58 protein-coding genes (2 of these 58 running past the window's edge) are annotated in these 55688 nt (G+C 70.5%); 32 read left to right on the top strand and 26 right to left on the bottom strand.

Annotated features, from left to right (window positions below):
- A protein-coding gene (locus IE269_RS04240; protein ID WP_229897440.1) for a helix-turn-helix domain-containing protein crosses the window boundary here: on the top strand, positions 1-320 show its 3' portion. It extends 1054 nt beyond the left edge of the window; the window shows 320 of its 1374 coding nt (coding positions 1055-1374); its start codon lies beyond the left edge, outside the window; its stop codon occupies positions 318-320.
- Between the two features lie 29 nt (positions 321-349).
- Here the strand turns inward: IE269_RS04240 and IE269_RS04235 are convergent, their stop codons facing one another.
- Both IE269_RS04235 and argS read right to left on the bottom strand, forming a co-directional pair.
- Complete coding sequence (locus IE269_RS04235; protein WP_189821277.1) at positions 350-787, bottom strand: PPOX class F420-dependent oxidoreductase; 438 nt, start codon at positions 785-787, stop codon at positions 350-352.
- Positions 788-829: 42 nt separating this feature from the next.
- A complete protein-coding gene (argS, locus tag IE269_RS04230; RefSeq protein ID WP_189821276.1) occupies positions 830-2605 on the bottom strand; it encodes an arginine--tRNA ligase in 1776 nt (591 codons plus the stop codon).
- 154 nt (positions 2606-2759) lie between these two features.
- Between argS and lysS the strand changes: the two genes are divergently transcribed.
- Positions 2760-4496: a lysine--tRNA ligase gene (lysS, locus tag IE269_RS04225; RefSeq protein ID WP_189821275.1), complete on the top strand. Its 1737-nt coding sequence runs from the start codon at positions 2760-2762 to the stop codon at positions 4494-4496.
- A gap of 351 nt (positions 4497-4847) precedes the next feature.
- Positions 4848-5063: a hypothetical protein gene (locus IE269_RS04220; RefSeq protein ID WP_189821274.1), complete on the top strand. Its 216-nt coding sequence runs from the start codon at positions 4848-4850 to the stop codon at positions 5061-5063.
- A gap of 9 nt (positions 5064-5072) precedes the next feature.
- On the opposite strand, the gene IE269_RS04215 is transcribed toward IE269_RS04220, so the two are convergent.
- The 3 genes from IE269_RS04215 to IE269_RS04205 form a co-directional block, all read right to left on the bottom strand.
- A complete protein-coding gene (locus tag IE269_RS04215) occupies positions 5073-6368 on the bottom strand; it encodes a DUF2637 domain-containing protein (protein WP_189821273.1) in 1296 nt (431 codons plus the stop codon).
- 188 nt (positions 6369-6556) lie between these two features.
- Positions 6557-7294 (bottom strand): DUF3558 family protein, encoded by a 738-nt coding sequence (locus IE269_RS04210; RefSeq protein ID WP_189821272.1) that lies wholly within the window; start codon positions 7292-7294, stop codon positions 6557-6559.
- Between the two features lie 60 nt (positions 7295-7354).
- Positions 7355-8218, bottom strand: coding sequence for a DUF3558 domain-containing protein (locus IE269_RS04205; RefSeq protein ID WP_308436936.1), 864 nt, complete (start codon positions 8216-8218; stop codon positions 7355-7357).
- A gap of 171 nt (positions 8219-8389) precedes the next feature.
- Between IE269_RS04205 and IE269_RS04200 the strand changes: the two genes are divergently transcribed.
- The 4 genes from IE269_RS04200 to IE269_RS04185 all read left to right on the top strand — a co-directional run bounded on the left by IE269_RS04200 (position 8390) and on the right by IE269_RS04185 (position 13975).
- Positions 8390-9583 carry an RtcB family protein gene (locus tag IE269_RS04200; protein WP_189821271.1) on the top strand — a complete coding sequence of 398 codons (1194 nt, stop codon included), beginning with the start codon at positions 8390-8392 and terminating at the stop codon, positions 9581-9583.
- Between the two features lie 108 nt (positions 9584-9691).
- On the top strand, positions 9692-10546 hold the full coding sequence (locus IE269_RS04195; protein ID WP_189821270.1) for a pentapeptide repeat-containing protein: 855 nt from the start codon (positions 9692-9694) through the stop codon (positions 10544-10546).
- 505 nt (positions 10547-11051) lie between these two features.
- Positions 11052-12989 carry a hypothetical protein gene (locus IE269_RS04190; protein WP_189821269.1) on the top strand — a complete coding sequence of 646 codons (1938 nt, stop codon included), beginning with the start codon at positions 11052-11054 and terminating at the stop codon, positions 12987-12989.
- Positions 12990-13252: 263 nt separating this feature from the next.
- Positions 13253-13975 (top strand): Mut7-C RNAse domain-containing protein, encoded by a 723-nt coding sequence (locus tag IE269_RS04185; protein WP_189821268.1) that lies wholly within the window; start codon positions 13253-13255, stop codon positions 13973-13975.
- 102 nt (positions 13976-14077) lie between these two features.
- Here IE269_RS04185 and IE269_RS04180 read toward each other — a convergent pair whose 3' ends face one another.
- On the bottom strand, positions 14078-15499 hold the full coding sequence (locus tag IE269_RS04180; protein WP_189821267.1) for a threonine/serine exporter family protein: 1422 nt from the start codon (positions 15497-15499) through the stop codon (positions 14078-14080).
- A 170-nt stretch (positions 15500-15669) separates the two neighbouring features.
- Here IE269_RS04180 and IE269_RS04175 point away from each other — a divergent pair, with 170 nt between their 5' ends.
- Positions 15670-17124, top strand: coding sequence for an FAD-dependent monooxygenase (locus IE269_RS04175; RefSeq protein ID WP_189821266.1), 1455 nt, complete (start codon positions 15670-15672; stop codon positions 17122-17124).
- Between the two features lie 281 nt (positions 17125-17405).
- Here the strand turns inward: IE269_RS04175 and IE269_RS04170 are convergent, their stop codons facing one another.
- Entirely contained in the window at positions 17406-17912 is a 507-nt protein-coding gene (locus IE269_RS04170; protein WP_229897439.1) for a hypothetical protein, read from the bottom strand.
- A 66-nt stretch (positions 17913-17978) separates the two neighbouring features.
- Between IE269_RS04170 and IE269_RS04165 the strand changes: the two genes are divergently transcribed.
- Positions 17979-18314, top strand: coding sequence for a YnfA family protein (locus IE269_RS04165; protein WP_189821265.1), 336 nt, complete (start codon positions 17979-17981; stop codon positions 18312-18314).
- Between the two features lie 56 nt (positions 18315-18370).
- Complete coding sequence (locus tag IE269_RS04160; RefSeq protein ID WP_189821264.1) at positions 18371-19129, top strand: SDR family NAD(P)-dependent oxidoreductase; 759 nt, start codon at positions 18371-18373, stop codon at positions 19127-19129.
- Positions 19130-19134: 5 nt separating this feature from the next.
- Here the strand turns inward: IE269_RS04160 and IE269_RS04155 are convergent, their stop codons facing one another.
- The 3 genes from IE269_RS04155 to IE269_RS04145 all read right to left on the bottom strand — a co-directional run bounded on the left by IE269_RS04155 (position 19135) and on the right by IE269_RS04145 (position 21304).
- Positions 19135-20241, bottom strand: a complete 1107-nt coding sequence (locus IE269_RS04155; protein ID WP_189821263.1) for a magnesium and cobalt transport protein CorA — start codon at positions 20239-20241, stop codon at positions 19135-19137.
- 83 nt (positions 20242-20324) lie between these two features.
- Complete coding sequence (locus IE269_RS04150) at positions 20325-20504, bottom strand: hypothetical protein (RefSeq protein WP_189821262.1); 180 nt, start codon at positions 20502-20504, stop codon at positions 20325-20327.
- Between the two features lie 164 nt (positions 20505-20668).
- On the bottom strand, positions 20669-21304 hold the full coding sequence (locus IE269_RS04145) for a hypothetical protein (protein WP_189821390.1): 636 nt from the start codon (positions 21302-21304) through the stop codon (positions 20669-20671).
- Positions 21305-21477: 173 nt separating this feature from the next.
- Here IE269_RS04145 and hemL point away from each other — a divergent pair, with 173 nt between their 5' ends.
- The 8 genes from hemL (at position 21478) to IE269_RS04105 (ending at position 29995) form a co-directional block, all read left to right on the top strand.
- Entirely contained in the window at positions 21478-22785 is a 1308-nt protein-coding gene (gene hemL / locus IE269_RS04140) for a glutamate-1-semialdehyde 2,1-aminomutase (RefSeq protein WP_189821261.1), read from the top strand.
- On the top strand, positions 22782-23471 hold the full coding sequence (locus tag IE269_RS04135; protein ID WP_189821260.1) for a histidine phosphatase family protein: 690 nt from the start codon (positions 22782-22784) through the stop codon (positions 23469-23471). The genes hemL and IE269_RS04135 overlap by 4 nt, the downstream gene beginning before the upstream one ends.
- Before the next feature lie 259 nt (positions 23472-23730).
- Complete coding sequence (locus IE269_RS04130; RefSeq protein WP_189821259.1) at positions 23731-24996, top strand: polysaccharide deacetylase family protein; 1266 nt, start codon at positions 23731-23733, stop codon at positions 24994-24996.
- A 108-nt stretch (positions 24997-25104) separates the two neighbouring features.
- On the top strand, positions 25105-25728 hold the full coding sequence (locus IE269_RS04125) for a TlpA family protein disulfide reductase (RefSeq protein WP_189821258.1): 624 nt from the start codon (positions 25105-25107) through the stop codon (positions 25726-25728).
- Positions 25725-26504 carry a cytochrome c biogenesis CcdA family protein gene (locus IE269_RS04120; protein WP_229897438.1) on the top strand — a complete coding sequence of 260 codons (780 nt, stop codon included), beginning with the start codon at positions 25725-25727 and terminating at the stop codon, positions 26502-26504. Before IE269_RS04125 ends, IE269_RS04120 begins: the two co-directional genes overlap by 4 nt.
- Positions 26505-26507: 3 nt before the next feature.
- A complete protein-coding gene (resB, locus tag IE269_RS04115; protein ID WP_189821257.1) occupies positions 26508-28253 on the top strand; it encodes a cytochrome c biogenesis protein ResB in 1746 nt (581 codons plus the stop codon).
- Complete coding sequence (ccsB, locus tag IE269_RS04110; RefSeq protein ID WP_189821256.1) at positions 28250-29413, top strand: c-type cytochrome biogenesis protein CcsB; 1164 nt, start codon at positions 28250-28252, stop codon at positions 29411-29413. The genes resB and ccsB overlap by 4 nt, the downstream gene beginning before the upstream one ends.
- 66 nt (positions 29414-29479) lie before the next feature.
- On the top strand, positions 29480-29995 hold the full coding sequence (locus IE269_RS04105; protein ID WP_189821255.1) for an SRPBCC domain-containing protein: 516 nt from the start codon (positions 29480-29482) through the stop codon (positions 29993-29995).
- 6 nt (positions 29996-30001) lie between these two features.
- Here IE269_RS04105 and IE269_RS04100 read toward each other — a convergent pair whose 3' ends face one another.
- Positions 30002-31186, bottom strand: coding sequence for a helix-turn-helix domain-containing protein (locus IE269_RS04100; protein ID WP_189821254.1), 1185 nt, complete (start codon positions 31184-31186; stop codon positions 30002-30004).
- A gap of 188 nt (positions 31187-31374) precedes the next feature.
- On the opposite strand from IE269_RS04100, the gene IE269_RS04095 reads away from it, so the two are divergent.
- The 3 genes from IE269_RS04095 to IE269_RS04085 are packed head-to-tail and all read left to right on the top strand — an operon-like array spanning position 31375 to position 32396.
- Complete coding sequence (locus IE269_RS04095; RefSeq protein ID WP_189821397.1) at positions 31375-31719, top strand: hypothetical protein; 345 nt, start codon at positions 31375-31377, stop codon at positions 31717-31719.
- A 31-nt stretch (positions 31720-31750) separates the two neighbouring features.
- Positions 31751-32155: an ATP-binding protein gene (locus IE269_RS04090; protein WP_229897437.1), complete on the top strand. Its 405-nt coding sequence runs from the start codon at positions 31751-31753 to the stop codon at positions 32153-32155.
- Positions 32145-32396 carry a DUF7848 domain-containing protein gene (locus IE269_RS04085; RefSeq protein WP_189821253.1) on the top strand — a complete coding sequence of 84 codons (252 nt, stop codon included), beginning with the start codon at positions 32145-32147 and terminating at the stop codon, positions 32394-32396. The genes IE269_RS04090 and IE269_RS04085 overlap by 11 nt, the downstream gene beginning before the upstream one ends.
- A 7-nt stretch (positions 32397-32403) precedes the next feature.
- On the opposite strand, the gene IE269_RS04080 is transcribed toward IE269_RS04085, so the two are convergent.
- The 4 genes from IE269_RS04080 to IE269_RS04065 form a co-directional block, all read right to left on the bottom strand.
- Complete coding sequence (locus IE269_RS04080) at positions 32404-32997, bottom strand: DUF4291 domain-containing protein (RefSeq protein ID WP_189821252.1); 594 nt, start codon at positions 32995-32997, stop codon at positions 32404-32406.
- A gap of 89 nt (positions 32998-33086) precedes the next feature.
- Positions 33087-33389, bottom strand: a complete 303-nt coding sequence (locus tag IE269_RS04075; RefSeq protein ID WP_189821251.1) for a hypothetical protein — start codon at positions 33387-33389, stop codon at positions 33087-33089.
- 2 nt (positions 33390-33391) lie between these two features.
- The gene (locus IE269_RS04070) at positions 33392-33703 is read right to left on the bottom strand and encodes an AbrB/MazE/SpoVT family DNA-binding domain-containing protein (RefSeq protein ID WP_229897436.1); all 312 of its coding nucleotides are present in this window, start codon (positions 33701-33703) and stop codon (positions 33392-33394) included.
- 93 nt (positions 33704-33796) lie between these two features.
- Positions 33797-34201: a PLD nuclease N-terminal domain-containing protein gene (locus IE269_RS04065; RefSeq protein ID WP_189821250.1), complete on the bottom strand. Its 405-nt coding sequence runs from the start codon at positions 34199-34201 to the stop codon at positions 33797-33799.
- A gap of 88 nt (positions 34202-34289) precedes the next feature.
- Between IE269_RS04065 and IE269_RS04060 the strand changes: the two genes are divergently transcribed.
- Together IE269_RS04060 and mqnP are read left to right on the top strand one after the other, a co-directional pair.
- Positions 34290-35741, top strand: a complete 1452-nt coding sequence (locus IE269_RS04060) for a menaquinone biosynthesis decarboxylase (protein WP_189821249.1) — start codon at positions 34290-34292, stop codon at positions 35739-35741.
- Positions 35738-36658: a menaquinone biosynthesis prenyltransferase MqnP gene (gene mqnP / locus IE269_RS04055; protein ID WP_189821248.1), complete on the top strand. Its 921-nt coding sequence runs from the start codon at positions 35738-35740 to the stop codon at positions 36656-36658. The genes IE269_RS04060 and mqnP overlap by 4 nt, the downstream gene beginning before the upstream one ends.
- An 86-nt stretch (positions 36659-36744) precedes the next feature.
- On the opposite strand, the gene IE269_RS04050 is transcribed toward mqnP, so the two are convergent.
- Positions 36745-37266, bottom strand: coding sequence for a rhomboid family intramembrane serine protease (locus tag IE269_RS04050; protein WP_229897474.1), 522 nt, complete (start codon positions 37264-37266; stop codon positions 36745-36747).
- 189 nt (positions 37267-37455) lie between these two features.
- Between IE269_RS04050 and IE269_RS04045 the strand changes: the two genes are divergently transcribed.
- The gene (locus tag IE269_RS04045) at positions 37456-38139 is read left to right on the top strand and encodes a UbiX family flavin prenyltransferase (RefSeq protein WP_189821246.1); all 684 of its coding nucleotides are present in this window, start codon (positions 37456-37458) and stop codon (positions 38137-38139) included.
- A gap of 11 nt (positions 38140-38150) precedes the next feature.
- On the opposite strand, the gene IE269_RS04040 is transcribed toward IE269_RS04045, so the two are convergent.
- Entirely contained in the window at positions 38151-38291 is a 141-nt protein-coding gene (locus tag IE269_RS04040) for a hypothetical protein (RefSeq protein ID WP_189821396.1), read from the bottom strand.
- A gap of 153 nt (positions 38292-38444) precedes the next feature.
- Between IE269_RS04040 and IE269_RS04035 the strand changes: the two genes are divergently transcribed.
- The 7 genes from IE269_RS04035 to IE269_RS04005 all read left to right on the top strand — a co-directional run bounded on the left by IE269_RS04035 (position 38445) and on the right by IE269_RS04005 (position 44979).
- Complete coding sequence (locus tag IE269_RS04035) at positions 38445-38900, top strand: Lrp/AsnC family transcriptional regulator (protein WP_189821245.1); 456 nt, start codon at positions 38445-38447, stop codon at positions 38898-38900.
- 56 nt (positions 38901-38956) lie between these two features.
- On the top strand, positions 38957-40120 hold the full coding sequence (gene mqnE / locus IE269_RS04030) for an aminofutalosine synthase MqnE (RefSeq protein WP_189821244.1): 1164 nt from the start codon (positions 38957-38959) through the stop codon (positions 40118-40120).
- Positions 40121-40199: 79 nt separating this feature from the next.
- The gene (locus IE269_RS04025) at positions 40200-40757 is read left to right on the top strand and encodes a GNAT family N-acetyltransferase (RefSeq protein ID WP_189821243.1); all 558 of its coding nucleotides are present in this window, start codon (positions 40200-40202) and stop codon (positions 40755-40757) included.
- Between the two features lie 145 nt (positions 40758-40902).
- Positions 40903-41472, top strand: coding sequence for a hypothetical protein (locus IE269_RS04020; protein WP_229897435.1), 570 nt, complete (start codon positions 40903-40905; stop codon positions 41470-41472).
- Positions 41473-41621: 149 nt separating this feature from the next.
- Positions 41622-41909, top strand: a complete 288-nt coding sequence (locus tag IE269_RS04015; protein ID WP_268253588.1) for a DUF4229 domain-containing protein — start codon at positions 41622-41624, stop codon at positions 41907-41909.
- 388 nt (positions 41910-42297) lie between these two features.
- Positions 42298-43686: a dicarboxylate/amino acid:cation symporter gene (locus IE269_RS04010; RefSeq protein WP_189821242.1), complete on the top strand. Its 1389-nt coding sequence runs from the start codon at positions 42298-42300 to the stop codon at positions 43684-43686.
- Positions 43687-44613: 927 nt separating this feature from the next.
- Positions 44614-44979, top strand: coding sequence for a magnesium transporter CorA family protein (locus tag IE269_RS04005; protein ID WP_189821241.1), 366 nt, complete (start codon positions 44614-44616; stop codon positions 44977-44979).
- Between the two features lie 18 nt (positions 44980-44997).
- Here IE269_RS04005 and IE269_RS04000 read toward each other — a convergent pair whose 3' ends face one another.
- The 9 genes from IE269_RS04000 to IE269_RS03960 all read right to left on the bottom strand — a co-directional run bounded on the left by IE269_RS04000 (position 44998) and on the right by IE269_RS03960 (position 54869).
- Positions 44998-45879: a DUF6282 family protein gene (locus tag IE269_RS04000; protein WP_189821240.1), complete on the bottom strand. Its 882-nt coding sequence runs from the start codon at positions 45877-45879 to the stop codon at positions 44998-45000.
- Complete coding sequence (locus tag IE269_RS03995; RefSeq protein ID WP_189821239.1) at positions 45863-46606, bottom strand: RraA family protein; 744 nt, start codon at positions 46604-46606, stop codon at positions 45863-45865. Before IE269_RS03995 ends, IE269_RS04000 begins: the two co-directional genes overlap by 17 nt.
- Positions 46603-48834: an isocitrate/isopropylmalate family dehydrogenase gene (locus IE269_RS03990; RefSeq protein ID WP_189821238.1), complete on the bottom strand. Its 2232-nt coding sequence runs from the start codon at positions 48832-48834 to the stop codon at positions 46603-46605. The genes IE269_RS03995 and IE269_RS03990 overlap by 4 nt, the downstream gene beginning before the upstream one ends.
- A complete protein-coding gene (locus IE269_RS03985; RefSeq protein WP_189821237.1) occupies positions 48831-49607 on the bottom strand; it encodes an alpha/beta fold hydrolase in 777 nt (258 codons plus the stop codon). Before IE269_RS03985 ends, IE269_RS03990 begins: the two co-directional genes overlap by 4 nt.
- Entirely contained in the window at positions 49604-50536 is a 933-nt protein-coding gene (locus tag IE269_RS03980) for a beta/alpha barrel domain-containing protein (RefSeq protein WP_189821236.1), read from the bottom strand. The genes IE269_RS03985 and IE269_RS03980 overlap by 4 nt, the downstream gene beginning before the upstream one ends.
- A 270-nt stretch (positions 50537-50806) precedes the next feature.
- Positions 50807-51727: a LysR family transcriptional regulator gene (locus IE269_RS03975; RefSeq protein WP_189821235.1), complete on the bottom strand. Its 921-nt coding sequence runs from the start codon at positions 51725-51727 to the stop codon at positions 50807-50809.
- 139 nt (positions 51728-51866) lie between these two features.
- A complete protein-coding gene (locus IE269_RS03970; protein WP_189821234.1) occupies positions 51867-53150 on the bottom strand; it encodes a multidrug effflux MFS transporter in 1284 nt (427 codons plus the stop codon).
- A gap of 98 nt (positions 53151-53248) precedes the next feature.
- Positions 53249-54631, bottom strand: a complete 1383-nt coding sequence (locus IE269_RS03965) for an FAD-binding protein (protein ID WP_189821233.1) — start codon at positions 54629-54631, stop codon at positions 53249-53251.
- Positions 54632-54671: 40 nt separating this feature from the next.
- A complete protein-coding gene (locus IE269_RS03960) occupies positions 54672-54869 on the bottom strand; it encodes a tautomerase family protein (protein ID WP_189821232.1) in 198 nt (65 codons plus the stop codon).
- A gap of 438 nt (positions 54870-55307) precedes the next feature.
- On the opposite strand from IE269_RS03960, the gene IE269_RS03955 reads away from it, so the two are divergent.
- Positions 55308-55688 carry the 5' end (the start) of an alpha/beta fold hydrolase gene (locus IE269_RS03955; protein ID WP_189821231.1) on the top strand. 393 nt of this gene lie beyond the right edge of the window, so the window shows 381 of its 774 coding nt (coding positions 1-381); it begins with the start codon at positions 55308-55310; its stop codon lies off the right edge, out of view.

Here is a 55688-nt window from a genome sequence, read left to right as displayed (position 1 = left end):
GCGGGAACGTCGACACCAAGTCGTTCGCCGTGGACCTGGACGCCGGGCGGCCGACCGCCGTCCCGCACGCCGGGCAGCGGGACTTCCCGTACAAGATCAGTGAGACGGATCCCGAGGTCTTCTACGTGAAGGCGAAGGCCCGTACGCACGACGTCAGTTGGTACCTGGAGCTGGAGTGGTCCAGCGGCGACCGGCACGGGGTGCGGCGGATCGACGACCGGGGGAAGCCGTTCCGTACGAGCGGGTCGGCGGGCCGGCCCCTCTACAACCACCCGCTCGGCAGTACGGCCTGGGAGAAGCCGCTCGAAGAGACGGGCTGAGGGGGCGGCCGTACAGGTGCCGGGCCCGGTCAGGCGGAGGGGCGGGCGTGCTCCGCGTACCGGGCCTCGTACCAGGTGTCGCCGACCGGGACCGGCTTCTCGCCCTCCAGGTTCCAGCCCCACGAACGGGTGGGCGTGATCCGCAGGAAGTGCCCCGGACCCATCGCGCCGGTCCGCTCGAACGGACCGGCCGCGATGCCGTACACCCGCAGTCCCCTGGCCGTGAACGGGTCGAACGACGGAAGATCGTCCACGACCAGCGCGACCTGCGCCTCCCCGCCCTCGGGCACGTTGCGGAACTTCCGGGTCGCGAGGACGGACACGCCGCCCCCGCCCACCCAGAAGTACGTGCCGTCGAACTCGAACGCCACCGGCACGACGTCCGGCTGTCCGTCCGGGGCCACCGTGGACAGGCGGGCCAGGGGCTGGGAGCGGAGGTAGGCGAGTTCGTGCGCGGTGAAGGTCATGCGGGGTGTCCTTCAGGCGGTGAGGGCGGACGGGGGATCGGATCAGAGCCGCTCGGGCGTGCGGATGCCCAGCAGCGCCAGGCCCTTGTGCAGGGTGCGTGCGGTCAGGTCGCACAGGAAGAGGCGGTTCTCGACCTGCGCCGGGGTGTCGGCCTTGAGGACCGGGCACTCCGAGTAGAAGGAGGTGTAGAGGGAGGACAGCTGGTAGATGTACGCGGCCAGCTTGTGCGGCTCGTACGCGGTGGCGGCCTCCGTCACGACCTCGCCGAACTGGTCCAGGTGCAGGCCGAGCGCCCGCTCCTGCGGGGCGAGTGCGAGCTCCGGGTGGGCGGCCGGGGTGGCCTCGCCCCGCAGCCGCAGGATCGACTGGATGCGGGCGTACGCGTACTGCGAGTACACCGACGTGTCGCCGTTCAGCGACACCATCTGGTCCAGGTCGAACTTGTAGTCCCGGGCGGCGGAGGTGGAGAGGTCCGCGTACTTGACCGCGCCGATGCCGATCTGCGCACCGTTCTCGACGATCTCGGCCTCGGTCAGGCCGACCTTCTCGTTGTTCTTCTCCCGCACGACCGCCGTCGCCCGCTCGATCGCCTCGTCCAGGAGGTCGACGAGGCGTACGGTCTCGCCCTCACGGGTCTTGAACGGCTTGCCGTCCTTGCCCAGCACCGTGCCGAAGCCCAGCTGGTGAGCGGTGACGTCGTCCGTCAGCCAGCCCGCACGCCGTGCCGTCTCGAAGACCATCTTGAAGTGGAGCGACTGCCGCACGTCGACGACGTAGAGGAGGGTGTTCGCCTTCAGGTCGCCGACTCGGTTGCGGATCGCGGAGAGGTCGGTGGCCGCGTAGCCGTATCCGCCGTTCGACTTCTTGACGATCAGCGGGGTGGGATTGCCGTCCGGGCCCTTCACGTCGTCGAAGAAGACGCACAGAGCGCCCTCGGAGCGGACGGCGACGCCCGAGTCCTCCAGGATCCGGCAGGTCTCTTCGAGCATGTTGTTGTAGCCGGACTCGCCGACGACGTCCGGGTCGGCGATCTGCATGTCGAGCTTGTTGAAGACCGAGTAGAAGTAGATCTTCGACTCGTCGACGAACCGCTGCCACAGCTCCCGCGACTCCGGGTCGCCCGCCTGGAGCTGCACCACCCGGTCCCGGGCGCGCTGCTTGAACTCCTCGTCGGAGTCGAAGAGGACCCGCGAGGCCTTGTAGATCCGGTTCAGGGCGGACATCGCCTCTTCGCCGTCGACCTTGTCCGCGTCGCCGTGGTCCAGCTCGCTCGGGTGCTCCACCAGGTACTGGATGAGCATGCCGAACTGGGTGCCCCAGTCGCCGATGTGGTGCCGCCGTACGACCTTCTCGCCGGTGAACTCCAGGATCTCGACCATGGCCGCGCCGATCACGGCGGAGCGGAGGTGGCCGACGTGCATTTCCTTGGCGACGTTCGGCTGGGCGTAGTCGACGACGGTGGTGCCCGCGTTCTCGTTGAACGGGACACCGAGCCGGGCGTCGGCGGCGCGGGCGGCCAGCGTCTCGACGATCGCCCGGTCGGAGACAGTGATGTTGAGGAAGCCGGGGCCCGAGACCTCGACGTCCTTCAGCACGTCGCCCTCGCCGGTCGGGAGCTTCTCGACGACCTGGGTCGCCAGCTCCCGCGGGTTCGCCTTCGCCTTCTTGGCGAGCGCCAGGATGCCGTTGGCCTGGAAGTCGGCCCGGTCGCTTCGGCGCAGCAGCGGGTCCGCGGGGGCGGCGTCCGGCAGGGCAGCCGAGAGCGCGTCCGCGAGGCGCTGGTTGACGGTCGAGGCGAGCGAGGAGACCGAGGCCATGGGGTGCCGTTCCTATAGGAGTGGAGTTGCTGTGTGACATCGAGTATTTCACGCAGCCCCCCGAGGCCCCGCGCAACCTAATTCGTGAGGCCACCGTCTGCCTGTCTGGGAGAATGGCCCTGCCAGCTTTCACACAATCCGGAGAACCAAGGACGTGCCGACCGTGTCCCAGAGCAGCACCCCCGAGACCGACTGGGTCTCCCGTTTCGCGGACGATGTCATCGCCGAGTCGGAGCGACGTGCGCCTGGCAAACCGGTCGTCGTCGCGTCCGGCCTCTCCCCCTCCGGCCCGATCCACCTCGGCAACCTCCGCGAGGTCATGACCCCGCACCTGGTCGCCGACGAGATCCGCCGCCGCGGGTACGAGGTCCGCCACCTCATCTCCTGGGACGACTACGACCGCTACCGCAAGGTTCCGAACGGCGTCCCGGGCATCGACGAGTCCTGGGCCGAGCACATCGGCAAGCCCCTGACCTCGGTCCCGGCCCCCGCCGGCTCCTCGTACCCGAACTGGGCCGAGCACTTCAAGGCGCCCATGGTGGCGGCCCTGGCCGAGCTCGGCGTGGAGTTCGACGGCATCAGCCAGACCGAGCAGTACACCGCGGGCACCTACCGCGAGCAGGTCCTGCACGCGATGAAGCACCGCGCCGACATCGACGCCGTACTGGACCGCTACCGCACCAAGAAGGACCCGGCGGCGGGCAAGAAGTCCCAGAAGCCGGTCGACGAGGCCGAGCTGGAGGCCGCCGAGGGCTCCGGCGCGGCGTCCGAGGACGACGGCACGAGCGGCTCCGCGTACTACCCGTACAAGCCCTACTGCGGCCAGTGCGAGCGCGACCTGACGACGGTCACGGCGTACGACGACGAGTCGACCGAGCTGACGTACACCTGCGTGTGCGGCTTCACCGAGACCGTCTTCCTGAAGGAGTTCAACCGCGGCAAGCTGGTCTGGAAGGTCGACTGGCCGATGCGGTGGGCGTACGAGGGCGTGATCTTCGAGCCCAGCGGCGTCGACCACTCCTCCCCGGGCTCGTCCTTCGTGGTCGGCGGGCAGATCGTGCGCGAGGTGTTCGACGGCGTGCAGCCGATCGGCCCGATGTACGCGTTCGTGGGCATCTCCGGCATGGCCAAGATGTCGTCCTCCAAGGGCGGCGTGCCGACGCCGGGCGACGCGCTGAAGATCATGGAGGCGCCGCTGCTGCGCTGGCTGTACGCGCGCCGCAAGCCGAACCAGTCCTTCAAGATCGCCTTCGACCAGGAGATCCAGCGGCTGTACGACGAGTGGGACAAGCTTTCGCTGAAGGTGGCGGACGGGTCGGTCCTCCCCGCCGACGCGGCTGCCTATTCCCGTGCTGTCGGGACGGCCGCCGGCGAGCTGCCGCGCACGCCGCGCCCGCTGTCGTACCGGACGCTGGCCTCGGTCGCGGACATCACCGCCGGGGCGGAGGACCAGACGCTGCGCATCCTCAGCGAGCTGGACCCCTCCGACCCGATCGCCTCGCTCGACGAGGTGCGGCCGCGGCTGGACCGGGCGGAGTCGTGGATCACGTCGTACGTCCCGGCCGACCAGCGCACGCTGGTGCGCGCCGAGCCGGACGCGGCGACGCTGGCCGAGCTGGGTGACGCGGACCGGGAGTCCCTGCGGCTGCTGGTCGAGGGCCTCGACTCGCACTGGTCGCTGGACGGCCTGACGACCCTGGTCTACGGCGTGCCGAAGATCCAGGCGGGGCTGTCGGCGGACGCGAAGCCGACGCCGGAGCTGAAGGTGGCCCAGCGGACCTTCTTCGCGCTCCTCTACCAGCTGCTGGTGGGCCGGGACACGGGTCCGCGGCTGCCCACGCTGCTGCTGGCGGTGGGGGCGGAGCGGGTGCGGAAGCTGCTGGGCGCGTAGCTTCTCGCTCTGCCTGTACGCCGACGGGGCGGCCACCCTTTGCGGGGTGGCCGCCCCTTTGGCGTGGCCGGGGGCGGGGGTGCGGGCAGGGGCCGGGACCGGGGCGGGCCCGGATCGGGCGTACCGCCCCCTTGCCCGCCCGTCCCGCCCCCGGGGGGCGGCCCCGCCGCCCAAGGGGGCGAGGGTGGTGGATGGGGGCGGCTTCGCCGTCAGGCGGGGGGTGTGAGCCAGGCGGACCCGAGGGATGACCCCTGCCCCCCCCCGGCACTGCACCTTTCGGCGGAGCGGGATGCCCGGGATTCCGCCCCGCGCAGGATGGCCCCACAAGCCCCCGCAGGAGAGCCTGGGGCCATGAAGAACGAACTGCTGGCCATCATCGGCTGGGTCATCGGCATCCAAGGCGCCCTCGGCTTCATCGGCCGCACCTGGTCCGACGGAGACTGGGGCCTGCTCCACCTCTGGTTCACCCCGCCGACCGCCCTCTACATCGTCATGGCGATCGTCGGCCTCACCCTCGGCATCGCCGTCGACGTCGCCCGCAAGAAGCAGAAGGCCGCCCGCCGCTAGGCCCCAGGGCTAGGGCGTGTGCCCGTTCAGCTCCTCCTCGAACTGCCCCTGGTACTGCTTCGCGAGCAGCTCCAGCTCGTTGAGCGGCAGTTCGTGCCCGTACAGGTCCTTGAGGTACGACCCGAACTGGAGCGGCGTCGGGTACGTACCGTTCTCGGCGGTGCACTTGTGGAAGGCGCGGTAGTACTCGTCGTCGTCCAGCACGAAGTCCGCGTCGTTCGCCGCGAAGTCCGGACCGAACTCGGGGTCGTAGTCCGGGTCGTACCCGCCGAGCGGGCGGCTGCGGCCGGGCCCGGCGGGCACCATGACCTGCGGCGCGGCCGTGGGGTCGTAGTCACCGGTGTACTGCTTCTGCTGCGAGGGCAGCGGGGCGTCGAACCACTGGCTCGGGTGCGTCGGCTCGGGGGCCGGAGCGACCGGCACCTCCGCCGCCTCCGGCGAGGCGACCTCCGCCGCGTGCTCGGGGGCCGGAGCCTCCTCCCGTACGACAGCCTCAGCCGCGGCCTTCTCCAGCCGCACCGGGGCCGCCCCCTCGGCTATCGCCCCCGCATCCTCCCGCGCCTCCCGCGCGGCAAGCAGCGCCGGAGCCGAACCGGAGACCGCCGGCGCCGGCGGCAGCAGCACCGGCTCGATGCCCGCCGCCGCCAGCCCCGCCGGACCGGTGTCCGCGAGCGGCACCCCGTACTTCGCCAGGCGCAGCGGCATCAGCGACTCCACCGGAGCCTTCCGCTTCCACGCCCGCCCGAAGCGCGCCTGAAGCCGCGCCTGATAGATCAGCCGGTCCTGCTCCAGCTTGATGACCTGCTCGTACGACCGCAGCTCCCACAGCTTCATCCGCCGCCACAGCCTAAACGTCGGCACCGGCGACAACAGCCACCGCGTGAGGCGCACGCCCTCCATGTGCTTGTCGGCCGTGATGTCCGCGATCCGGCCCACCGCATGCCGGGCCGCCTCCACCGACACCACGAACAGCACCGGAATGACGGCGTGCATGCCGACACCCAGCGGATCCGGCCACGACGCCGCGCCGTTGAATGCGATCGTCGCCGCCGTCAGCAGCCACGCCGTCTGCCGCAGCAGCGGAAACGGAATCCGCATCCAGGTCAGCAGCAGGTCCAGCGCGAGCAGCACACAAATACCCGCGTCGATACCGATCGGGAAGACCAGCGAGAAATCCCCGAAGCCCTTCTCCACGGCGAGTTCGCGCACCGCCGCGTACGAACCGGCGAAGCCGATCCCCGCGATGATCACCGCACCGGTGACCACCACACCGATCAGTATTCGGTGCGTGCGTGTCAGCTGCATCGCGGCCACCTGCGAACCCCTTCCGTGCGTCCCCGCGCGGTCTGTACCTTCCGTGCCTGGCGCCACAGCCTGGCACACCACAACGGGGGCCCGGCCCCCCGATTGAGGACCGAACCCCCGCAAAACCCCCTAAAGCGCCCCCACTTGTAGTCAACTCGTTGACTACCGAAGGCCGCTCCGGGCGGCAACTACTGCTTGTTCGCCGCGCCGATCGACGCCACGACCTCCTTGGCCGCCGACTGCGCACCCTTCAGCAGGTCCGCCGGGTCCGGAGCCTTCGTCCCCGCGTAACCCGCACCGTTGTAGTCCAGCGTCACGACCACATTGCCCGTACGGGCCACCACCACGGCGTGGTTGAAGTCCGTACCGGCCTCACGGGCCCCGTAACCGATCGTCGAGGCCTGCTCGCCGATGCCCTCGGCCGGATTGGCGCGCACGTCCTTCACGCCCTCCTTGCCCTGCACCTTGTTGACCTGCTTGGTCACGTACTCCGTGGCCCGCTTCTCACCACTGCCCAGCGCCTGGTTCGACTCGAAGAGCTGGAGCGAGTACGTCAGGTAGTGGTACTGCGAACCCTTCACGCCCTTGTCGTCCAGACCGCCCCACGAGCAGCCCCGGCGCGTCTGCGGGTTCGACGAGTCGTCCGCCTTGCCCTCGACCTTGTCGGCCTCCGGCACCAGGTCCTCGATCGTGTCCTTCTTCAGCGCCTTGCACGCGTCCGGCAGCGACGCGAACTTCGCCGCGGCCACGGTCGGCGGCGCCGACGGCTTCTTCTGCTGCTCCTGCGCCGCGCCCGAGTCCTTCTTCCCGCCGTCCGCACCGGAACCAGAACCGGAGTCCGACGAACAGCCGGCCACGACGAGCAGTGCCGGGGCGGCCACCGCGCAGGTCAGTATGCGGGCGATACGGGGAGCTTTTCGGTACATGGTTCGTGGAATTCCTTAACGTCGGGTCACTGTCGACAAAACCGCTGTTCGCTTGTGCGCCTATTCGCTGCTGTCGGAGAACTGCTCGGCGAGCTTACGGGCCAGGGCCTGCGCCCGGTCCTGAAGCGCCCGGCCGTCCGGAAGCTGATCGGGCCGGCCCGGCTGCTCGCCGTACTTGACGCTCACGATCACGTTGGACGTCCGGAAGACGACCGAGACCGTACGGTCCTTGGCCGCCGTCGATCCGCCCGGCGCGCTCACGTCGTCGAGGAAGGCGTCGTCCCCGAGACCGCCGAGGGTACGTGGCTGAAGCGCGGCCGCGTCGGGAGCGCCCGGCGAACCGGAAGCCCCGGCGGAATCCGCGGGTGGTGTCGCCGCGCCGGTCGACGAGGCCGGCGGAGCGCTCGACGCGGGCGGCGGATCCACCGGGGCGGGAAGATCGGCGGCGTCCAACTGCTCCTTGTACAGGGCCTGGGCGCGGTCGTCGTCACTCACCGCCGAGTCGTACGACACGACCCTCTCGAAGTCCACCGTCAGCAGGTGCGTGGCGTCCGGCGACTCCGCCTTCCAACGGCAGCCGACCCGCCGGTCCGTGTCGTACGTCACCGCGGGCTCGCCCGCGAACAGCTTCTGCTGCTGCTCCTCGGGCAGCTTCTCCACGCCCGGCAGCATGGCCTTCAGCGTGCCCTTGTCGACGATCCGGCAGGGCTCGGGGAGGGTGCGGTACTTGCCGGGGGGCGCGGCCGGGGCGGCGGACTCGCCGGACTTGGCGTCGCCCGCGCCGTCCGTCCCGGCGTCCGCGCCGGAGCACCCGGTGACGCCGGTGGCGAGGGCCGCGAGGAGCGCGATGCCGGGCGCGGAGGCCTTCGCGTACGCCTTGACGGCGGCCCTGCCGCCCGCCTTGCCGCCCGTGATTCGTGGCACGGTCCAGGCCCCCTTCGAAGGAAAAGTGTTTGCCGCCCGGAGGTGGCCGATGACCACAATGTGTATCGCACGCACTGGTGTGGACGCCGGTCCGCTGTCCCTTTCGCGGCCATTCCCACCCTTTTTTGCGCTCCGCCTACCTTTCTGCTTGTTCCGGGGGATCGAGAACTCATGTCATACGTAGAAGTACCGGGGGCGAAGGTCCCGATCCGGATGTGGACCGATCCGACGACGGTCGAGGACGGCGCGATGCAGCAGCTCCGCAACGTCGCCACCCTCCCCTGGATCAAGGGCCTGGCCGTGATGCCGGACGTCCACTACGGCAAGGGCGCGACGGTCGGCTCCGTCATCGCGATGCAGGGCGCGGTGTGCCCGGCGGCGGTGGGTGTGGACATCGGCTGCGGCATGTCCGCCGTGAAGACGTCCCTGACGGCGAACGACCTCCCGGGCGACCTCTCCCGGCTGCGCTCGAAGATCGAGCAGGCGATTCCGGTGGGGCGGGGGATGCATGACGACCCGGTGGATCCGGGGCGGCTGCACGGGTTTCCGACGGCGGGGTGGGAGGGGTTCTGGGGGCGGTTCGAGGGGGTCGCGGAGGCGGTGAAGTTCCGGAGGGAGCGGGCGCTGAAGCAGATGGGGACGCTTGGAGCTGGTAACCACTTTATTGAGCTTTGTGTAGATATGTCCGATTCAGTCTGGCTCATGCTGCACTCCGGTTCCCGGAACATCGGCAAGGAACTGGCCGACCACCACATCGGAGTGGCCCAGAAGCTTCCGCACAACCAGGGCCTGGTCGACCGTGACTTGGCGGTCTTCATCGCGGACACCCCGCAGATGGCGGCGTACCGCAATGACCTCTTCTGGGCGCAGGAGTACGCCAAGAACAACCGGGCCATCATGATGGGCCTCTTCATGGACGTGGTCCGCCGCGAGTTCAAGAAGGCCAGGGTGACCTTCGAGCCGGTCATCTCCGCGCACCACAACTACGTCGCGGAAGAGCGGTACGACGGCATGGACCTCCTGGTCACCCGAAAGGGGGCGATCCGGGCCGGGTCCGGGGAGTTCGGGATCATCCCGGGCTCGATGGGCACGGGCTCGTACATCGTGAAGGGCCTCGGCAACGTGGCGTCCTTCAACTCCGCCTCGCACGGCGCGGGCCGCCGGATGAGCCGGACCGCGGCCAAGCGGCGCTTCTCCACCAAGGACCTGGCGGAGCAGACGCAGGGCGTGGAGTGCCGGAAGGACTCGGGTGTGGTGGACGAGATCCCGGGCGCGTACAAGCCGATCGAGAAGGTCATCGACCAGCAGCGCGACCTGGTGGAGGTCGTCGCCAAGCTGAAGCAGGTCATCTGCGTGAAGGGCTGAACGGACGCTCTGCGGGAGCCCCCGGCTAAGGTGCCGGGGGCTCTTTCGTTGTCCCGATTGCCGTGTCCGTACCGCCTTACCCGCAACCGCACCAGTGGAGACCTGCACATGTCCGAGGCCGAGGCCGTGATGGCGTCCGATCTGCGTTCCGATTGTGGGAGTTGTTTCGGGTTGTGCTGTGTGGCGTTGACGTTGACGAAGTCGTCGGACTTCGCCATCGACAAGCCGGCCGGGAAGCCGTGCCCGAATCTCGGGGAGGACTTCGGGTGTGGGATTCACGCGAAGTTGCGGGGGGAGGGGTTTTCCGGGTGCACCGTCTATGACTGTTTCGGGGCGGGGCAGAAGTTGTCGCAGGTCACCTTTGACGGGGTGGGGTGGCGGGAGGAGCCCGGGAGTGCGGAGTTGATGTTTCCGCTGTTGCCGGTGATGAAGCAGTTGCATGAGTTGCTTTGGTACGTGGGGGACGGGTTGCGGCGGGATGCCGCGAAGGGTGTGTGGGGGGAGTTGCGGGCGTTGCGGGAGGAGACGGAGGCGCTGACGCGGGGGAGTGCGGAGGAATTGGTCGCGCTGGATGTGGAGGGGCATCGGCTGAAGGTGAATGCGGTGCTGGTGAAGGTCGGGGAGTTGGTGCGGGGGGAGTGGGCGGCTCGGGTGCCGACGCCGAAGAAGAAGGGGAAGAAGCGGCGGGTTGATTTTCGGGGGGCGGATTTGATGGGGGCGCGGCGGGCGGGGGCGGACTTGCGGGGGATGAATTTTCGGGGGGCTTATTTGATTGCGGCTGATCTGAATGGGGCGGATTTGCGGGGGGCCGAGGTCATCGGGGCGGACTTCCGGGATGCGGATGTGCGGGGGGCGGATTTGAGTGAGGCCCTCTTCCTGACCCAGACGCAGGTCAATGCGGGGCGGGGTGACGGGGGCACGCGGCTCCCGGCGGGGGTGGAGCGGCCTCGGCACTGGGGGTAGGTCGGGGGGCTCCCGTGCCCGGTGCGGGGAGGCGGGCCGTGGGGTCGGGGGCGAGGCGTGTCCGGTGCCGGTGCCGGGGGTGCGGGTGGGGGCGGCACCCGGGTGGGCCTGGAGCGAGGGGGGCCGCCCCCTTGCCCGCCCTCCCCCAAGCTCTCGGCTTCGCTCGAGCAGGGGGTGCCCCCCTCGCCCCCGGGGGGCGGCCCCGCCGCCCAAGGGGGCTACGGGGAAGGGAAGGGGCGGCCCCGCCGCCCAAGGGGACGGCGGCGGAACGGGGCGCCGCCCAAGGGGGCTCAGCGGAAGTTGGAGGTGGCCCCGCCGCCCGAGGGGGCTACGGGGGAGGAGTCACGCTGCCGTGCGGGTGATTTGCGGGGGAGGGGGGACGGGCAATCCCGGGCAAAGGGGGGCGTGGCCGATTGGATCAAGGGTTGTCTGCCCGGGTTGGTCGGTGTGTGTGGCCGTCGGGTGCTTCCTGTTCCTCGTCAGGCCTCTTCCGGAAGGCGGCTTCGTGACCGTCCTTGATCTGTCGTCCGACCCTCAAGAGCGGGAAGGGGGGCAGTCGTCCGGTGCCAGTGCGCTCGGTGCGCGGTTGCCCCGGATTCCCGTGTGGTTGGCGCGTACCGTTTTTGTCGTTTCGCTGGTGGGCCTGGTGGGGTTCATGGGGTGGGCGGCGTTCTGGCTGTGCCGTTTCACCGTCGACGACGCCTTCATCACGTGGCGGTACGGCAAGTCGTTCGTGGCGAGCGGGGTGTGGGACTGGAACCCGTTCGTGGAGGGGTCCGGGCTGCCGCGCGTGGAGGCGTACACGAATCCGTTGTATGCGTTCGTGTCGATCGTCCCGGCGGTGGCGGGGTGGCCGGTGGAGGCGTTCTTCAAGGCGTTCGGGCTGTTGTTGCTGTGCGGTGGAGTGGTTGTGGCGGCCGTGCTGCGGGATGTGCCGAGGTATCAGCGGGTCGCGCTGGTGGCGGTCATGGCGGCGAATCCGCTGTTCGTCTCGCACTTCTTCCACGGGCTGGAGAGCGGGAGTTTCGTTCTCTTCATCGCGTTGCTGTACGGGGTGCTGTACCGGCGCGGGAAGCTCGGCGCGCTCGGCTGGGCGGCGGCCGGGCTGGTCGCGCTGTCGCGGCCCGAGGGCATGGGGTACGCGTTCGTGGCCGTCGCCTGGGCGGCGCTGATGAACCGGAAGGACCGCCGCGAGGTGCGCGGTGCGCTCGCCGTCATGGGCGGGCTGGTGGGGTACTGGGCGTTGCGGGCCTGGTGGTTCGGGCACCTCATGCCCAACACGTACCTGGTGAAGTCCGGTTCGGTGGACTCGTACGGGATCATGCAGCGGCTCACCTACCCGGTCGTCCCGGTGCTCGCGATCCTGGCGGGCGGCGCGGTGCTGTGCGAGATCCTCTGGCGGCGGGCGGACGCGCGCAGGGACCGGAAGGCGGAGGGCGCGGCGGCGGTGCGGGTGCCCGGGCAGGGGGTGCGGCCCGATGTGCACGTCCCGTTGCCGCTCCAGGATCTGACGCCGGTCGTGCTGGTGGCGCTGACGGTCGCGGTGACGCTGGTCTTCTATCCGCTGTCGGTCCTGCACATGGACGTCAACAACCGTTTCTTCTGGCAGCTCACCGCCCCGGTGGCGCTGGTGCTGCTGTGCCGTCCGCTCAAGGGGCGCAGGCTGGCGGGCGGTACGCGGGCGGCCGACGGGGCCGCGCCGAAGTGGGCCGCGCTGGCGCTGGCGCTGATGGGGCTCGGGATCCTGTACTTCAAGGAGTTGCCGGGGATCGACCCGTCGGCGGTCGTCGCGGGCGGTGTCGCGGCGGTGGCGGTGGCCGTGGTGCTGTGGGGGCGGACGGTGACGCCGTTGCTGGTGGTGGGGGCGGCGGGCGTGATGTTCGCGGTGTCGGCGACGCCGATGGAGACGATGGTCGGCGGGATGACGTACCGCTTCCATCTGCGCGAGGCGCACGAGGAGTTGGGCCGGATCATGGCCCGGGACAAGACGATCAAGGGTCTGGTGGGGATGGGGGACGCGGGAGTCTTCCCGTACGCGCTCAACAAGGACCAGCAGGCGATCGACCTCGGGGGGCTCGCGGACCCGTACATGGCGGACCCGAAGGGGATTCCGCGTGAGGTGTTCGCGAGGAACGGGGCGGCGGTGGTGGTGCTGGCGGGGGAGCCGGACTACGGGAAGAACTGGTTCGGGATGGCGTCGTCCTACACGATGGTCGACTACGTCAAGAAGGAGAAGTGGACGTATTCGGCGGGGCTGCCCTTCGGGGGGTCGTACTGGCTGAACGTTTTTGTGAAGCCGGGGACGGGGGAGCAGTTCTTGCGTGAGGTGAAGGCGAGGAGGCCGGTGGCGGAGAGGGCGAATACGTCGGTGGAGCCGATTGGGTGGGCGTATGCGGAGGCCCACAAGTGGGACTTTCCGTTCTTGGTGGACCCGGTGAGGTGAGGGGAGTTTGTACGGGGGCGGCTTGGCCGGTGCCGGTGCCGGTGCCGGTCCCGGTGCCGGTGGGTGCGGGCGGGGGGGCGGTGTCCGGGTGGGCCCGGATCGGGCGGGCCGCCCCCTTGCCCGCCCGTTCCGCCCCCCGGGGGGCGGCCCCGCCTCCCAAGGGGACGGCGGCGGAAAGGGGGCGCCGCCCAAGGGGGCTAGGGAGGCAAAGGGGGGCGGGAAAAACCCGGAACACGGGTTGGGGGTGGTGGCATTGTGGGGGCGTGAATGGACCTCGGATACACATTGCGTTTGCGGCGGAGCTGAATCTCTTCATCGCCGCTGATCGGCGGGCCGGACGGACCGAGGCCGGGACCGACGGGGTGTCCACGCTCGGGCATGTCGTCGAGTCGCTCGGTGTGCCGCTCACCGAGGTGGGCGTACTGAGCGTGGACGGGCAGCCGGTCGGCACCGGGCACGTGCCCCGCGAGGGGGAGCGGATCGACGTGGGCGCGGTGACGCGGCCGCAGGAGGTTCCGGGTGCGCCCCTGCGGTTCCTGCTCGACGTGCATTTGGGGACCCTTGCCCGCCGCATGCGCCTGCTGGGCGTCGACGCCGCGTACTTCAGCGAGGACATCGGGGACCCGGCGCTGGCCACGTACTCCGCCCGTGAGCAGCGGGTCCTGCTGTCCCGGGACCGGGGCCTGCTGCGCCGGCGCGAGCTGCACGCGGGGGCGTACGTCTACAGCGACCGGCCGGAGGAGCAACTGCGTGACGTGCTGGGCCGGTTCGCGCCGGTCCTCGCGCCGTGGACGCGTTGCACGGCGTGCAACGGGGAGCTGAAGGAGGCGACGAAGGAGTCGGTGGCGGGGCTGCTGGAGGGCGGTACGGAGCGTTCGTACGACGTCTTCGCGCAGTGCACGGCGTGCGAGCGGCCCTACTGGCGCGGGGCGCATCACGCGCGGCTGGCTCAGGTGGTGGAGGCCGCGCTCGCCGAGTTCGGCTGACGGGGTTCACTGCGGGCCGGGAGTGGTCGCCGTTCCTGCCGGGGCTACGCCCCGGACCCCTGCACGGGCTGCGCCCGCGCGTCCTCAAACTCCCCCAAGCTCTCAACTTCGTTCGAGCAGGGAGGGGCCCCCTCGACGGGCTGTTTTTCTCACCGCCCGCCACCTCCGCAGGAACTGCACCGTCTCGCCCACCACCGAGATGCCGCCCGCCAGTGCCAGGATCACGCCGAGGGCGCGGAGCATTCCGGTGGCGCCCTCCAGGACCTCGCCGTTGGTGACGGCGTACAGGGCCTTGTAGATGAGGGTTCCGGGCAGCAGTGGGGCCGCCGCCGGGATGACCCAGGGGAGGGCGGAGGTGCGGGCGCGGCGGGCGAGGGCGTGGCCGCCGATGGCGACGGCGACGGCGGCGATGCCGGTGGCGGCGATGGGGGAGAAGCTGAGTTCGCGGAGTTCGGCGTAGACGACGACGCCCGCGAGCCCGAGCAGGCCGACGGCGGCGTATTTGCGCGGGGCGACCTTGTAGCGGGCGGCGATGCCGACGGCGAAGAGGGCGGCGGCGACCAGCCGCCAGTCGAGGTAGGTGCCCGCGGTGGCCCGTACGGACGGCAGGGTGGGGGCGTCGATGCCGAGCCGGGTGGCGAGGCCGAGGACCAGTCCGGTGCCGAGCACCACCGAGGCGAAGATCGTCAGGGTTTCCAGGAGGCGGGCGACGGCGGTGAGGTAGTGGCCGGCGAGGGAGTCCTGGACGGCGCTGGTGGCGGCCATGGTGGGCAGCAGGACGAGGACTCCGGCGATGATGATCGACTGGCTGGCGACGCCGGGCCAGAGTGCGTGCACGACGAGGGCGACCACAGCGGCCGGTATCGCGGCGAGGGTGAAGCGGTAGAAGGCGGGGACGCCGTAGCGGGCCATGGAGGTGCTGATCCAGTTGCCGGTGACGGCGGCGAGGAATGCGCACAGGGCGACGCCGAGCTTGGCGCCGGTCAGGACGCTCGCGGCGGCGGCGACGAAGCCGACGAGGGCGTGTCCGGTGTAGCGGCGTTTCCAGGGGCGCAGCATGCCGGGCTGTTCGGGTTCGGGGATCAGGTCGGCGGCGGCCTGGCGGGCGTCGGCGAGGGTGAGTTTGCCCTCGTGGATGTCCTGGACGAGGAGCTGGGTGTTCTCCAGGGTCGCGAAGTCGGTGCGGCGGTGCTGGATGATGCGTTTGCCCATGAGGGGTACGGCGTCCCCGGGGGCGTGGCCGGTGAGTTCGACGGCGTTGAGGGTGACGTCGGACTCGCAGCCTTCGAGGCCGTACGCGTCGGCGATGACGAGTATCGCGGCGACGGTCTCCTCGGCGGAGGCCCCGTTGCCGGAGATCAGCTCGCCGATGCACAGGGCGAGGTCGAGGGCGTCGGCGGCGCGTTGCCGGGCGTTGTCGGCCTGGCGTTCCGCGCGCAGTTTGCGTGATCCGTAGCGGCTGGTGTCGAGGCCGCGCACGTGCGGGAGCGTGTGGTGGAGCCAGGGGAGAGAAATGCTCGGCATGTGCGGGGAACCTTGCGGGGCCTCGGGGTCGGGGGACTCACCCCCTCCTCCCCGTATGCACCCCTTTTAAACACAAATGTCCGAATGGTCGAACGGGTGGTCGCTCCCGGCGTGAGGGCGACTTGCCCCCGCCCGGTGTACGCCCCGCGCCCGGCGGGGAGGGAGCGGACATGCCGACCCCCAAGGACGCCCACGACTCCCTGAACCACCACTCCGCCCCCGACGTGATCGTCGTCGGCGCGGGCCCCGCCGGTCTCCTGCTCGCGGGCGACCTCGCGGCGGCGGGCCTCGCCGTCACCGTGGTCGAACGCCGTGCGCACACCGCCGGAAACCTCACCCGCGCCTTCGCCGTGCACGCCCGCACGCTGGAGGTCCTGGACGCGCGCGGCCTCGCCGACGACCTCCTCAAGACCGGCCGGAAGATCACCGAGCTGAACCTCTTCGGCTCGCTCGCCCTGGACCTCTCCCGGCTCCGGTCGCGCTTCCCCTTCGTACTGATCACTCCGCAGTACGAGGTCGAGCACGTCCTGGAGCGGAGGGCGCGGGCCGCCGGTGTCGACTTCCGGTACGACACGGAACTGACCGGCGTCCACCCGCACGCCACGGGCGTCACCGCCCGGCTGCGGACCGCCGACGGGGCCGCCTTCGAGTTGGGCGCGCCGTATCTGGTGGGCGCGGACGGGGTGCGCAGCCGGGTGCGGGAGTCGCTCGGGCTGCCCTTCCCCGGGGAGGCGGTGATCACGTCGATGGTGCTGTCGGACGTACGCCTGGAGCGGGAGCCGGAGTCCGTTCTGACCGTGGGCGGGAAGGGGGACGCGTTCGCCTTCATGGTGCCGTTCGGGGACGGGTACTACCGGGTGATGGGCTGGTCGAAGGGGCGGGAGGCGGCGGAGTCGGACCCGGTGGACCTCGCCGAGATCCAGGAGATCGCCCGGACGGCGCTGGGCGTGGACCACGGGCTGCACGACCCGCGCTTCCTCTCCCGCTTCCACAGCGACGAACGCCAGGTCCCCTCCTACCGGGTGGGCCGGGTCTTCCTCGCGGGCGACGCCGCGCACGTCCACTCGCCGGCGGGCGGCATGGGCATGAACACCGGCCTCCAGGACGCCGCGAACCTCTCCTGGAAGCTGGCGGCGGTCCTGCGCGGGCGGGCCGAGGACGAACTCCTCGACACCTACCACGCGGAACGCCACCCCGTCGGGGCGATGGTGCTGCGGGTCAGCGGGGCCATGGTGCGGGGTGCGATGGCGGGCGCGCCGCTGACCCGTGCGGGGCGGGCGGTGGCCGCGCGGCTCGCGGGGAGCCTGCGGCCGCTGTCCGGGCGGGCGATGCGGATGATCTCGGGGATCGGGATCTCGTACGGGTCGGGGCGCGGGGAGCATCCCCTGGTCGGCCGCCGGGTCCCGGACCTGGCGCTCGCGGAGGGCCGCCTGTACGAGTTGCTGCGGGCGGGCGAGCACGTGCTGGTCGCCTCCGCCGACGGGCCGGTCCCCCTCGCGGTCCCGCCGCATACGGTGCGGGCGCACTGGGCGCGGGGGTCGTCGCTGTTGGTGCGGCCGGACGGGTATGCGGCGTGGGCGGCGTATGAGCCGAGTGCGAGGCAGAGGCGGAGGGCGGGCCGCTAGGGGCGCGGGGCGGCTTGGTCGGGTCGGTGCCCGGAGCTGGGTGGGGCCGCTGCGCGGGGCCGGTGGTTGATCGGCGCCCGGTACCGGGGTGGGTTTTTCCCCTACCCGCCCCTTCCCGTAACCCTGCGGGGCTGGAGGGGGTCTGTGCGGGGGTGTTGTGGCTGGCGTTTTGCGCAGTTCCCCGCGCCCCTTTAGGGGCGCGGGGAACTGCGCGAGCAACCGACCACAAGCCGCGCGGCGAGCGCTTTAGGTGAAGGGGCGGGGCTGGGGCGAAAGAAGGCTCAGAAGTAGTACGGGTCGCCCGTCGCGAGGGCGAGGACCCGCTGGTGGTCGTTGGCCGGGTTCAGGTCGCGGGTGGTGCCCGGTCGCGCGGTCTGGATGTCGAGCCAGAGCTCGTCCGGCGCACCCGGGACCCGCAGGGCCAGCTCGAGGGAGCCGGGCGCGGGGGCCCCGGCCCGCAGCGGCCCGGTCTCGCAGAGCAGGATCGCGGGGGCCCGGCGCACGCACGTGCCGGGGAGGGGGCCGGCCACGGGGGTCGAGAAGCTGAGCTGGACCGCGCCGGCGGCGAGGCTGGCGGGCCCGTGGTTCCAGGTGCGCAGGTGCAGGGCGAGCCGCCCGTCCTCGTACACGACCCGCCCGTGGTGCGCGAGATCCGCCTCGCCCTCGTCCGCGACGCCCCGCCCGGGGCCCGCCTCGCCCTCGTCCGCGACGGCCACCCCGCCCCCGGTGAGCAGTCCCGCCGCCACCAGCAGCCCCAGCAGTCCCAGCAGTCTCCGCGTTTTCGTCATGCGCAGCTACGTACCCGCCCCGTCCGCGAACGCCTCCCGACCCGCCCCCATGCCACCCTTATGACCATGATCGTCGCCCGCTCAGCAGCACTCTTCCTCCTCGCGGCCCTCTTCGAGATCGGCGGGGCCTGGCTGGTCTGGCAGGGGGTGCGGGAGCACAAGGGGTGGGTGTGGATCGGGGCGGGGGTGATCGCGCTCGGGCTGTACGGGTTCGTCGCGACGCTCCAGGCGGACGGGAACTTCGGGCGGATCCTCGCCGCGTACGGCGGGGTCTTCGTCGCCGGGTCGATCGCCTGGGGCATGGTCGCCGACGGGTACCGGCCGGACCGGTGGGACGTCATCGGAGCGCTGGTGTGCCTGGCGGGTATGGCTTTGATCATGTACGCGCCGCGCGGGCGCTGAGCCCGCCTATCCTCGGACGAGAAACCGTCCGTCCGTACGTCCGAGGAGCACCCCGCATGCCCAGCGCCCCCATCGCCGTCGTCACCGGAGCGAGCAGCGGAATCGGTGCGGCCACGGCCCGGCAGCTGGCCGCCGCCGGTTACCGGGTGGTCCTCACGGCCCGCCGCAAGGACCGTATCGAGGCCCTCGCGGAGGAGATCGTCGCCGCCGGGCAGCAGGCGATGCCGTACGCGCTGGACGTGACCGACCGCGCCGCCGTCGACGAGTTCGCGACCGCCTTCAAGACGATCGCCGTGCTGGTGAACAACGCGGGCGGCGCACTCGGCGCGGACCCCGTCGCCACCTCCGACCCGGCCGACTGGCGGCAGATGTACGAGACGAACGTGCTCGGCACGCTCAACCTCACGCAGGCGCTGCTGCCCGCGCTGACCGCCTCGGGCGACGGCACGGTCGTGGTCCTGTCGTCGACCGCCGGGCACGGGACGTACGAGGGCGGCGGCGGTTACGTGGCCGCCAAGCACGGTGCGCACGTCCTCGCGGAGACCCTGCGGCTGGAGATCGTCGGGACCCCGGTCCGGGTGATCGAGGTCGCGCCGGGGATGGTCAGGACGGAGGAGTTCGCGCTGACCCGGTTCGACGGGGACGCGGAGAAGGCGGCCAAGGTGTACGCGGGTGTGGCCGAGCCGCTGACCGCCGACGACGTCGCGGAGACCATCACCTGGGCGGTCACCCGGCCCAGCCACGTCAACATCGACCTCCTCGTCGTCCGCCCCCGCGCCCAGGCCTCCAACACCAAGGTCCACCGCGAGCTGTAGAGGCCCTACAGCCAGCCGTTCCTGCGGAAGGCGCGGTGGACGGTGAAGCACGCCGCGGCCATGACGGAGATCGCGAGCGGGTAGCCGTACGTCCAGTGCAGTTCCGGCATGTGCTCGAAGTTCATGCCCCACAGGCCGCAGCCCATGGTGGGTACGGCGACGATCGCGGCCCAGGCGGTGATCTTCCGCATGTCCTCGTTCTGGGCGACGGTCACCTGGGCGAGGTGGGCCTGGAGTATCGAGTCGAGCAGGGCGTCGTACGAGGCGAGTTGTTCGACGGTACGGGCCAGGTGGTCGGCGACGTCGCGGAAGTACGGCTGGAGTTCGGGTCCGACGGGCGGCAGCGGCTTCAGCGGGTCGGCGAGGGCCAGGAGCGGGCGGGCGAGCGGGGCGACCGCCCGCTTCAGCTCCAGGAGTTCGCGCTTGAGCTGGTAGATGTGGCCGGCGTCGACGCGGCCGGAGTCGGGGCTGAAGACGGTGGTCTCGACCAGGTCGATGTCGTCCTGGACGGCGTCGGTGACCCGCTCGTACTCGTCCACGACGAAGTCCGCGAGGGCGTGCAGGACGGCCGCCGGGCCCATCTTCAGCTGCTCCGGCATGTCTTCGAGGGATTCGCGGATGGGGCCGAGCGAGCCGGAGCCGCCGTGCCGGACGGTGATGACGAAGTCGGGGCCCGCGAAGGCGACCAGTTCGCCGGTGTCGACGACCTCGCTGGTGGCGGTGAGCTCCTCGTGCTCGACGTAGCGGACGGTCTTGAAGACCGCGCACAGGGTGTCGTCGTACCGCATCAGGCGCGGCCGGCGGTGCGGGCCCGAGGCGTCCTCCAGGGCGAGCGGGTGCAGGCCGAACAGGGCGCCCAGTTGGTCCAGTTCGGCCTGTTCCGGTTCGTGCAGGCCGAGCCAGACGAAGGCCCGTCCGTCGCCCTTGCGGACCCGCTCCAGCGCCTCGGCGGCCGAGCAGTCGCGCGGGGTGCGCACGCCCTCCTCGAAGACCACGCAGTTCTCCACGGCGCTGCCGAGCGGGGAGCGGGCGGGATGGCTGAGATCCACCGCCGCGCGGTAGGCGGTGAGGCGTCGGCGGGCGGCGCGGCGGAGGCGGTGCATGAGCGGCATGCGGGGGAGTCTGCCCCGCCCGCCGCCGAACAGGCCAGGTCCTTACCGAGCCTTGACCAGGGGTTAGCGCCGTGCGGTCGGCGTCAGGCGGCCTTGACCAGGGCTTCGCGGACGGCTGCGGCCCACTCGACGAGCAGTTCCTGGTAGCGCGCTTCGTCGGCCGGTGACAGGGCGCCGTCCGTGCGCGACCAGAGCGCGCGGATCTCGGCGTTGACGACAGCGGCGGAACGTACGGAACCAGGGCTCGAAGTAGTGGAGGACATGTGTACAAGCGTAGGGGCTGCCACTGACAGTCGGCATTCCGGGCGGCTGAGAATGGCCTGAAAACTCGCCGGGCGTGAGCCGGAGCGCGTACCGGAGCGAAGAAGGGCGCGCGCGGTACGGGGGGCGTGGTGCCGGAGTGAAAGGGGAGCCGCGGGTGAAATCCCTACGGCCAGACCAGGCAGTACGCCTGATGTCCCGCCTCGTGCAGCCGGTGGCTGAAGTCCTGCCACTCGTGGAGCAGTTGGTAGACGTTGAACGCGTCGCTCGGGCCGCCCCGGTCGGGGACCGTCGACCAGATGAAGGCGGCGGCGCCCACCGACTCCTCGCCGATGCCGCGCAGCGGGTCGACGACCGTCATGGGGAGCTTCACCACGGCGTAGTCGGGGTGCAGGACGACCAGCTCCAGCGGGGGGACCTTGTGCAGGGGTATGCCCTGGATGCCGGTGAGGACCATCGCGGCCATCGTCTCCGGCTTGATCTTGGTGAACATGCCGCCCATGCCCAGCTCGTCGCCGCCCAGTTCCTCCGGGCGCATCGAGATCGGCACACGGGCGGCCGTCGCCCCGTTCGGAGCGCCGAAGTACTTGTAGGTCACCCCCACCCGGCCAGCCCTGCTTCCCGTGCCCGACGCATCAGATCCCGCGCCCAATCCTGCCAGGGCATCGGCGACCGACGCGGCGTCCGGGGACTGGTTCGCCTCCGTGCGCGCCGCCCGCTCCCGTCGCCGGTGCCGTCCGCGCCGGGCCCGCTCGGGACCCAGGTCGTCGGTCCCCTCGCCCAGTCCGCCACCGCGATGCATATCTCTCACCCGACTGTGCTGTGTCAGCGCTTGTTGCCGTGTCCCGCCCCCGGGCCCTGCCCCGGCCGCGCGGCCCGATCATCGTCTTGATTCGGTGTCCAGTGACCTCCCCAGCACCCGTGCGGTGAAACACCTGTCCGCAAGACCGGGCGGGCCTCTGACACCATTGCTGTGTGAGCCTCCCCTATGACGCCCCAGTTTCGCAGACGCTTTTCGACCGCGCGTCCCTCGTGACGCCCGGCGGCGTGAACTCCCCGGTCCGTGCCTTCAAGGCCGTGGGCGGTACGCCCCGGTTCATGGTGTCCGGTACGGGTCCGTACCTCACCGACGCCGACGGCCGTGAGTACGTCGACCTCGTGTGCTCGTGGGGTCCGATGATCCTCGGTCACGCGCACCCCGAGGTCGTCGCCGCCGTCCAGGAAGCGGTCGCACGCGGTACGTCCTTCGGTACGCCCGGCGAGGGCGAGGTCGCGCTCGCCGAGGAGATCGTCGACCGTATCGCCCCTGTCGAGCAGGTACGCCTGGTGTCGAGCGGCACCGAGGCGACCATGTCGGCCATCCGTCTCGCCCGCGGTTTCACCGGGCGCGCGAAGGTCGTCAAGTTCGCGGGCTGCTACCACGGGCACGTGGACGCGCTGCTCGCGGCGGCCGGTTCGGGCCTCGCCACCTTCGCGCTGCCGGACACCCCGGGTGTCACCGGCGCCCAGGCGGGCGACACGATCGTGCTCCCGTACAACGATCTGGACGCGGTCCGCGCGGCCTTCGCCGCGCACCCGGGCGAGATCGCCTGCGTGATCACCGAGGCGTCCCCCGGCAACATGGGCGTCGTCCCGCCGCACGAGGGCTTCAACGCCGGCCTGAAGGCGGCCTGCGCCGAGAACGGCGCGCTGTACATCTCCGACGAGGTGATGACCGGCTTCCGTACCAGCAAGGCCGGCTGGTACGGCGTCGACGGCGTCGCCCCGGACCTGATGACCTTCGGCAAGGTCATGGGCGGCGGCTTCCCGGCCGCGGCCTTCGGCGGCCGCAAGGACGTCATGGAGCACCTCGCCCCGGTCGGCCCGGTCTACCAGGCGGGCACCCTCTCCGGTAACCCGGTCGCCACGGCCGCCGGTCTCGCGCAGCTGCGGCTGCTCGACGACGCCGCGTACGAGAAGGTCAACGCGGTGTCCTCCGAGATCCAGGGCCTCTTCACCGAGGCGCTGACCAAGGAGGGCGTCGCCCACCGCCTCCAGACGGCGTCCAACATGTTCTCCGTCTTCTTCACCTCCGACGAGGTGCGGAACTACGAGGACGCGCGCACGCAGGAGTCCTTCCGCTTCACCGCGTTCTTCCACTCGATGCTGTCGCAGGGCGTCTACCTGCCGCCCTCCGCCTTCGAGTCGTACTTCGTCTCCACCGCCCACGACGCGCAGGCCGTCGAGCGCATCGCCGCCGCCCTGCCCGCCGCCGCCCGAGCCGCAGCAGAGGCCACCGCATGAGCAGCCCGTCCAACAAGGACCTCACCGTCGTCCACCTGATGCGGCACGGCGAGGTGCACAACCCCGAGGGCGTCCTCTACGGCCGCCGCCCCGGCTACCACCTCTCCGACCTCGGCCGGAAGATGGCCGACCGGGTCGCCGAGCACCTCGCGGACCGCGACATCACGCACGTCGTCGCCTCCCCGCTGGAGCGCGCCCAGGAGACCGCCACCCCGATCGCGACGTCGCACGGCCTGGACCTGGCCACCGACGCCGGTCTGATCGAGGCGGGCAACGTCTTCGAGGGCAAGACCTTCGGCGTGGGCGACGGCGCGCTGCGGCGTCCGGAGAACTGGAAGCACCTCACCAACCCGTTCCGCCCGTCCTGGGGCGAGCCGTACATCGAGCAGGTCGTACGGATGATGGGCGCCCTGAACGCGGCCCGCGACGCCGCGCGCGGGCACGAGGCGGTGTGCGTCAGCCACCAGCTGCCGATCTGGATCGTGCGCAGCTTCGTGGAGCGCCGCCGGCTGTGGCACGACCCGCGCAAGCGGCAGTGCACGCTGGCTTCGCTGACGACGTTCACCTACCAGGGCGACAAGATCGTCTCGGTCGGTTACACCGAGCCCGCGCGGGATCTCGTACCGGCGCATCTGCTGGCCGGTGCGAAGCCGGTGAAGGGCAAGGACAAGGCGTTCGGCGCCTGATCGTCCCGGAACCCTTGCCGGAAATGCCCCAAACAGGGCATTTCCGGCAAGGGTTCCGACGTGTCCGGGACCGGACGTTCCGCATCCGCCGCACCCGGGTAGCGGAGACCCGTACACGCCAATTACGCATGATCGCTTCGTGTCTTCACGAACACTCAGCGAATTATGCGCAATTTGCCGGAACCTGAGCGTTCGTCGGGCCCTCTCAGTACGTGTCCATCTGATGGGCCGAAGGCGCGACGAATGCGGATGGGGAGTTATGCGCGACATCACCCGAAGGGGACTGCTGGGAGCCGGGGCCGGAGCCGCGGCCGCGATAGGCCTCGCCGCCTGCAAGGGCGGCGACGACCCGGCGCCGGCGGGCAAGGGGCAGAGCACGAAGCAGCCCGGCAAGGGCGGCACCCCCTCGCCGACCGATGACGCCAAGCCGATCGGCGACGGTTCGACCGCCGACACCGGCAAGCAGCCGAACCAGCCGGACAAGCCCGTCCCGCTCCAGCCGGGCGAGACCCCGCCGCAGTTCGTGATCTTCTCCTGGGACGGCGCGGGCGAGGTCGGCAACGGCCTCTTCCCCCGCTTCCTGAAGCTGGCGAAGGAACACGACGCGGCGATGACCTTCTTCCTCTCCGGCCTGTACCTCCTGCCGGAGTCCAAGAAGAACCTCTACAAGCCGCCGAACAACAAGGTCGGCGCCTCCGACATCGGTTACCTCACCGACGACCACATCAAGCAGACGCTGAAGTACGTGCGTCAGGCCTGGCTCGAAGGCCACGAGATCGGCACCCACTTCAACGGCCACTTCTGCGCGGGCTCCGGCTCGGTCGCCAAGTGGACCCCCGCCCAGTGGGAGAGCGAGATCGACCAGGCCGTGAAGTTCGTCACCGAGTGGAGGACGAACACCGGCTGGTCCGACCTCGACCCGCTGCCCTTCGACTACAAGAAGGAACTGGTCGGCGGCCGCACCCCGTGCCTGCTCGGCCAGGACAACCTGCTGCCGATCGCCAAGAAGCTGGGCTGGCGCTACGACGCCTCCTCGCCCGGCGGCCGCCAGATGTGGCCGGTCAAGCGCAAGGGAGTCTGGGACCTGCCGCTCCAGCAGATCCCCTTCCCCGGGCGCGGCTTCGAGGTCCTCTCGATGGACTACAACATGCTCGCCAACCAGTCCAAGAACTCCACCAAGGGCATGACCTCCCGCTACCCCGAGTGGAAGAAGCAGTCCACCGGCGCCTACATCAAGGGCTTCCAGCGCGCGCACTCCACCAACCGCGCCCCCTTCTACGTCGGCAACCACTTCGAGCAGTGGAACGGCGGCATCTACATGGACGCCGTCGAGGAGGCCATCAAGCACATCGCCGGTACGAAGGAGACCCGCCTGGTCTCCTTCAAGCAGTACGTCGACTGGCTCGACGTGCAGGACCCGCAGGTGCTGGCCAAGCTGCGCACCCTGGAGGTCGGGCAGAAGCCGGCGGGCGGCTGGAAGTCGTTCCTGACGCCGGGCTCGAAGACGGGCTCGCCGACCGGATGACCGGTCCGATGGCTGCCGCATAGCCCCTTATGTGCCCTTGACAAGGGGCTTTGCAGGCACGTAGGGGGGCGGGCAAGATCGTGGGAACTGCCATGCGAAACTTTTCACATGAGTCCTGCCCGAGCCCCCCGCCGTCGCCCGGCCCGCACCTCCCGCACCGCCCTCGCGGTGGCGGCAGCGGCAGCCGGAGCCCTCGTCCTGTCGGCCTGCGGCGGTGAGGGCGGTACGTCGTCGGGAGGCGGCGGCACCAACTTCGTGGCCGGAAAGGGCGGCATCGACACCGTGCCGGTCGCCGACCGCACGCCCGCCCCGAAGATCGACGGCAAGACCCTCCAGGACAAGGACCTCGACCTCGCCTCCTACAAGGGCAAGGTCGTCGTCCTGAACATCTGGGGCTCCTGGTGCGCCCCCTGCCGGGCCGAGGCGCCGATCTTCGCGAAGGTCGCCAAGGAGCTCAAGAGCCAGGGCGTGGAGTTCGTCGGCATCGACGCGCGCGACACCCAGAAGAACCAGGCCATCGAGTTCGAGAAGGACGCGGGCATCGAGTACCCGAGCCTCTTCGACCCGGACGGCAAGCTGATGCTGCGCTTCCCCAAGGGCAGCCTCAACCCGCAGGGCATCCCCAACACCCTCGTCATCGACAAGGAGGGCCGGGTCGCCGCGCGTTCGCTGGCCGCGCTCAGCGAGAAGAAGCTCCGCTCGATGATCGACACCGTGACGGCCGAGAAGTGACCTCCGTACCGACCGGACCCGTGGTCGTACTGGCCGAGGCCACCGACACCCTCCAGTCCGGTGCGCTGGTCCTGGCCCTGCCGATCGCGCTCCTCGCCGGACTGATCTCGTTCTTCTCGCCGTGCGTGCTCCCGCTGGTCCCCGGCTACCTCTCGTACGTCACGGGCACGAGCGGCGTCGACCTCGCCGAGCAGCGCCGGGGCCGGATGGTCGCCGGAGCGTCCCTCTTCGTGCTGGGCTTCAGCGCGGTGTTCATCACGGGCGGCGCGCTCTTCGGCTACATCGGCGGCACCCTCCTGAACTACAAGGACGTCACGAACGTCGTCCTCGGCGTCCTCATGGTGCTGATGGGCCTGTTCTTCATGGGCGCCTTCCCCTTCCTCACCCAGCGCGAGTTCCGCTTCCACAAGAAGCCCGTCGCCGGGCTGGTCGGCGCGCCGGTCCTCGGCCTGCTCTTCGGCATCGGCTGGACGCCCTGCCTGGGCCCCGCGATCGGCGTCATCAGCTCGATGGCGTTCGGCCAGGCCGAGCCGCTGCGCGGCACGGTCCTGATGACCGTCTACTGCCTGGGCCTGGGCCTGCCCTTCATCCTGGCGGCCGTCGCCTTCCGCAAGGCGCTCGGCGCGTTCGGCTGGGTGAAGAAGCATTACGTCTGGGTCATGCGGATCGGCGGCATCATGATGATCGCGACCGGCCTCCTGCTCCTCACGGGCCTCTGGGACTCCGCCGTGAACGTCGTGCAAGGCTGGACCAAAGACTTCCAGGTGGGGATCTAGTCCATGAGCAAGACCGAAGACCCGGCCGTCGAGACGGACGGTCCGGCCCCCGGGCCCGACGCGCAGACGGCCCCCCGGGCCGACGAGCGGACCGCGTCCGACCGGCTCTCCACGGCCCCCAAGGACGACCGGGAGGACACCGCTCCCGCCCCCGCGTCCTTCGGGATCGTCGGCTGGGCCCGCTGGTTCTGGCGGCAGCTGACCTCGATGCGGGTCGCGCTGATCCTCCTGTTCATGCTGTCGATCGCCTCGATCCCCGGCTCGCTGGTCCCGCAGCGCAGCGTGGACCAGACGAAGGTCGACGACTTCTTCAAGGCGCACGAGACGCTCGCACCGCTCTACGACAAGGTGCAGCTGTTCGACGTCTACAGCTCGGTGTGGTTCTCCGCGATCTACATCCTTCTCTTCATCTCCCTCATCGGCTGCATCGTCCCGCGCACCTGGCAGTTCGTCGGCCAGCTCCGCAGCCGCCCCCCGGGCGCGCCCGGCCGCCTGACGCGCATGCCGGCGTACACGACCTGGCGTACGGACTCCTCGCCCGAGGAGGTCCGCACCCTCGCGCTCGCGATGCTGAAGAAGAAGCGGTTCCGCGCGCACGTGGACTCCACCGCCGTCACCGCCGAGAAGGGCTACCTCCGGGAAGCCGGAAACCTGATCTTCCACATCGCGCTGATCGTCCTCCTGCTGGCCTTCGCGACCGGCCAGCTCTTCAAGTCCGAGGGCGGCAAGCTGATCACCGAGGGCAGCGGCTTCTCCAACACCCTCACCCAGTACGACGACTTCAAGTCCGGCTCGCTCTTCGACAAGGACAACGACCTGGAGCCGTTCAGCTTCCACCTGGACAACTTCGTCGGCACGTACGAGCGGACCGGCCCCCAGCGCGGCACCCCCCGCATCTACGAGGCCCACATCACGTACTCCGAGGGTGCCGACGGCAAGCCGAAGAAGGGCGTCATCGAGGTCAACACCCCGCTGACGGTCGGCGGCTCCAAGGTGCACCTCATCGGCCACGGCTACAGCCCGACGCTGACCATCCGCGACGGCCGCGGCAAGGTCGTCTTCCAGGGCCCCGCGCCCCTCCTCCCCACCGACTCGAACGTCACCTCCACCGGTGCGATCAAGGTGATGGACGGCTACCGCGACAAGGACGGCAAGCGCACCCAGCTCGGCTTCACGGCGGTCTTCGTCCCGACCTTCGGCGGCGCGGGCAAGGGCAGCATGTTCTCCAAGTACCCCGGCCTGGACTACCCCGCCCTCGCTCTCACCGGCTACCACGGCAGCCTCGGCGTCGACGCGGGTCTGCCGCAGAACGTGTACCAGCTCGACACCCGCAAGATGACCCAGTTCAAGAAGCCCGACGGCAGCCCCTTCGCGAAGATGCTGCTGCCCGGCGAGACGATGACCCTCCCCGACGGGGCCGGCTCGGTCACCTTCGAGAAGGACATCAAGGAGTGGGCGACCTTCCAGGTCTCCCAGCAGCCCGGCAACATGTGGGCCCTCGCGGGCGCCATCGCCGCGATCCTGGGCCTCGCCGCCTCGCTCTTCATCCAGCGCCGCCGCATCTGGGTCCGTGCCGTACGGTCCGACGACGGCACCACCCTCGTCGAGATGGCGGGCCTCGGCCGCAGCGAGTCCAACCGCCTCCCCGAGGAACTGGCCGCCCTGGCCGAAACCCTGCACACCCAGGCGCCGACGACCGCGACGCCCCCTCCCGCCGAAGAATCCCCTGTCGAAGGAGCGCGCGCGTGATCCTCGCAGCCGCCGCAGTCACCGAAACAAACGAGAATCTCGCGCAGATCAGCAACGTCCTGATCTACTCCGCGATGGCCGTCTACACCCTGGCCTTCCTCGCGCACATCGCCGAGTGGACCTTCGGCAGCCGCAGCAAGGTCGGCCGCACGGCCGCGGCGCTGACCCGTCCGGCCGCCGCTCCGGCCGTGACCGTACGGTCCAAGGGCTCGACCGCCGTCCTCGACAAGCCGAAGGTCGTCACCCGCGCCGCCGCGGGCACGCGCGACGCGGAGGACGGCGAGGGCGCCGCGGGCGGCACCGAGAAGGGCGACCTCTACGGCCGCATCGCGATTTCGTTGACCGTCCTGGCGTTCCTGGTCGCCGCGGGCGGCGTCGCCACCCGGGCCCTCTCCGTACAGCGCGCCCCCTGGGGCAACATGTACGAGTTCTCGATCACCTTCTCCACGGTCGCGGTCGGCATCTACCTGGCCCTGCTCCCGACGAAGATGAACGTCCGCTGGATCGGCCTCCCCCTGGTCACCACGGTCCTCCTGGACCTCGGCATCGCCACCAAGTGGCTCTACACCGACAGCGACCAGCTCGTCCCCGCCCTGGACTCCTACTGGCTCTGGATCCACGTCTCGACGGCCATCTTCTGCGGCGCCGTCTTCTACGTGGGCGCGGTCGGCACCATCGGCTACCTGCTCCGCGACCGCTACGAGGTCCGCGCCGAGCTGGGCGAGACGGCCGACGTCTTCAAGGCCCACCTGGCCACGCTCCCGAAGTCCAACGCCTTCGTCATGGCGGTCCGCGCCGCCCGCGTCCCGCTGCGCCGCGTGATGGACAGCTCGATCTCCCGCCTCCCCTCGGCGGCGACCCTCGACAAGTTCTCGTACCGCATCAACGCGGGCGTCTTCCCCCTCTGGACGTTCACGATCGTCGCGGGCGCCATCTGGGCGGGCGACGCGTGGGGCCGCTTCTGGGGCTGGGACCCCAAGGAGGTCTGGTCCTTCGTCACGTGGATCGCGTACGCCTGCTACCTGCATGCCCGCGCGACGGCCGGCTGGAAGGGCCGCAAGGCCGCCTACCTGGCCCTCTTCGCCTTCGCGACCTGGATCTGGAACTACTACGGGGTCAACATCTTCCTCTCCGGCAAGCACTCCTACGCGGGCGTCTAGTCCCGGATTGCTCCGTCCAGCCTGGCCCGCTCGCGTTCGCCGCGCGAGCGGGCCAGGCTGTTTTCCATGACCGCTGCCACGACTTCAGTCCCGTACGGTACGGCCGAACCGCGCCCGGGAAACGCCTGCTTCCTCCGTTACGAACTGCCCTTGGGGTCGCCCCTGGACCACGTCTGGGCGGCGGTCGCGACCCCGGCGGGCCTGAGCCAGTGGCTGGCCCTCCCCGACCCCTGGGAACCGAAACTGGGCGCGTCCCTTACCCTCCACTGGCAGTACGAGGGCTCCCCCTTCACGGAGGACGGCCGCATCACCGCCTGGGACCCGGGCCGCGTCGCGGAGTACACCACCTCCATCAACGGCCGCACCCGCTTCCACCTGGAACCCAACGGCCCCGACGCCACCACCCTCCGCTTCACCAACGAACTCCGCGACCTGCCCGCCTCCGACCTCCCCTCCCGCCTGGCCGGCTGGCACGTCCACTTCGAGTTCCTCACGCAGGCACTCGCCGGGACCCCGTACGACTGGTCCGCCTGGTCCCTGGACCGCTTCCACGAACTCCTGGCGGAGTACGAGTCCCGCTGACCCGGGTCAGAGCGGGATTCCGGCCAGCTTCGACAGCCGCAACAGCTCCGGGTTGCTCCTGCGGTGCAGCGAGGTCAGCACCCGGAACACCTCCCGGGCCATCGGGTGGATGCGCGCCATCTGCGGGGCGGCGGCCCACGCGGCCCCGAGGCTTGCGAGCGCCCCGTCACGGTCGCCCACGTCGAGCTGCGCCCGCGCCAGGTTCATGCGGCTGGGGGCGACCCGGGTGGGAGGCAGGCCCTCCAGGGCGGCGTCCAGGTCCTCCGCGACGGCCAGCGCTTCGTGCGGACGGCCCAGGTCGAGGCGGGTGGCGAGCACGTGCGTGGTGGTGTTCTGCGGGCCGAAGATCATGCTGTGCCGGTTCCAGTCCGTACGGAACCACTCGGCGGCAGCGCCGGCGGACGCGATGTGCCGTTCCGCCTCCCGCTGCCCCTCCTTCTTGTCGGTGAGCCTGCCCGCGAGGGTCATGCCGCGCAGGTTCAACATGCCGACGGCGAAGGCGCGTTGCTGCCCGGACAGGCTCCGCTGGGCGGCGGCGACGGCGCGGTCGACGACGGTGAGGCCGCCCTCGAAGTCCCCGCCGTTCAGGTAGGCCCCGGCGCGGTCCCGGGCGGCGATGGCCTGCCCGAGCGGGTCGGCCTTCTGCTCGGCCGCCCACCGCTGGCGCGTCACCGCCAGCTCCGCCAGGTCCATCCACCGGTGCCGGGCGGCCAGCCAGTAGACGGTGCTGTAGACCTCGGCCAGGGCCATCCAGCTCTGTGCCGTGTTCGCATGGTGCGCGTACGTGGTGGCGTCCCGCAACAGCCGGGGGAGCACGGCCAGCAGCCGGTCGACCTGCGCCGCGTCACGGTGCGCCGCGACCGCCGCGAGCGCTGCCGCCATGCGGTCCTCCTCCACGGCCCGGGCGGCGGGCAGGTCGTAGTCGCGGATCGCGGAACGCAGGGCCGACAACTTCTGCTCGTCGTCGGGCTGCACGGCGGCGGCACCCAGTACCTCGGCCATGGACAGCCCGAGCGGCTTGCCGAGCGCTGCGGCCACGGCCGGGGTGAGGGTCCGGTCCCCGACCTCGATCTTCGACAGCAGGGAGAGGGAGACGTTCGCCTGCCTGGCCAACTGGGCCTGGGACAGTCCGTGCGCCTTGCGCAGCGCGGCCAGGTTCGTGCCAGGGGCGAGTTCGGTGCTCGTGCTCATGGGTCCTGACTTCCTTGCGGGCCGGTACCTGGGTCCATGGTCACAGGCTCGACGAGTGCCCGCACGGCTGTTGTGCAAACGGTGTGCAAGTTCCCGTGCGCGCACGGTAGTTGACTGTCGCAGCAGAGGACCCCCGCGACCGCGGTAACGGCCCGGGGGCACGGCCAACGCCTCGAAGGAGCGTCAGCGTGATGGAGCTTATCCTCCGACTCGGCGAGCTGCTGGTGCGGCTCTTGGTCCCGGCGAGGGGGTGGCACCGGACGGTGCCCGAGCAGGGGGACCCTGCTCCCCGCGCCCGCCGCCGAACGGTGGTCTGCCGTACGGCGGTGGACTTCCAGCCCGGGTACTTCCCCGCCCTGCGGGCCACGGGCGGGGCCCTGGTGCGGACCCAGGCGCAGATCGCGTACGAGCTTGCGGAGCAGGCAGAGGCGAGACTGCGCCGCCAGCGCCGCCGGGCGCTCTGGCTCGCCGCGTACGGCATCGACGCCGGGCCGCGCGTCATGCAGATCCACGGCATGGCGGTGACGCGATGACCGCACCGGACGACGGAGTCGTGGTGCTGCGGTGGGGCTACGGCCCCGCGCGGTGGGGCTGGCGCGCGGGGAACTCCGCAAGACGCTGGCCGGTTGGGGTATGGCGGCGGTCGAGGAGGCCGCGGCCCTCGTCCTCTCGGAGCTGCTGACGAACGCGCAGCGGCACGCGCGGGTGCGGGGCCGGGAGATCGAGACCCGTTTCGTACGGCTCGCGGGAGAGCGGGAGTCCGGGGTCCGCCTGGAGGTCCACGACGCGTCGGCGGTACGGCCCCGCCCCCGGGCCGCCTCCCCGGACGCGTGCGAGGGGCGCGGGCTGCTGCTCGTAGAGCTGATGGCGGACCGGTGGGGCGTCGCCGGGCGGAACGGGCCGGGCAAGGCGGTCTGGGCCGAGTGCGGGGCGGGCCGGGCGGGCGGGGGCGAAGCCCATGGCGGATGAGGGGCACCCGGTGCGCACGGTCATGCGCTGGGTCCGCTGGGTACTGGAGCCCGACCGGCTCCCGGACGCCGAGCCGACCACGTACGCCATGCAGTGCGCGGTCTGCGAGAAGCGCTCGGAGCCGCACGTGGACTTCCAGGAGCCGAAGACCTGGGTCCTGCGGCACGCGGGCCGCAACCCCTCCCACCACACCTACCGGGAGATCATCGTCCGCCCGTGGCACGCCTGGATGACCGACTGAGCGCAGGTCATGCGCCCTCGCGGGGAGTGAGGCGGGCACCCTTCGGGATCGGGTACGGGGACTCCACGGGCATCAGGAGGGCTGCGGTCTCGGCGCTGCCGCTCATGGTCCGGGCCAGCGGGGTCACGTTGCGGATGCCGACGAGCCACTCGTCGGCGTACCGCCGCGCGGCCTCGCCGCTCAGGCCGAGCTGGAGGGAGCGGTAGGGGAGGGGGCGCAGGCGCACGTCCCGCTCCGGGTCCCACTGGGCCCGTACCGGGGACTCCTTCAGCTGCTGCTTCCACGCCCCCTTGTCGGGGTGCACCTGGCGCTCGTAGTGCGAGAGGACGGCGTTGCGCAGCGCCCAGTCGAAGCCCTCCCGCCGGATCTCCACGGCGAGGACGACCTCCTGGCCCTCCTTACGGGCCCAGCCGCAGCGGTACATCATCCACAGGAACGACGGCTTGATCCACGTCATCCGGTCCCGGCTCCAGCTCGACGGGAACTTCCCGTCCCGGGCTGCGGGCAGTCCGATCTCGGGCCGGTACGCCTGGTACACGGTGACGGTGTCGGCCGTGTGCAGGGCACGGATCTGGAGCTTGGGCACGTCGTCGGCTGTCATGCGGGCCAGAGTGGCGCACGGGGTGGGCCGGGGGCCAGGGATTTGCCGGGCAACCCCGCACCGTAAAGCTGTGCAAAATCGGTGCGAACTCAGGGGCCCGGTGGGGGGACGAAGATGCCGTGGGTGCCGATGCGGCGCCAGATGACGTGGGGAGACCCCGCGATCTTCTCCTCGCCGTACTGCCACGTTGCTCTGCCGTCGGGTGCCCACGTCAGCTCGAACACGCCCGGGGCTGCCTGGACCCCCTTGATGCGCAGTCCAGGGAGGAATCGTCCGTCGGTCAGGCCGGGGACGAATTCCTCCAGGACCACGCGGCGGAACCGGCGGGCTTGCTCGGGGGTCAGCTTCGCGAAGTCCCTCGCGAAGCGAGGGAGGACCTCGAAGGTGGGCATCGCTATTGGTCGCCTCCGGCCTCGGGGCGTTCAAGCGCGGAGAACATCTCCTCCGCGCTGCCGTAGACGGTGCCCTCGCCGCGTGCCAGCTCCGCGCTCGCTTCCCGCTCGCCGGTCTGCCACTCGTTCTCCCAGAACCACGCCTGCTCTGCGGGAACGGTGCGCAATCCCATCAGTCGTACAGCGCCGTCAGGCCCGATGACGAAGTCGACGTCGTCGCCGGCCGAGATGTGGAGGGCCTGGCGGACCTCGCGGGGCAGCGTGAGTTGGTTCTTCTCGCGCAGCTGAGCTCTTATCCGGGTGTCCTGCGCCATGGTGACCTCCTGAGCTCCCGAGTCGGGTTGCGTCCCAGATTAGCTGTGGCGGTCAGGTTTCTCAAAGTAGGAAATTCCTACACTGTCTGGTGGCTACTTGGCGGCGTCGTCCGGGCCCTTGCCCGGGTCGCCGCCCTCGCGGCGTTTCAGGTCTTCCTCGCGGCGGCGGAGGTCGGCCTCCCAGTCCTTGAGGAGGGACTCGTCCTTCTTGTTCTCGTCCTTGATGGACTTCAGGAAGTCGGGGTTGTCGTCCGGGGCGACCCACGTGCTGCGGTGGCCGCGGTGCCATTCGGAGGGGGTGCGGCCGCCCTGCGGCGGGCGGCGGTCCTTGCCCGCGGCGAGCCACACGATCGGGCCCACGATCCAGAAGAGCAGGATGATGAAGACCCAGGCGACCTTCGGGAGGTGCTTGGCCTCGTCCTCGGGGGTGTTCAGACAGTCGATGAACGCGTAGATCGTCAGCGCCAGCGGCAGGATGAACATCAGTGCCCTGAGCATGGAGTGCTTCCCCCTGGGGACGTCAGACGGGCCGCTCGAACGGCCCCGGTGAGGGGCCCAGGGTAGTCGGTGTCCGATACTGGACGACATGGCTTACGACGATCTTCGCTCGTTCCTCCGCGCCCTGGACCGCGAGGGCGACCTCAAGCGCATCACGGCCGAAGTCGACCCCCACCTGGAAGTCGGGGAGATCGTCGACCGGGTGAACAAGGCCGGTGGCCCGGCGCTGCTCTTCGAGAACGTCAAGGGCTCGGCGATGCCGCTGGCCATGAATGTTTTCGGGACCGACCGGCGGCTGCTGAAGGCGCTCGGGCTCAAGTCGTACAGCGAGATCAGCGAGCAGATCGGCGGGCTGCTGAAGCCCGAGCTGCCGCAGGGGTTCATGGGTCTGCGGGACGCCTTCGGCAAGCTGGGGTCCGTGGCGCACGTACCGCCGAAGAAGGTCAAGGACGCCCCCGTGCAGGAGGTCGTGCTGCGGGGGGAGGACGTCGATCTGGACAAGCTGCCCGCGCTGTTCACGTGGCCGGAGGACGGTGGGTCCTTCTTCAATTTGGGGCTTACGCATACGAAGCACCCGGAGACGGGGATCCGGAATCTCGGCCTGTACCGCCTCCAGCGTCACGACAAGCGCACCATCGGCATGCACTGGCAGATCCACAAGGACAGCCGGAACCACTACCAGGTGGCCGCCAAGCGCGGCGAGAAGCTGCCGGTCGCGATTGCTTTCGGCGCGCCGCCCGCTGTGACGTACGCGTCCACGGCCCCGCTGCCGGGGGACATCGACGAGTACCTCTTCGCCGGGTTCCTCCAGGGGAAGCGGGTGGAGATGGTGGACTGCAAGACCGTTCCGCTTCAGGTGCCGGCGCATGCGGAGGTCGTGCTGGAGGGGTGGCTGGAGCCGGGGCGGATGCTGCCCGAGGGGCCGTTCGGCGACCACACCGGGTTCTACACGCCGCAGGAGGACTTCCCGGCGCTGACGATCGACACCATCACGATGCGGAAGCGGCCTCTGCTGCAGTCGATCGTCGTGGGGCGTCCGCCGACCGAGGACGGGCCGCTGGGGCGGGCGACGGAGAGCTTCTTCCTGCCGCTGCTGAAGATCATCGTGCCGGACATCGTGGACTACCACCTCCCGGAGTCGGGCGGCTTCCACAACTGCATCATCGTGTCGATCGACAAGAAGTACCCGAAGCACGCGCAGAAGGTCATGTCGGCGATCTGGGGCGCGCACATGCTGTCCCTGGAGAAGCTGATCGTGGTCGTGGACGCCGATTGCGACGTACGGAACTACCACGAGGTGTCGTGGCGGGCCTTCGGGAACGTCGACTACGCGAAGGACCTGGTGGTCGTGGAGGGGCCGGTCGATCACCTGGACCACGCCTCGTACCAGCAGTACTGGGGCGGCAAGGCGGGCGTCGACGCCACCAAGAAGCTGCCCGAAGAGGGCTACACCCGTGACGGTGGCTGGCCGAACATGGTCGAGTCGGACCCGGCGACGGCCTCCAAGGTCTCCCGCCGCTGGAAGGAATACGGCCTGTGAGCAGCGCCGCAGCAGCAATCCCGCAGCCGCAGCCGGGGCCCCGGCCCGGGAAGGTCCGCGCCTTCCTGAACCTGGTGCTCATCGAGCACTCCGTCTTCGCGCTGCCCTTCGCGTACATCGCCGCGCTGACGGCGATGTTCCAGCTGGACAAGAACATCCACTGGGGGCGGCTGCTCCTGGTGACGATCGCGATGGTGGGCCTGCGGACCTTCGCCATGGCGGCCAACCGGATCATCGACCGGGAGATCGACGCCCGTAACCCGCGCACCGCGAACCGGGAGATCGTTACGGGGGCCGTCAGCGTCAAGTCCGCGTGGACGGGGGCCGGGATCGCCCTGGTCTTCTTCCTCGGGGCTGCGGCGCTGCTGAATCCTTTGTGCCTGGCGCTGGCGCCGGTGGCCATCGTCCCGATGGTCGTCTACCCGTACGGCAAGCGCTTCACGAACTTCCCGCACGCGATTCTGGGGCTGGCCCAGGCGATGGGGCCGGTCGGGGCGTGGATCGCGATCACGGGGGAGTGGTCGGGGGACGCGGTCGTGCTGGGGCTGGCGGTCGGGATCTGGATCGGCGGGTTCGACCTGATCTTCGGGTCGCAGGATGTCCAGGCGGACCGGGCGCACGGGGTGAAGTCGGTGCCGGCGCGGTTCGGCATTCCGGCGGCGCTGCACGGGGCGCGGGTCTGTCACGTGATCACCACGGCGCTGCTGGTCTGGTACGGGGTGCGTACCGATGCCGGGATCTTCTTCTGGATCGGGATGGTGATTGTGGCGGTGGCGTTCGTGTACGAGCACACGATCGTGCGGCCGCATGATCTGTCGCGGCTGAACCGGGCGTTCTTCACGGTGAACGGGTTCATCGGGATCGCGCTCTTTGCGTGTGCGCTGCTGGATCTCCTGATGCGGGGCCTGACGGTCTAGGCACCCGGTGCCGGGGCGAAACCCGGGGGTCCGGGGGCAGCACCCCCGGCAGGAACCGCAACCACCCACCGGCCCGCGCCGAGTCGCTAGACCCGACCCCGCCGGAAGGCGAACGCCGCCAGCACCCCGCCCAGCAGCCCGAACAAGTGGCACTGCCAGCTGATGCCCGAGTCCGTCGGCAGCACGCCCCACAGGATCGAGCCGTAGACGACGGCCACCACGAGGCCCAGCACCACGTCCCACGGCCTGCGGTCCACGAAGCCCCGCACCACCAGGTAGCCGAACAGGCCGAAGACCACGCCCGACGCGCCCAGGGTTATGGAGTGCGAGGGGGCGGTCAGCCACACGCCCAGGCCCGCGACCAGCATGATCGTGACGACGACCGCGGCGAAGCGGCGGATTCCGCCGAGCGCCGCCAGGAAACCCAGGATCAGCAGCGGCAGCGTGTTCGACGCGAGGTGGGCGAAGCCGCCGTGCAGGAAGGACATGGGGAGGACGTCGCGGAGCTCGGAGAGGTCGCGCGGGGAGACGCCGTAGGTGTCCAGGGCGTTGCCGGTGGCGGTGTCGACGGCTTCCAGCACCCACAGCAGGGCGATCCAGGCGCCCATGACCACGGCGGCCGTCCGCCACCGGCCCCGCCGGTCGGCCGCGTCGCCGCGCGGCGGTGTCGTCTGCGGTCGGTACGGCTCGTACGGCTCGTACGACATGACCCCCACCCCCCACTTTCCCCGTGTTCCTGTGAAACGTCCCCGGACCTTGCCCGGTTCCCGCATTGTCGCCCCCGATAAGCTCCGCCCATGACTGAGCCCACCGCCGAACGCACCCGTACCCCCTGGGTAGTAGGGGTCTCGGGCGCCTCCGGAACCCCGTACGCCGCCGCCGTCCTGCGGGGGCTGCTCGACGCGGGCGAGGCCGTCGACCTCGTCGTCAGCAGGGCGTCCCGGCTGACGATCCTCGACGAGACGGGGATCTCCTACCGGGACAGCCACTGGCGGGAGGATCTCGCCACGTGGCTGGGGAGGGGGGCGGACGGCAAGCCCGACACGTTCACCGGGCTCGATCTGTCCGACGTACGGCACTGGAGTGCGGGGGATCTCGCGGCGGGGCCGTCGTCCGGGTCGTACGCGGTGAAGGGGATGCTCATCGTCCCCGCCTCGACGGCGAGTGTCGCCGGAGTCGCGCTGGGGCTCTCGAAGGACCTGCTGCAGCGGGCCGCGAGCGTGACGCTCAAGGAGCGGCGGAAGCTGGTGGTGGCGGTCAGGGAGACGCCGCTGAACGGGCAGACGCTCAAGCATCTGGTGGCGCTGGACGAGGCGGGCGCCGTGGTGCTGCCCGCCTCCCCCGCGTTCTACGCCGGTGCGACGCACATCCAGGATCTGGTGGACTTCGTCGCGGGGCGGGTGCTCGATGCGGCAGGTGTGCCGCACGGCCTCTACCGCCGGTGGGAGGGAGAGCTCGGGGGAGCGTCTCGCAACCCGTAGGAAGGGGTGGGTCAGCCCTGCTTGGAGCGCTTGAGGCGGGCCTTGAGGCTGCGCACGGAAGCGGTCGTGGCGGCGGGCTTGTGGGCACGCGAGCGGTTGGCCAGTTCCTGAAGCTCGCGCATGCGGACGTAGGCCATCTCGGTCGTGTACACGGTGGGTCACTCTCCGTCGAGTTCGGGTGATCTGAAGAAGATCTGAAAGAGAAACTTGGATCTGGTGAAAGATCCTCAGGGGATTTGGCCCCTGTGCCTTAGATTCTATACGTAAACTCGCGGTATCGCTGAACAATGGAAGGCTTCAGGCATATGGACGCCGTGGACAGGCAGCTCATCCAGGCACTTCGGGAGAACGGCAGGGCCTCGTACGCCGAGCTCGGACGCCTCGTCGGCCTCTCCGGCCCGAGTGTCACCGACCGCATCAACCGCCTCGAATCGGCGGGGGTCATCACCGGCTACCGCGCCACCGTCGACGCCAAGTCGCTCGGCCTCGGCGTGACCGCCCTCATCGGCATCTCGCTGTCCGACGCCGCCGACCACGAGGACGTGGCACGCCGGCTGAAGGACCTGGAGGAGATCGAGGACTGCTGGTTCATCGCGGGCGACGACTCGTTCATGCTCAAGATCCGGGCCGGGGACGTGGACGGTCTGGAGCGGACGATCCGCCGGCTGAGCGGCACGAAGGGCGTCTCGCGGACCCGTACCACGATCGTGCTCTCCACCAAGTGGGAGAACCGGGTCGGGGAACTGCCCGAGGAGGGCTAGGCGTACCTTTGGCAGAAGCTCGATAGGTACGTACGACACATAGGAGGCGGCCGGGTATGGACGCGGGACTCAAGCGCGAGCTGGAGCAGAAGGTCCGGGCCGGGGAGCGGCTCAGCCGCGAGGACGGCATCGCGCTCTACGAGTCGGACGACCTGGCCTGGCTGGGCGGTCTCGCCCACGAGGTGCGGACGAGGAAGAACGGCGACGTCGTCCACTTCAACGTCAACCGTCACCTCAACATGACCAATGTGTGCACGGCGTCCTGCGCCTACTGCTCGTTCCAGCGCAAGCCGGGCGAGAAGGACGCGTACACGATGCGCATCGAGGAGGCCGTCCGCCTCGCCAAGGCGATGGAGAACGAGAACCTCACCGAGCTGCACATCGTCAACGGTCTGCACCCGACCCTCCCGTGGCGCTACTACCCGCGCTCGCTGTCCGCGCTGAAGGAGGCCCTCCCGCAGGTCTCGCTGAAGGCGTTCACGGCGACCGAGATCCACCACTTCGAGACGATCTCCGGGCTCTCCGCGTCCGAGATCCTGGACGAGCTGATCGAGGCGGGTCTCGAATCGCTGACCGGCGGCGGCGCCGAGATCTTCGACTGGGAGGTGAGGCAGCACATCGTCGACCACAACACCCACTGGGAGGACTGGTCGCGCATCCACCGCCTCGCCCACGAGAAGGGCCTCAAGACGCCGGCCACCATGCTCTACGGCCACATCGAGGAGCCCCGCCACCGCGTCGACCACGTGCTGCGGCTGCGTGAGATGCAGGACGAGACCGGCGGTTTCCAGGTCTTCATCCCGCTGCGCTACCAGCACGACTTCGTCGACATGAAGGACGGCAAGGTCCGCAACAAGCTCCAGGCGCGGACGACCATGGCGACGGGCGCCGAGGCCCTGAAGACCTTCGCGGTCTCGCGGCTGCTCTTCGACAACGTCCCGCACGTCAAGGTCTTCTGGGTCATGCACGGCGTGCAGACCGCGCAGCTCGCGCTCCAGCACGGCGCGGACGACATGGACGGCTCGGTCGTCGAGTACAAGATCACGCACGACGCGGACGACTACGGCACCCCGAACAAGCTCGGCCGCGACGACCTCCTCGAACTGATCCGTGACGCCGGCTTCCGCCCGGTCGAGCGCAACACGCGCTACGAGATCATCAAGGAGTACGAGGGCCCGGACGCCTCGCGCCGCGAGACCCCGCAGGCGATGCGCGTCTGACCTGCGCTGCTGTACGTACGAGAGCCCCGGCCAACCCCCTCGGCCGGGGCTCTCGGCGTCCCGGGTTAGCGTGCCGGGCATGGCGCCTCGTACCCCTCTCACCTTCGTTTTCGACCCCGCCGTCGACGCGGAACTCCGCGACGGCCTGATCGCCCTGTGGGCCGACGTCACGGACGCGGGCGGGGCGGTCGGTTTCGTACCGCCCGCCGACCCGGAGAAGATCCGGCCCGAGCTCGTGCGCCACTTCGTCGCCATGGCGGAGGGGCGCACCCGGCTGCTGGTCGGGTACGACGAGGAGGGCACCGTCGCCGCGACCGCCTTCCTGACCCTCAACGGGCACCGGCTGATGACGCACTGGTGCTGGCTGTACACGGTGATGGTGCATCCCAAGCACCAGGGGCGGGGGTACGGACGCGACCTGATGGCCGCCGCGGCGGATGCCGCGCGCACGCTGCCCGGCGTCGAGGCGATCCGGCTGACCTGCCGGGGCGGTACGGGTGCGGACGCCTTCTACACGGCGTGCGGGTACCGGGAGGTCGGGCGGGTGCCGGGGGCCATACGGGTGGCGCCGGGGGACGACCGGGACGACGTGATCATGCTGCTGACCTTGGGGGGACCGGGCTCCGACGGTTCCTGACGCCGTCTCAGGACGTACGTCCCGGGCGCTCGGGACCTTTGCCGCCGCTTATGCGTATCCGACAGGAGTAGCTTGTGAATGTATTCACAAGAGCTCGGCAAGGGCTCGACCAGAGCAGGCTCGAAGCAGAGACCAGGTGAGCGCAGTGGCCACGATCCACATGCCCCGCAGCAGCAACACCCGTACCGCCCCCGCCACCGCCGGCAGCCAGGACGGGGTGATCGTCCGCGGTCGTGCCGCGCGCGGCGTCCTCGCCGGTCTCCGCATCCTGGTGGGCTGGACCTTCCTGTGGCCCTTCCTGGACAAGATGTTCGGGCTCGGCTTCGCCACCAAGACGGAGGCCGCGGTGATCCACGGCGGCTCGCCGACCGCCGGGTTCCTGCTGCACGGCACGAAGGGTCCCTTCGCCCACGCCTTCGACGGTGTGGCCGGTGCGCCCTGGCTCGACGCGCTCTTCATGCTCGGCCTGCTCGGCATCGGCCTGGCGTTCCTGCTGGGCATCGGCACCCGGATCGCCGCCGTGTCGTGCACCGCGATGATGGCCTTCATGTACCTGGTCACGCTCCAGCCCGCGAGCAACCCGATCACCGACGACCACTGGATGATCGCGCTGGCCGCCGTCGCGGTCGCCGTCACCGGGGCGGGCAGCTACTTCGGCCTCGGCCGCCGCTGGCAGGAGCTGGCGCTGGTGCGCCGCTTCCGCTGGCTGGTCTGAGCAGAGGCACTGACCAGGGGATTTGCGACTCGTACGTACGGAGTGCGGTCCGTGCGTACCACGAAGCACGGGGGCCCGGCTTCCTCGCCGGGCCCCTGTGCTGTACTGGTAGCGCCCTATTTTTCCGTCGCCACGAAGAAGGTCACGCCGTGAGCACCAAGCACGCCACGCTCCGCTACACCGCCATGCGACTCGGTGTCTTCGCCGCCTGCTTCGCGGTGGTCTGGGTGCTGGTGAGCCTGCGTGTCCTGCCGTCCAGCCTCGGCGGCATGTCGAACGTGCTGTGGGTGCTGCTGCTCGCGATCGTCGTCTCCGCGCCGCTGAGCTTCGTACTTCTGCGCAAGCAGCGGGACGCCATGTCGCAGGACATCGTGGCGAAGGTCGACAAGACCAAGGCGCGCCTGGAGTCCAACCGCAACCAGGAGGACCTGGCCTGACGCGCACCGTGTCCCACGTGCTGGGACGCGAGGTAAGCGCGACGTAAGCTGCGTCACACCCGGCAATGCCCCGGGAGTCGAGCCACCGGCTCAACTCCCGGGGCATTGTTCGTCTTTCACTCATTCCGAGCTGCCAGGGACCCCGCGGACCCCACCCTTCCCCCAAAGAAGACCTTTGATGTTCTCAAAGTGCTGGTGTTAACGTGTTCGACATGACGACATCCGCCGCGCCCCAGAACCCCATGAGCGTTCCGCTCGTGGCGCGCCTGCATGTCGATCTCTGCCGCCGCGTCTCGGCCGCTTGTCGCCGCTCCGTCTGAAGTTCTCAGCGCGACCCTTTTCTCCACCCCCTCCTGCCTTCCGCAGCTTCCTTCACCGGAGTGTGTCCGTGTCCGCGTCCCCCGCGCAGAAGGCCGAGCAGGCCGAGCAGCCTGCGAAGCCCAAGAAGAAGAACCCCATATCCAGGATTCCGTTCTGGGCGCAGATCGTTGCCGGTCTCGTGCTCGGCGGCTTCCTCGGCTGGCTGGCCAAGAGCCAGGACCTGACCGGTCTCGGCACCACCCTCGACACCATCGGCGGCCTCTTCGTCCAGCTGCTGAAGCTGGCCGTGGCCCCGCTGGTCTTCTTCGCCATCCTCGTCTCGATCACCAACCTCCGGCAGGTCAACAACGCGGCCCGGCTGGCGTCGCGGACCCTGCTCTGGTTCATGATCACCTCGCTGATCGCGGTCGCCATCGGCATCGTGATCGGCCTGCTCACCAACCCGGGCGCCGGCACCGGCCTGACCCCGGCCGACGGCAAGAAGCCCAAGCACGCCGGTTCCTGGATCGACTTCCTCACCGGCATCATCCCGACGGACATCATCACGCCGTTCAAGGATCTGGAAGTCCTCCAGATCGTCTTCCTGGCGGTCGTCGCGGGCATCGCGGCCCTCGCCCTCGGCGAGAAGGCCAAGCCGATCCTGACCCTCTCCTCCTCGGTCCTGGAGCTGCTCCAGAAGGCCCTGTGGTGGGTCATCCGCCTCGCCCCGATCGGCACCGTCGGCCTCATCGGCAACGCGATCTACGAGTACGGCTGGAACTTGCTCAGCAAGTACGCGACCTTCACGATCGACATCTACGTCGGTTGCGCCCTGGTCCTCTTCGGCGTCTACCCGCTGCTGCTGGCGACGGTCGCCAAGGTCAGCCCGGTCCAGTTCTTCAAGGGCGCCTGGCCCGCCATCCAGCTGGCCTTCGTCTCGCGCTCCTCGGTCGGCACCATGCCGGTCACCCAGCGGGTCACCGAGCGCCTGGGCGTTCCGAAGGAGTACGCGTCCTTCGCGGTGCCCTTCGGTGCGACGACCAAGATGGACGGCTGCGCCGCGATCTACCCGGCGCTCGCCGCGATCTTCATCGCGCAGATCTTCGAGGTGCAGCTGGGGATCAAGGAGTACATCCTGATCGTCTTCGTCTCGGTCATCGGCTCCGCGGCCACCGCGGGTCTGACCGGTGCGACGGTCATGCTGACCCTGACCCTCTCCACCCTGGGTCTGCCCCTGGAGGGCGTCGGTCTGCTGATGGCGATCGACCCGATCCTGGACATGATGCGTACGGCGACGAACGTGGCCGGGCAGGCGCTGGTTCCGGTGATCGTGTCGGCACGCGAGAAGATCCTCGACCACGATGCGTACAACTCGGCGTCGGCTTCTCCGATCGATGAGTACGAGTCCGAGTCTGCGGCGGCCGAGTCCGAGTCGGCGACGTCCGAGTCGAAGGAGCGGGTGCCGGTTCCTGCGTGACCGTGCCCTCCCTGTACGTACGGAGCCTCCCTGCCCGATTCGGGTCGGGGGGCTTCCGTGCGTGGGGCGCTTGGGCGGTGCCGGGGGGTGCGGGTCCGCCTGCCGGGCCGAGGGGTCCCCAGCCCCGCCCCTTCGCCTAAAGCGCTCGGCCGCGCGGCTGGGTGGGTGGTTGCTCGCGCAGTTCCCCGCGCCCCTTTCAGGGGCGCGGGGAACTGCGCAAAACGCCAGCCACGATGCCCCGCGGGTTTAGGTGAAGGGGCGGGGCTGGGGCGAAACCCGCCCCAGTACCGGGCGACCACCAAGCACCCCCCGTAAGGGACCTTCGACCCGGCCAGGCAGGACTTCTGGCCCCACGGGACCGAAGAGCACGCTGCTAGCGTGGAGGAGCCGCGCGGACTGGCTCAGCCCCCCCCCGGCGCACCGCACCCACGTGCACGCCTGACGACCCGGCAGCACGACATCACGGCCGAGAGGAGGCGACAGTCCCCATGGATCACAGTCCGAGTTGCGCTTACCGCACCGCACTTCGCGTCGCCTCCGTCGCTTTCGCGCGCTGATCCCCAGCCGCTTCAGCCCCCGGTAGCGGGCCTGCCCGCCCTGGCGAGTCGAGTGCGCTCAACTCCTCGCTGACATCACCGCATTACCTCCTCACCGCACCCGCGCCCCCGCGCGGCCCCGTCGCGGCGTGCTTCCGCATGCCCCGGTGGCGTCGCCGCACCCCGTGCTCTCCGGGTGCCCGCACAGAGGGAGCTCTGTCATGCTCACGATCTTCCGCCTGACCGCACTGCGCCGCCGCCTGGCCAGGGCACCGCTCGACAACGCGGTCTGCCTGGCGCTCTCGCGGCGTACGGGACGGCGTTAGCCCCCCTCCGACCCTCCAGACCCAAATCAACCCCCCTTCACCCTCCAACCCTTCAGGAGAAGCTCATGAACACGAACACCAACCACGCCATCCACACCCACGCCACCCTCGCCGGCTGCGAGAACCACCCCGACACCGTCGAGCTCCTGCGCGAAATCCGTGACGAGCTGCGGGACTTCAACAAGGACATGGACCGGCTGAACCAGCTGACGGAGGAGCAGGTCGTGTCCACGGTGCAGAACCGCAAGGTCGCGGCGATCACGCTGATGTTCGTGATCCCGTCCACGTTCGCGGCGATCCCCGGCGCGAACTTCGTGCACCTCGACGAGTACGGCTTCGACAACTTCTACGCACTGCCGGTGCTGGTGGGGTCGGTGGTGGTGGCGGCCCTGGCCACCTTCGGCTTCGTGAAGAAGAAGGGGTGGCTCTGAGCCCCGTGGGTCATACGGTCACACGGTCAGCATCGTCAGGGGGGCACCGTGGGTGACCTCCCTGACCCGCTCGCGGGTCAGGCCGGCCTCCCGGAAGGCCGTCCGGCTCCAGTCGAGCCAGGGGGCGATGTCCATCTGGGAGGGCTGGCCGAGGTCGGAGCTGTAGACGGTCCTCGGGAGGAGGGACAGGACGTCGTCGAAGTCGCTCCGGTCCTGGTAGCCGAGGAGGAGGGTGAGGGCGGTCTGTTCGGTCCACACCTGCTCGGCTGCGGCCACCTCCACCAGGTCCTTGCAGGTCAGCCCGGTCATGGGATTGGCGGGCTGGTTGAGCATGAGGCGCGGCAGGTCGAGGCGTACGGCCTCGTCGACCAGCAGCCGCACCTCGTGGCCGTCGGCGTGGCCGGTGGAGACCACGACCGGCAAGTCCCTTGCCGCACGCAGGAGTTCGCGCACCTCGGGGCGGAGCGTGCCGCTGTCGTCGGTGACGGTGAGCGGGCGCTGCCCGTCGGCGAGGAGCGGATGGGAGGGGGTGCGGGCCAGACGGCTGCGGTGGCCGCGGCCGGTGACGGTGGGGAGGTGGACGATCAGCCGCAGACCGCTGTCGTCGCCGTGCTGGACGACGGCCTGCTCGACGGCGCGCGGGTCGAAGCCGCCCGCCAGGTCGTTGAGGACAATCGACCCGGAGACGGGCAGTCCCTGCTGCCGGGCCTCCCAGGCCTGGGCCGCGGTGGAGCCGAGGTGGTTCTTCAGGACCACCCAGCCGGAGTGCGCGGCGTAGACCGCCCCGGCGCTGGTCGCGGTGTGGCGGCGGACGTACGCGTCCGGGCCGACATGGTGATGTACGTCGATGAAGCGTGCGTCCCCGGGGGACTGCGGGGCGGGTTCAGCGGCGGTCGTCATCGACGTCCCCGTTCTCCCCGTTCTCCCGGTCCTCCCCGTTCTCCCCGTCCTCCCACGGGCGGGCGTAGCCGAAGCGGGCCCGCGCCTCGTCGAGGCGGCTGCCGCCGAGCGCGGCCTCCCGGATGCGGGACTCGGTGCGCTCCACCGCTTCGGCGCGGCGCACGACCCCCTCGACCAGGGCGGCCGGGATGCGCAGCGCGCCGTTGTCGTCGGCCATGATCCAGTCGCCCGGGGCGACGGACGTACCGGCGATGTCGACCTCGACCCCGGTGCGGTCGAGCATCACCCGGTTCTTGCCGCTGACCATCGTCACGCCGGTGCTGAACAGGGGGTATCCGGCGCCGCGGCTCTCCCGTACGTCGCGTGCCGAGCCGTGCACGACCGTGCCGCAGACGCCCCGGGCCAGGGCGACGGAGCTCAGCAGGGAGCCCCAAGTGGTGCAGGTGCGGCTGCCCTTGTTGTCCACGACGACCACCGATCCGGCCGGTACGTCGTCGAGGTAGTCGGCGGCGCTGCGGAACGCGGTGTCGTCGTCGACGGCCCGGTAGCGGACGGTGAAGGCGGGTCCGCAGGCGACGGCGTCCGGGGTGCGGGCCGCGATGCCCGGCAGCACCCCGGGCGGGAGGCGCAGACCGTCCATCGCGTCGGCCACGGCGGCGGTGTCCAGGCGGAGCAGGCGCTCGCGCAGTTCCGTGACCCCGGCAGGGGCGGCTTGGGCGGTGGTCATGCGGATTCCTCCGTACGAAGAGTGAGGTGCCGGGCGACGGACCAGGCCGCGAACTCGGCGAAGTACGTGGTGACTTCGGCGCCCCGGTTGGGGACGGTCAGCTCGTCGGTGCGCCGGCCGGTCCCGTCGGCGACGGTGCAGGTGAGAGTGACCGTTCCGGTGTACGTCGTCCGGTTGCCGCCCTCCCAGACGCCCGACAGGGAGACCCGGAGCGGGCCCGTTCCGCCGCTGGGTGCGCCGCTGGTCGCGCGGTCGCGGTCGCGTTCGCGTGCCAGTTCGGTCGCGAAGGTGCCCTCGGTGAGCCGGTCGTCGAGGTCCAGGGCGAGGCCGTACCGGTCGAGCAGCAGCGCGAGCTCCTGGACCGCGGTGCGGTCCCGGTCGGTGACGACGTACCGCGCGAGCACCGCGTCCAGGCGTCCGGCCAGGTCGTCGGCGGCGTCGGGCGGGCAGTCGAGCCGGACGTCGACGTACGGGTAGTGCCAGCGGTACGCGGGCTTGACCGGTACGCCGCTGTCCTTGACGAGGACGTCGACCAGGGCCGCCGCGTCCGCCTCGACGAGGCCGAGCGTGCGGCGGAAGACGGTGGTCGTCGCGGCCGGTACGGGCAGGTCGGGCAGGCCGTCGCGGAGGACCGCCGCCAGCATCGGCAGGCACTCCTTCGGCGGGCCGGGCAGCATGATCACCGTGCTGCCCCGGGACGCGGCGGAACAGCCCCAGGCGGTGCCGCCCGGGTTCGGCAGCAGCTCGGCGCCCTCGGCGAACAGCGCCTGGCGGCGGTTGTCGTCGTGGACGGTCACCCCGAACCGGGTGAGCCGCTCCACCACGCCCTGCCAGGCCTCCTCGCGGTGCTCCAGCGGGCGGTCGAGCGCGCGGGCCACGGCGCTGCGGGTGACGTCGTCGGAGGTGGGGCCGAGCCCGCCCATGACCACGATCACGTCGTCGCGGCCGAGGGAGGGCCGGACGGCGTCGGCGATGTCGGCCTCGTCGTCGCCGACGGTGTGGCGCACGCGCACCGCGATGCCGCGCTCGGCGAGCATCCGGGCGGCGTCGGCGGCGTTGGTGTCCGCCAGGTCGCCGCGCAGGAGTTCGTCGCCGATCGTGACGACGGCGGCGGTGGGGGCGGAGGTGGTGCGCTGCCCGGCCTCGATGACGGCCCGGGCCATGTCGGTGGTGGTGGCGGTGCCGCCGAGGTCGTAGGTGACCCGGTCGCGGCGGCGGACCACCTGACGGACGGCGTCGTGGACGCTGCCCGCCGCCTCCGGGAAGCCGAGGTGCTCCAGCATCATGCCGATGGTGAGGAACGCCGCGGCGGGGTTGGCGCGTCCGCGTCCGGCCATCGCCGGTGCGCTGCCGTGCACCGGCTCGAAGTAGTTCCCCCGCTCGCCGATGTTGGCGCTGGGCGCGAGGCCCAGGCCGCCCATCACGCCGCCGCCGAGGTCGGAGAGGATGTCGCCGAACATGTTCTCGGCGACGATCACGCCGAAGCGCTCCGGGCGGCGGGCCATCCACAGGGCGACGGCGTCCACGTTCAGGACCTCGAAGGGGAGCTCCGGGTAGTCGGCGGCGACGGCCTCCAACCGTTCCCGTACGTACGCGCTGCTCCGGCGCAGGACGTTGGGCTTGTCGGCGAGGGTGACCCGCCCGTAGCCGTGCCGGCGGGCGGTCTCGAAGGCGAACCGCAGGATGCGGTCCAGTCCGTACGAGGTCTGGAGCCGGATGCTGGCGGTGGCGTCGTCCGGCCCGCCGCGGCGTGCGTTGGGGTGCTCGGCGACGAGCGGCCACAGGGCGTTGGGCACGGGGTGGAAGTCCAGGCCCGCGTACAGGCCCTCGGTGTTCTCCCGCACGACGCAGAAGCGGTACGGGGTGCCGCCGCCGAGGTGGTTCTCCACCGGGCGCAGATTGGCGAACAGGTCGAGCCGCTGGCGGAGTTGGATGATGGGCGAGAGGTACTGCGGTGCGTGCTCGCGCAGTTCGGGGGCGAGTTCGGCCAGTGCCTCGCGGCGCGGTTTGCTGGTGGTGGCGCCGAGCAGGACGGCGTCGCTGCGGCCGATCAGGTCCCAGGTCCGGTCCGGCACGGGGTTGCCCCCGGTGCGCCAGCAGTCCCAGCCGATCTCGCCGAATTCCAGGTCGAGGGGGAGGTCGAGGTCCGCGAGCACCGGCAGTGCGGCGTCCAGGACCTCCGGTCCGATTCCGTCGCCGGGCAGTACCGCGACGGTCTTGCGGGTCATGAGTCTTCAGCTCCCAGGAATCGGGTGACGGCCTCGTCGGTGAGGTCCGGCCGGTCGGCGTGCGGGCGCATGCCGGCCTGCGGGATGCCCACGAGCCGGTGCTGCGGGCCGGGGCCGGTGGCCAGGTGCTGTCGCCGTACGAGCAGCGACTTCTCGCCGTAGAGGTGCAGCAGCGGGCCGGGGAAGTCCCGTACGGGGGTCTGGGCGTCGGCGTCGTGCAGCAGCCGCAGCCCGGCGGCGAGCCGTCGTCCGGCCGACTCCGCGTCGGGGAGAGGGGGTTCGGTGGGTGCGGGGCGGGTGGTGGTCGGTCGGCCCGGACCGCGGACGGCCTCTTCGAGGAGGCGCAGGGCGGCGGGCAGCCCCCGGTCCGTGACGGCGGCCGCGATCCGCTCCAGCGTGGTGTTCAGTACGTCGTCGGCGACGGTGGGGGCGGAGAGCAGCAGCACCCTGGCCCGGTGGGTCCACTCCTGGGCGAGCAGGGCCTGGACGACGGCGCCGCCGAGGGCGTTGCCCGCCAGCAGGTCGGGGGGTGCCGCCGCGAGGTGCGGCGCCCAGCGGTTCACCAGGGCCTTGAGGTCGTCGCCTTCGTGCAGCAGCGACAGGGTGTCGTACACGGTGACCCGGTGCCCCGAGGCGAGCAGCGGCCCGGCCGCCCCCCGTAAGAAGGAACCGTGGTCCCAGCGGGGCAGTACGGGGGCGAGGACGACCGCGTGGCGCGGTGCGTCCGGATCGCCCAGGACGGTGCGGACCGGTTGCCGGTGGGGGGACGTCATCGGGCGCCCGCCGCCGTCAGTTCGCGGGCCGCCGAGAAGACGTCGCCGATCCGGTCGACGGGGAGCTTGGCGCGCTCCTCGACGGACAGGTCGAAGTGTCCGAGGACCAGGTCGGGCAGCGGCAGGGACGGCGTGGCCTGTTCGATCTCGGACTCCATGCGGTGGGCGAGGCCGAGGATCCGGCCGAGGTCGTACGTGTCGCCGCCGGTGCCCCGGCCGAGGTAGGCCAGCCACTGCTCGGTGACCAGGTTGCCCGGGCCCTTGCCCATGCCGAGGATGGAGGAGTCGATCCAGGTGGCGCCCGCGTCGACGGCCGCGATGGCGTTGGCCAGCGCCAGGCCGAGGTTGTTGTGGGCGTGCAGGCCGACGGCGGTGTCGGTCACCGACCGGACCAGGGTGACCAGTTGGGACACCTCATCGGGCAGCATGCTGCCGTTGGAGTCGGCGAGGTAGACCACGTCCGCACCGGCGTCGGCGGACATCCCGGCGAGTTCGACCAGTCTGCGGCGGTCCAGTTGGCTGACCCGGGTGATGTTGACGGTGGTGGTGAACCCCAGCTCGGCGGCGCGGGAGAGCAGGGCGAGCCCCGTCTCGGGCGCACCGGAGGGGAGGCAGAACCGTACGAGCCGGACCCCCGCCCCGTACATCGCCGGGAGGTCGTCCTCGGTGATGTTCTTCGGGTGCAGGATCATGCAGAGGCGGTCGGGGGAGACGACTTCGGCGACCGCGCGTATGTAGTCGTCGGCGCCGACGCCGGTGCGGCCGAGGCCGGGTTTGGTCGTGAACGAGCCGTTGCGGTAGCCGATCTCGACCCACTCCAGGCCGGCCGCGACGCTCTCCCGGGCGTGGTGCAGTGCGTAGTCGAGCGGGAAGTCGAAGTTGTTGCGGTAGCCGCCGTCACGCAGCGTCACATCAAGGTTGACGATCATTACCCCTCCATAGCCGTAGCAGGCGCACTCAGTGGGCGGGGTGGCTCTCGGCGCATGGAATCCGTCAAGGAATGACGTACCGGCCGGAAAATGATCACTAATAATGGCGGGATTTCTCCAGATGAATCCCGCGCCACCCCGTTGACGCGCCTCCGGTTCACTTCGGGACTCCTCGGCCGAGAGAAAATATCGGCGAGTGGAACGCCGGAAGCGCGCTGTTCCAGAACTTATCGCATGCAATCCAAAGAATCGTAAGTCCGAGGCAAAGAGTCAGTCATGCGAGGACTTGCGTTTCTCCTCCGCCACCTTTCGTCGGACTTCTGCGCCGGTGGCCTCGAGCAACTCCAGGCGCTTGGGAGCGGCGTTTTCCGGGATTGCGAGAAACATACGTACGGCGATGGGCTCCCCCAGGAGCGGAAGCAGGGCAATCCGCCGGGAGGAGACCGTCTCGGCGGCCGCCGGGTACACCAGCGTCCAGCCGGCGCCGCCCGCGCCGATCTCGGCGAGGGTGTTCTGCAGCCCGGCGAAGGGCGGGCCCAGGGTCGGCTCGAAACCGGCCTTGCGGCAGGCGGCGGTGACGGTGTCGAAGAGGACCGGGTTCGCCTCGCGGGAGGCGAGGCGCAACGGCAGCCCGGCCAGCTCCGCCAGGTCCAGGCGGCCGCGTGCGGCCAGCGGGTGCGCGGCCGGCAGCGCGACCACGAGCGGGTCGTGCCAGAGCGTAAGAAGATGCAGGCCAGGGGCGCTTTCGACGCCTCTGACGAAGGCCGCGTCCAGCCGCCCGGAACGTACCTGCGCCAGGCGTGTGGGGGCGTCCAGGGTCTGGAACTCGAAGCGGGTGCCCGCGCCGGAAGCGGGCAGCGCGTCCAGGAAGTCGTCGAGGCGTCTCCCCAGGGCGGAGCTGATGCCGACCCGGAAGGTGGACTCGTCCTGCGCGGCCAGCCGCTCGGCCTTGACCGTCAGCGCGTCCAGTGCCTTCAGCAGTGCACGCCCCTCCGGAAGCAGGGCCTTGCCGGACGGGGTGAGCGTCACGGCGCGACCGGAACGGTCGAACAGCTCGACGCCCAGCTCCCGCTCCAGCCGTCGCACCTGCTGGCTGACCGCGGGCTGGCCGATGTGCAGCCGCTCCGCCGCCCGGCCGAAATGCAGCTCTTCCGAGACAGCGATGAAGTACTGGACCTGGCGCAGTTCCACGGGATCCCCCAACCCCTCCGGGCGACCCCGTCGTTGAATGGCGAATCATTTCACCTCGCAGGGTCGCTGCGGCGGGAATCATCGCACACCGCGGAGCGGCACCCAACGGGTGGGTGCCACCTACAAGTAGTTTGTTCCGCTAATTAACAGGGGTCCCTTGCAAGTCCTTTACCCGGGTGTCGTTTCCTTGAATTTTTTCGGTCCGCTCTTTTGCGGGCCGCTCTTTTCGGTCGGCCATGGAAAGGAACAGAGCAAAGGCGGCGGCGCCTATTGTCGCGGCCGCCGCGACGAACCAGCCGAGGGCGAAAAGATCACCCGACGGCAACCGGCTGGAAAGGAAAATGCCCAGCGAGGCACCCAGCAGTTGGAGCGCTCCCATCAGCCCGGAGGCGGACCCCGCCGTCGACCGGAAGGTCGTCACTCCCGCGCTCATGGACAGCGGCAGCAGAAATCCGTTGCCGAAGGTCATCACCGGCATGAAGACCAGCACCAGCAGCCCCCAGTCCGCCTCGGCGCCGCTCAGCCCCAGGCCCAGCATCATCAGCGCCCCCAGCAGGAAGAACCCGTGGCCCGCCCAGAGGAGTTGGTGGATGGGCCGCTTGCGGATCAGCGTCCGTGAGGTGAGATTGCCCGCGACGTACGCGATGGAGACCGTGATGTAGCAGTAGCTGGTGGTCTCGGTGGCCAGGCCCATCTTCTCGAAGATCAGCGGGGAGGCCGCCAGATAGCCGAAGTAACCCCCGTACGCCACCGCCAGGTTGACGCTGTAGGCCCAGAACAGCGGCCGGGTCAGAAGACGGGGGTAGTTCTTGAGGGTCGCCCTCAGGTGCTTGCTGCGGCGCTCCGGCGGCAGGCTCTCGGGGATGGCGACGACCATCACGCACAGCGTCGCCAGACCGATCAGGGCGGTGACGGCGAACGGCGCCCGCCAGGAGACGTACGTGGTCAGGTAGCCGCCGACCAGCGGGGCCACGGACGGGGAGACGCCGACGATCGGCATGACCGTGGCGAACATCCGGGCCGCGTCCTTCTCCTCGTACAGATCGCTGATCACGGCCCGTCCGAGCACCATGCCCGAGCCCGCGCCCAGCGCCTGGAGCAGCCGTCCCGCGCCGAACACCTCGACGGTGGGCGCCACCGCGCAGACCAGGGAGGCGAGGACGAACAGGCCGAGCCCGGAGACGATGACGCGCTTGCGGCCGTACGCGTCCGAGATCGGCCCGTAGACCGCCTGCGAGAAAGCGATGCCGATCATGAACGCGCTGAACGTCCACTGCACGGACGCCACCGGGGTGTCCAGCGCGTGCGCGGCGGCCGGCACGCCCGGCAGATTGATGTCGGAGGCGAACAGGCCCCCGGCGTTCAGCGAGCACAGGACGGCGAGCAGCAGCCCGTGGGACGTGCGTGGTGACGCTGTCTTCATGGCACGTGGCAACTTTCTGGGTCGGAGGCGGGGCCAAGTCGGGGGCGGGCCAAGTCGGGGGCGGGCCAAGTCGGAGGCGGGCCAAGTCGGAGGCGGGGTCAAGGAGACGGGGGTGCGGGCGGGACCGGGTCGGCGGCGTTCCGCGTCCGGGCGATCTCCGCCCCGGCCAGCCGGCCGAACGTCAGCGCCCGCAGCGCCGACGTGGCCCCCGCGCAGCGGCCGCAGTGCAGCCCGGCGGTCTCGCCGACGGCGTACAGGCCCGCGATGGGCTCGTTCTGTTCGGTCAGCACCCGGGAGCGGGCGTCGGTGCGCAGTCCGCCGAAGGTGAAGGCGATGGCGCAGTGCACCGGCCAGGCCAGGAAGGGGCCGGTGTCCAGTGCCAGCGCCCAGTTGGACTTCGGCGGGACCAGATCCACGGTGTGCCTGCCGTCCGGCCGGGTCGCGTCGTAGGGACCGGTCGGCCGGCAGGCGGCGTTGAACCGGTCCACGGTGCGGGTCAGTTCGTCGGGTACGAGGTCCAGCCTGCGGGCCAGCTCGGCGACCGTGGGCGCGGTGACCGGATCCTGGTCCCGCGCCAGCAGCCGCTCGTGCCCGTCGATCCGCAGGATCTTGGCGTCGCAGATCAGATACGCGGACTGCCGGGCGTCCCGCCAGATCCGGAAGGCGACGTCGCCGGAGGTCCGGTCGGGGGTGTCCGCCCCTTCGTCCAGGAAGCGCCGGCCGTCGGCGTCGACGAGGATTCCGTACGGATAGGCCAGGACCAGTGCTTCGGCCGGGTGGCTGCGCGGGTCCACGGGTTCGCCGTGGAAATGGTCGTAGCGGCCGCCGCGGGCGGCTCCCACCGCCACCGCCATCTCGATGCCGTCACCCCGGTTGTTCCTGCCGCCGGGGGTCGAGGGACGCAACTCCCCACCGGTGGGGCCGAAATGACGCTCCAGCAGGTGCGGGCTGCCCTGGAAGCCGCCGGAGGCGAGCACGGTGTGCCGTGCGGCGATGTGCCGGGTCCTGCCGTCCTGCTGCACGTAGACGCCGGTGACGGAGCCGAGGCCGTCCGTGCTCAGCCCGGTGGCCCGCACCCCGTGGGCGATCGAACCGCCCAGCAGATCAAGCGACGTGGCGAGACCGTCCACCAGGTTCGCGCCGCAGGTCTCGAACGCCACGCCGTGCCGGTCCGCGAGCCAGCGCACGGTCGGCTCCGCGTGCGCACGCAGCACCGCGAGGTGCGCGGCGTCCGAAGAGCCCTCGCCCGGCTCGTGCGGGCGGCACCCGAAGCCTTCGGCGGGCCGGAACGGCGAGCGGGTGCGGGCGGTGCTCCAGCCGCGCAGGTAGCGGCTGGAGCGTTCCAGGACCAGGACCCGGCCGCCCGGGGCGTTCTCGGCGAAGCCGACCGCCGCGGCGAGTCCGCCCGCACCGCACCCCACGACCAGCAGGTCCCAGGGGGCGGCGGAAGACGGCCGGGCGGTGCCGGGCAGGTCGCTCACGGCGGCTCATCCACTCCTGTTCCGGCGGGCCGGACGCGGATCAGCGCTTGGCCGCGCGGGCGGCCAGCGTCTCGCCCGCGACGGACCAGCTGTCGGTGCCGATCTCCTGCACGGTCACCCACACGCTCTCAGGCTTGCTGCCGGTGGCCCTGACGTACGCGTCGGTCAGCTCGCGGACCAACTCGGCCTTCTGCTCGGCGGTCTTGCCGGGGGTCTGCTGCACGTTGATGAGAGGCATGGCGTTCTCCGGGGTTGAAGCGGGGATGGTGGAGTGCGGCTCCCCGGCAGTGCGCGGGGCCGTCGCGGGTTCCAGTCCAACACCGGCCCCGGGGACGGCCAAGACGCAATTCGCTCTGCCTCGATCACGAATCGTGATACCTCAGGGCTCCTTGGGATCCGTGGCCCAGTCGCCCAACTCCCGTGGAAACCATCAGGAAACGTGATCGCCTCATTGTGAATCGGGTGTGGTTCGCCCCCTTGCCTCTGTGGTCGACTGGCCCGGTCCGAACGGCTCGGCCGTCCGCGAGGGACACCGCCCACGCGGCGGAGCGCACCCTTTTGCGCACCTCGCCGCGCACCTCGTCGGGCACCTTCAGCCGGCTCGCGGAACTCATCGCCGAGCCCGCAGAACTGATCGCCGAACCACCGGAATTGATCGCTGAGAAGGATTCCTCCTGTGCCTGTCATCGATACGAGCAACGGCCCGCTCGAACACGTCCTCCTGGACGGCGACCCGGACCTGGCGCCCCTGGTCTTCCTGCACGGCGGACTCGGCTGCCTCGCGGCCTGGGGGAGCTTCCCCGCCCGCCTCGCCGCCGCCACCGGCCGCCGCGCGCTCGTCTACTCCCGCCACGGCCACGGCGGCAGCGGCCCCGACCCGCTGCCCCGCACCCCCCGCTACATGCACGAGCACGCCCAGGACGTGCTGCCCGAACTGCTGGCCGCGCTCGGCCTGCACCGACCCGTCCTGGTCGGCCACAGCGACGGCGCCTCCACCGCCCTGCTGCACGCCTCGGCCCACCCCGTGGAAGCGGTGGTCGGGATGGGGCCGCACCTG

Source organism: Streptomyces spiroverticillatus, from assembly GCA_014650415.1.
GTDB lineage: Bacteria > Actinomycetota > Actinomycetes > Streptomycetales > Streptomycetaceae > Streptomyces > Streptomyces spiroverticillatus.
Note: the sequence above shows the minus strand (reverse complement) of the source record. Positions and strands in the feature narration are given on the sequence as shown.

Coding starts and splice junctions, on each gene's coding strand:
- IE269_RS04070 (WP_229897436.1), bottom strand. CDS start 33,703: ATGGCGCAGGACACCCGGATAAGAGCTCAGCTGCGCGAGAAGAACCAA.
- IE269_RS03985 (WP_189821237.1), bottom strand. CDS start 49,607: ATGACGTCCCCCCACCGGCAACCGGTCCGCACCGTCCTGGGCGATCCG.
- IE269_RS04065 (WP_189821250.1), bottom strand. CDS start 34,201: ATGCTCAGGGCACTGATGTTCATCCTGCCGCTGGCGCTGACGATCTAC.
- IE269_RS03990 (WP_189821238.1), bottom strand. CDS start 48,834: ATGACCCGCAAGACCGTCGCGGTACTGCCCGGCGACGGAATCGGACCG.
- IE269_RS04025 (WP_189821243.1), top strand. CDS start 40,200: ATGGCGCCTCGTACCCCTCTCACCTTCGTTTTCGACCCCGCCGTCGAC.
- IE269_RS04105 (WP_189821255.1), top strand. CDS start 29,480: ATGACCGCTGCCACGACTTCAGTCCCGTACGGTACGGCCGAACCGCGC.
- IE269_RS04060 (WP_189821249.1), top strand. CDS start 34,290: ATGGCTTACGACGATCTTCGCTCGTTCCTCCGCGCCCTGGACCGCGAG.
- IE269_RS04130 (WP_189821259.1), top strand. CDS start 23,731: ATGCGCGACATCACCCGAAGGGGACTGCTGGGAGCCGGGGCCGGAGCC.
- IE269_RS04000 (WP_189821240.1), bottom strand. CDS start 45,879: ATGACGACCGCCGCTGAACCCGCCCCGCAGTCCCCCGGGGACGCACGC.
- IE269_RS04145 (WP_189821390.1), bottom strand. CDS start 21,304: ATGCATCGCGGTGGCGGACTGGGCGAGGGGACCGACGACCTGGGTCCC.
- IE269_RS04050 (WP_229897474.1), bottom strand. CDS start 37,266: ATGGGCGCCTGGATCGCCCTGCTGTGGGTGCTGGAAGCCGTCGACACC.
- IE269_RS04200 (WP_189821271.1), top strand. CDS start 8,390: ATGTCATACGTAGAAGTACCGGGGGCGAAGGTCCCGATCCGGATGTGG.
- IE269_RS04125 (WP_189821258.1), top strand. CDS start 25,105: ATGAGTCCTGCCCGAGCCCCCCGCCGTCGCCCGGCCCGCACCTCCCGC.
- mqnE (WP_189821244.1), top strand. CDS start 38,957: ATGGACGCGGGACTCAAGCGCGAGCTGGAGCAGAAGGTCCGGGCCGGG.
- resB (WP_189821257.1), top strand. CDS start 26,508: ATGAGCAAGACCGAAGACCCGGCCGTCGAGACGGACGGTCCGGCCCCC.
- IE269_RS04210 (WP_189821272.1), bottom strand. CDS start 7,294: ATGTACCGAAAAGCTCCCCGTATCGCCCGCATACTGACCTGCGCGGTG.
- IE269_RS04100 (WP_189821254.1), bottom strand. CDS start 31,186: ATGAGCACGAGCACCGAACTCGCCCCTGGCACGAACCTGGCCGCGCTG.
- IE269_RS04235 (WP_189821277.1), bottom strand. CDS start 787: ATGACCTTCACCGCGCACGAACTCGCCTACCTCCGCTCCCAGCCCCTG.
- IE269_RS04155 (WP_189821263.1), bottom strand. CDS start 20,241: ATGCCGCTCATGCACCGCCTCCGCCGCGCCGCCCGCCGACGCCTCACC.
- IE269_RS04160 (WP_189821264.1), top strand. CDS start 18,371: ATGCCCAGCGCCCCCATCGCCGTCGTCACCGGAGCGAGCAGCGGAATC.
- IE269_RS04005 (WP_189821241.1), top strand. CDS start 44,614: ATGAACACGAACACCAACCACGCCATCCACACCCACGCCACCCTCGCC.
- IE269_RS04075 (WP_189821251.1), bottom strand. CDS start 33,389: ATGCCCACCTTCGAGGTCCTCCCTCGCTTCGCGAGGGACTTCGCGAAG.
- IE269_RS04220 (WP_189821274.1), top strand. CDS start 4,848: ATGAAGAACGAACTGCTGGCCATCATCGGCTGGGTCATCGGCATCCAA.
- argS (WP_189821276.1), bottom strand. CDS start 2,605: ATGGCCTCGGTCTCCTCGCTCGCCTCGACCGTCAACCAGCGCCTCGCG.
- IE269_RS03970 (WP_189821234.1), bottom strand. CDS start 53,150: ATGAAGACAGCGTCACCACGCACGTCCCACGGGCTGCTGCTCGCCGTC.
- IE269_RS04085 (WP_189821253.1), top strand. CDS start 32,145: ATGGCGGATGAGGGGCACCCGGTGCGCACGGTCATGCGCTGGGTCCGC.
- IE269_RS04165 (WP_189821265.1), top strand. CDS start 17,979: ATGATCGTCGCCCGCTCAGCAGCACTCTTCCTCCTCGCGGCCCTCTTC.
- IE269_RS04180 (WP_189821267.1), bottom strand. CDS start 15,499: ATGCCGAGCATTTCTCTCCCCTGGCTCCACCACACGCTCCCGCACGTG.
- IE269_RS04215 (WP_189821273.1), bottom strand. CDS start 6,368: ATGCAGCTGACACGCACGCACCGAATACTGATCGGTGTGGTGGTCACC.
- IE269_RS04035 (WP_189821245.1), top strand. CDS start 38,445: ATGGACGCCGTGGACAGGCAGCTCATCCAGGCACTTCGGGAGAACGGC.
- IE269_RS04175 (WP_189821266.1), top strand. CDS start 15,670: ATGCCGACCCCCAAGGACGCCCACGACTCCCTGAACCACCACTCCGCC.
- IE269_RS04170 (WP_229897439.1), bottom strand. CDS start 17,912: ATGACGAAAACGCGGAGACTGCTGGGACTGCTGGGGCTGCTGGTGGCG.
- IE269_RS03995 (WP_189821239.1), bottom strand. CDS start 46,606: ATGACCACCGCCCAAGCCGCCCCTGCCGGGGTCACGGAACTGCGCGAG.
- IE269_RS04195 (WP_189821270.1), top strand. CDS start 9,692: ATGTCCGAGGCCGAGGCCGTGATGGCGTCCGATCTGCGTTCCGATTGT.
- IE269_RS04135 (WP_189821260.1), top strand. CDS start 22,782: ATGAGCAGCCCGTCCAACAAGGACCTCACCGTCGTCCACCTGATGCGG.
- IE269_RS04045 (WP_189821246.1), top strand. CDS start 37,456: ATGACTGAGCCCACCGCCGAACGCACCCGTACCCCCTGGGTAGTAGGG.
- IE269_RS04150 (WP_189821262.1), bottom strand. CDS start 20,504: ATGTCCTCCACTACTTCGAGCCCTGGTTCCGTACGTTCCGCCGCTGTC.
- IE269_RS04080 (WP_189821252.1), bottom strand. CDS start 32,997: ATGACAGCCGACGACGTGCCCAAGCTCCAGATCCGTGCCCTGCACACG.
- IE269_RS03980 (WP_189821236.1), bottom strand. CDS start 50,536: ATGATCGTCAACCTTGATGTGACGCTGCGTGACGGCGGCTACCGCAAC.
- IE269_RS03960 (WP_189821232.1), bottom strand. CDS start 54,869: ATGCCTCTCATCAACGTGCAGCAGACCCCCGGCAAGACCGCCGAGCAG.